Source organism: Arthrobacter sp. NPDC080086, from assembly GCF_040702285.1.
Window position 1 is genome coordinate 1 of record NZ_JBFBKP010000030.1, and the last position, 47,627, is coordinate 47,627.

47 protein-coding genes and 1 pseudogene are annotated in these 47,627 nt (G+C 69.8%); 19 read left to right on the forward strand and 29 right to left on the reverse strand.

Annotation, left to right across the window (positions count from 1 at the left end; genetic code table 11):
* A partial coding sequence (locus AB0305_RS11905; RefSeq protein WP_366173022.1) for a DUF1992 domain-containing protein occupies positions 1–657 on the reverse strand: 657 nt, incomplete at its 3' end.
* 166 nt (positions 658–823) lie between these two features.
* Between AB0305_RS11905 and AB0305_RS11910 the strand changes: the two genes are divergently transcribed.
* Positions 824–1,999, forward strand: a complete 1,176-nt coding sequence (locus AB0305_RS11910; protein ID WP_364133999.1) for a glycosyltransferase — start codon at positions 824–826, stop codon at positions 1,997–1,999.
* Entirely contained in the window at positions 1,996–3,450 is a 1,455-nt protein-coding gene (locus AB0305_RS11915) for a lipopolysaccharide biosynthesis protein (RefSeq protein WP_364134002.1), read from the forward strand. The genes AB0305_RS11910 and AB0305_RS11915 overlap by 4 nt, the downstream gene beginning before the upstream one ends.
* Before the next feature lie 91 nt (positions 3,451–3,541).
* Here AB0305_RS11915 and AB0305_RS11920 read toward each other — a convergent pair whose 3' ends face one another.
* The 8 genes from AB0305_RS11920 to AB0305_RS11955 all read right to left on the reverse strand — a co-directional run bounded on the left by AB0305_RS11920 (position 3,542) and on the right by AB0305_RS11955 (position 14,954).
* Complete coding sequence (locus AB0305_RS11920) at positions 3,542–5,395, reverse strand: hypothetical protein (protein WP_364134005.1); 1,854 nt, start codon at positions 5,393–5,395, stop codon at positions 3,542–3,544.
* A 282-nt stretch (positions 5,396–5,677) separates the two neighbouring features.
* Positions 5,678–7,366: a long-chain-fatty-acid--CoA ligase gene (locus tag AB0305_RS11925; RefSeq protein WP_364134008.1), complete on the reverse strand. Its 1,689-nt coding sequence runs from the start codon at positions 7,364–7,366 to the stop codon at positions 5,678–5,680.
* Positions 7,367–7,453: 87 nt separating this feature from the next.
* A complete protein-coding gene (locus AB0305_RS11930; protein WP_364134011.1) occupies positions 7,454–8,674 on the reverse strand; it encodes an aminoglycoside phosphotransferase family protein in 1,221 nt (406 codons plus the stop codon).
* Positions 8,658–9,461 (reverse strand): glycoside hydrolase family 16 protein, encoded by an 804-nt coding sequence (locus AB0305_RS11935; RefSeq protein WP_364134014.1) that lies wholly within the window; start codon positions 9,459–9,461, stop codon positions 8,658–8,660. Before AB0305_RS11935 ends, AB0305_RS11930 begins: the two co-directional genes overlap by 17 nt.
* Before the next feature lie 16 nt (positions 9,462–9,477).
* Entirely contained in the window at positions 9,478–11,685 is a 2,208-nt protein-coding gene (locus AB0305_RS11940) for a hypothetical protein (RefSeq protein ID WP_364134017.1), read from the reverse strand.
* Between the two features lie 107 nt (positions 11,686–11,792).
* Positions 11,793–13,091 (reverse strand): glycosyltransferase, encoded by a 1,299-nt coding sequence (locus AB0305_RS11945; protein ID WP_364134020.1) that lies wholly within the window; start codon positions 13,089–13,091, stop codon positions 11,793–11,795.
* Positions 13,088–14,089, reverse strand: coding sequence for a glycosyltransferase family 2 protein (locus AB0305_RS11950; RefSeq protein WP_364134023.1), 1,002 nt, complete (start codon positions 14,087–14,089; stop codon positions 13,088–13,090). The genes AB0305_RS11945 and AB0305_RS11950 overlap by 4 nt, the downstream gene beginning before the upstream one ends.
* Position 14,090: 1 nt before the next feature.
* A complete protein-coding gene (locus tag AB0305_RS11955; protein ID WP_364134026.1) occupies positions 14,091–14,954 on the reverse strand; it encodes a glycosyltransferase family 2 protein in 864 nt (287 codons plus the stop codon).
* Positions 14,955–15,409: 455 nt separating this feature from the next.
* Here AB0305_RS11955 and AB0305_RS11960 point away from each other — a divergent pair, with 455 nt between their 5' ends.
* Both AB0305_RS11960 and AB0305_RS11965 read left to right on the forward strand, forming a co-directional pair.
* On the forward strand, positions 15,410–15,667 hold the full coding sequence (locus AB0305_RS11960; protein ID WP_366173026.1) for a hypothetical protein: 258 nt from the start codon (positions 15,410–15,412) through the stop codon (positions 15,665–15,667).
* Positions 15,639–17,885 (forward strand): PKD domain-containing protein, encoded by a 2,247-nt coding sequence (locus AB0305_RS11965; protein WP_364134029.1) that lies wholly within the window; start codon positions 15,639–15,641, stop codon positions 17,883–17,885. Before AB0305_RS11960 ends, AB0305_RS11965 begins: the two co-directional genes overlap by 29 nt.
* 87 nt (positions 17,886–17,972) lie before the next feature.
* On the opposite strand, the gene AB0305_RS11970 is transcribed toward AB0305_RS11965, so the two are convergent.
* On the reverse strand, positions 17,973–18,752 hold the full coding sequence (locus AB0305_RS11970; RefSeq protein ID WP_364134032.1) for an SDR family NAD(P)-dependent oxidoreductase: 780 nt from the start codon (positions 18,750–18,752) through the stop codon (positions 17,973–17,975).
* A 118-nt stretch (positions 18,753–18,870) separates the two neighbouring features.
* Between AB0305_RS11970 and AB0305_RS11975 the strand changes: the two genes are divergently transcribed.
* Positions 18,871–19,407 (forward strand): TspO/MBR family protein, encoded by a 537-nt coding sequence (locus AB0305_RS11975; RefSeq protein ID WP_364134035.1) that lies wholly within the window; start codon positions 18,871–18,873, stop codon positions 19,405–19,407.
* A gap of 44 nt (positions 19,408–19,451) precedes the next feature.
* Here AB0305_RS11975 and AB0305_RS11980 read toward each other — a convergent pair whose 3' ends face one another.
* The 5 genes from AB0305_RS11980 to AB0305_RS12000 all read right to left on the reverse strand — a co-directional run bounded on the left by AB0305_RS11980 (position 19,452) and on the right by AB0305_RS12000 (position 25,325).
* Positions 19,452–19,949, reverse strand: a complete 498-nt coding sequence (locus AB0305_RS11980) for an SRPBCC domain-containing protein (protein ID WP_364134038.1) — start codon at positions 19,947–19,949, stop codon at positions 19,452–19,454.
* A gap of 32 nt (positions 19,950–19,981) precedes the next feature.
* Complete coding sequence (locus tag AB0305_RS11985; protein WP_364134041.1) at positions 19,982–20,350, reverse strand: metalloregulator ArsR/SmtB family transcription factor; 369 nt, start codon at positions 20,348–20,350, stop codon at positions 19,982–19,984.
* A 46-nt stretch (positions 20,351–20,396) separates the two neighbouring features.
* Positions 20,397–22,397, reverse strand: coding sequence for an ATP-binding protein (locus AB0305_RS11990; protein WP_364134044.1), 2,001 nt, complete (start codon positions 22,395–22,397; stop codon positions 20,397–20,399).
* Positions 22,398–22,513: 116 nt separating this feature from the next.
* Complete coding sequence (locus AB0305_RS11995; RefSeq protein WP_290256239.1) at positions 22,514–22,960, reverse strand: STAS/SEC14 domain-containing protein; 447 nt, start codon at positions 22,958–22,960, stop codon at positions 22,514–22,516.
* A 49-nt stretch (positions 22,961–23,009) separates the two neighbouring features.
* A complete protein-coding gene (locus AB0305_RS12000; protein WP_364134047.1) occupies positions 23,010–25,325 on the reverse strand; it encodes a glycosyltransferase family 2 protein in 2,316 nt (771 codons plus the stop codon).
* A gap of 214 nt (positions 25,326–25,539) precedes the next feature.
* Between AB0305_RS12000 and AB0305_RS12005 the strand changes: the two genes are divergently transcribed.
* The 3 genes from AB0305_RS12005 to AB0305_RS12015 all read left to right on the forward strand — a co-directional run bounded on the left by AB0305_RS12005 (position 25,540) and on the right by AB0305_RS12015 (position 27,819).
* The gene (locus AB0305_RS12005; protein WP_364134050.1) at positions 25,540–27,120 is read left to right on the forward strand and encodes a carbohydrate-binding protein; all 1,581 of its coding nucleotides are present in this window, start codon (positions 25,540–25,542) and stop codon (positions 27,118–27,120) included.
* 54 nt (positions 27,121–27,174) lie between these two features.
* Positions 27,175–27,381, forward strand: a complete 207-nt coding sequence (locus tag AB0305_RS12010; protein ID WP_290256242.1) for a DUF2945 domain-containing protein — start codon at positions 27,175–27,177, stop codon at positions 27,379–27,381.
* Between the two features lie 234 nt (positions 27,382–27,615).
* Positions 27,616–27,819, forward strand: coding sequence for a hypothetical protein (locus AB0305_RS12015; protein WP_290256243.1), 204 nt, complete (start codon positions 27,616–27,618; stop codon positions 27,817–27,819).
* A 7-nt stretch (positions 27,820–27,826) separates the two neighbouring features.
* Here the strand turns inward: AB0305_RS12015 and AB0305_RS12020 are convergent, their stop codons facing one another.
* Complete coding sequence (locus AB0305_RS12020) at positions 27,827–28,786, reverse strand: diguanylate cyclase (RefSeq protein WP_364134054.1); 960 nt, start codon at positions 28,784–28,786, stop codon at positions 27,827–27,829.
* Positions 28,783–29,598 (reverse strand): alpha/beta hydrolase, encoded by an 816-nt coding sequence (locus AB0305_RS12025; protein WP_364134057.1) that lies wholly within the window; start codon positions 29,596–29,598, stop codon positions 28,783–28,785. The genes AB0305_RS12020 and AB0305_RS12025 overlap by 4 nt, the downstream gene beginning before the upstream one ends.
* A 188-nt stretch (positions 29,599–29,786) precedes the next feature.
* Here AB0305_RS12025 and AB0305_RS12030 point away from each other — a divergent pair, with 188 nt between their 5' ends.
* The gene (locus tag AB0305_RS12030; protein ID WP_364134060.1) at positions 29,787–30,167 is read left to right on the forward strand and encodes a hypothetical protein; all 381 of its coding nucleotides are present in this window, start codon (positions 29,787–29,789) and stop codon (positions 30,165–30,167) included.
* Complete coding sequence (locus tag AB0305_RS12035) at positions 30,164–31,174, forward strand: serine/threonine-protein kinase (RefSeq protein ID WP_364134063.1); 1,011 nt, start codon at positions 30,164–30,166, stop codon at positions 31,172–31,174. The genes AB0305_RS12030 and AB0305_RS12035 overlap by 4 nt, the downstream gene beginning before the upstream one ends.
* A gap of 14 nt (positions 31,175–31,188) precedes the next feature.
* Here the strand turns inward: AB0305_RS12035 and AB0305_RS12040 are convergent, their stop codons facing one another.
* From AB0305_RS12040 to AB0305_RS12080, 9 genes are all read right to left on the reverse strand, one after another.
* A complete protein-coding gene (locus AB0305_RS12040) occupies positions 31,189–31,578 on the reverse strand; it encodes a hypothetical protein (RefSeq protein ID WP_364134066.1) in 390 nt (129 codons plus the stop codon).
* Complete coding sequence (locus AB0305_RS12045) at positions 31,575–32,186, reverse strand: Asp23/Gls24 family envelope stress response protein (RefSeq protein WP_364134069.1); 612 nt, start codon at positions 32,184–32,186, stop codon at positions 31,575–31,577. The genes AB0305_RS12040 and AB0305_RS12045 overlap by 4 nt, the downstream gene beginning before the upstream one ends.
* Complete coding sequence (locus tag AB0305_RS12050) at positions 32,183–32,773, reverse strand: RNA polymerase sigma factor (RefSeq protein ID WP_290256250.1); 591 nt, start codon at positions 32,771–32,773, stop codon at positions 32,183–32,185. Before AB0305_RS12050 ends, AB0305_RS12045 begins: the two co-directional genes overlap by 4 nt.
* A 108-nt stretch (positions 32,774–32,881) precedes the next feature.
* Positions 32,882–33,112, reverse strand: a complete 231-nt coding sequence (locus AB0305_RS12055) for a CsbD family protein (protein WP_290256251.1) — start codon at positions 33,110–33,112, stop codon at positions 32,882–32,884.
* A gap of 62 nt (positions 33,113–33,174) precedes the next feature.
* Positions 33,175–33,780 (reverse strand): hypothetical protein, encoded by a 606-nt coding sequence (locus AB0305_RS12060; protein ID WP_290256252.1) that lies wholly within the window; start codon positions 33,778–33,780, stop codon positions 33,175–33,177.
* Positions 33,777–34,358: a DUF6286 domain-containing protein gene (locus tag AB0305_RS12065; RefSeq protein WP_364134073.1), complete on the reverse strand. Its 582-nt coding sequence runs from the start codon at positions 34,356–34,358 to the stop codon at positions 33,777–33,779. Before AB0305_RS12065 ends, AB0305_RS12060 begins: the two co-directional genes overlap by 4 nt.
* On the reverse strand, positions 34,355–34,696 hold the full coding sequence (locus AB0305_RS12070) for a hypothetical protein (protein ID WP_364134076.1): 342 nt from the start codon (positions 34,694–34,696) through the stop codon (positions 34,355–34,357). Before AB0305_RS12070 ends, AB0305_RS12065 begins: the two co-directional genes overlap by 4 nt.
* Complete coding sequence (locus tag AB0305_RS12075) at positions 34,693–34,884, reverse strand: DUF2273 domain-containing protein (RefSeq protein ID WP_290256255.1); 192 nt, start codon at positions 34,882–34,884, stop codon at positions 34,693–34,695. The genes AB0305_RS12070 and AB0305_RS12075 overlap by 4 nt, the downstream gene beginning before the upstream one ends.
* A complete protein-coding gene (locus AB0305_RS12080) occupies positions 34,881–35,354 on the reverse strand; it encodes an Asp23/Gls24 family envelope stress response protein (protein WP_290256256.1) in 474 nt (157 codons plus the stop codon). The genes AB0305_RS12075 and AB0305_RS12080 overlap by 4 nt, the downstream gene beginning before the upstream one ends.
* A 232-nt stretch (positions 35,355–35,586) precedes the next feature.
* Between AB0305_RS12080 and AB0305_RS12085 the strand changes: the two genes are divergently transcribed.
* The 3 genes from AB0305_RS12085 (at position 35,587) to AB0305_RS12095 (ending at position 39,235) form a co-directional block, all read left to right on the forward strand.
* Positions 35,587–36,612 (forward strand): DUF6454 family protein, encoded by a 1,026-nt coding sequence (locus AB0305_RS12085; RefSeq protein ID WP_364134081.1) that lies wholly within the window; start codon positions 35,587–35,589, stop codon positions 36,610–36,612.
* A gap of 41 nt (positions 36,613–36,653) precedes the next feature.
* The gene (locus tag AB0305_RS12090; RefSeq protein ID WP_364134084.1) at positions 36,654–38,387 is read left to right on the forward strand and encodes an alkaline phosphatase family protein; all 1,734 of its coding nucleotides are present in this window, start codon (positions 36,654–36,656) and stop codon (positions 38,385–38,387) included.
* 98 nt (positions 38,388–38,485) lie between these two features.
* Positions 38,486–39,235, forward strand: coding sequence for an ABC transporter permease (locus AB0305_RS12095; RefSeq protein WP_364134087.1), 750 nt, complete (start codon positions 38,486–38,488; stop codon positions 39,233–39,235).
* A gap of 91 nt (positions 39,236–39,326) precedes the next feature.
* On the opposite strand, the gene AB0305_RS12100 is transcribed toward AB0305_RS12095, so the two are convergent.
* From AB0305_RS12100 to AB0305_RS12110, 3 genes are all read right to left on the reverse strand, one after another.
* Positions 39,327–40,661 carry an MFS transporter gene (locus AB0305_RS12100; protein WP_364134090.1) on the reverse strand — a complete coding sequence of 445 codons (1,335 nt, stop codon included), beginning with the start codon at positions 40,659–40,661 and terminating at the stop codon, positions 39,327–39,329.
* Positions 40,658–41,953: an acetylornithine deacetylase gene (gene argE, locus AB0305_RS12105; RefSeq protein WP_364134093.1), complete on the reverse strand. Its 1,296-nt coding sequence runs from the start codon at positions 41,951–41,953 to the stop codon at positions 40,658–40,660. Before argE ends, AB0305_RS12100 begins: the two co-directional genes overlap by 4 nt.
* Positions 41,954–42,136: 183 nt before the next feature.
* Positions 42,137–42,751, reverse strand: a complete 615-nt coding sequence (locus AB0305_RS12110) for an XRE family transcriptional regulator (RefSeq protein WP_364134096.1) — start codon at positions 42,749–42,751, stop codon at positions 42,137–42,139.
* A gap of 83 nt (positions 42,752–42,834) precedes the next feature.
* Here AB0305_RS12110 and AB0305_RS12115 point away from each other — a divergent pair, with 83 nt between their 5' ends.
* The 6 genes and pseudogenes from AB0305_RS12115 to AB0305_RS12140 all read left to right on the forward strand — a co-directional run.
* Positions 42,835–43,407 carry an MOSC domain-containing protein gene (locus AB0305_RS12115; RefSeq protein WP_364134099.1) on the forward strand — a complete coding sequence of 191 codons (573 nt, stop codon included), beginning with the start codon at positions 42,835–42,837 and terminating at the stop codon, positions 43,405–43,407.
* A 34-nt stretch (positions 43,408–43,441) separates the two neighbouring features.
* A complete protein-coding gene (locus tag AB0305_RS12120; protein WP_364134102.1) occupies positions 43,442–44,128 on the forward strand; it encodes a GntR family transcriptional regulator in 687 nt (228 codons plus the stop codon).
* A 213-nt stretch (positions 44,129–44,341) separates the two neighbouring features.
* Positions 44,342–45,058 carry a DUF969 domain-containing protein gene (locus AB0305_RS12125; RefSeq protein ID WP_290256265.1) on the forward strand — a complete coding sequence of 239 codons (717 nt, stop codon included), beginning with the start codon at positions 44,342–44,344 and terminating at the stop codon, positions 45,056–45,058.
* Positions 45,055–46,026, forward strand: coding sequence for a DUF979 domain-containing protein (locus tag AB0305_RS12130; RefSeq protein WP_364134108.1), 972 nt, complete (start codon positions 45,055–45,057; stop codon positions 46,024–46,026). Before AB0305_RS12125 ends, AB0305_RS12130 begins: the two co-directional genes overlap by 4 nt.
* 30 nt (positions 46,027–46,056) lie before the next feature.
* Positions 46,057–47,133 carry a DUF2891 family protein gene (locus AB0305_RS12135; protein ID WP_364134111.1) on the forward strand — a complete coding sequence of 359 codons (1,077 nt, stop codon included), beginning with the start codon at positions 46,057–46,059 and terminating at the stop codon, positions 47,131–47,133.
* Between the two features lie 82 nt (positions 47,134–47,215).
* Positions 47,216–47,627 (forward strand): annotated as a pseudogene (locus AB0305_RS12140) (electron transfer flavoprotein subunit beta); the annotation flags it as partial.

Sequence of the window (47,627 nt, forward strand, 5' to 3'; positions counted from 1 at the left end):
CCCGAGCAACTGCGCTACAACCTGCCCACGCCGCCCCGCACCCCCACGCCGACCACTCGGGCCCTCCCCCCCGGCCCCCCGGCGCCACCACGGGCGCCGGCGGTCCGGCTCCGTTGCCGGGACCTCCGGCTCCGCCGCGGCACGACGCTCCCGCCACCTGGCCACCTCGACGTCGGCGTCGCGGGTCTTCGTAATCACCGGCGGACCGCCCTGCAACTGGCGCCGGGCCTCGATGACCCGGGCGTTGAAGTCGGCGATGATCTCCCGCACCTGGGATTCCGCCACCTGCTGGTCCAGCCGGTCGTCCAGCGCAGCATCCTCGGTCCGCAGCAGGATCGCCGCCGGACCCAGTCCGCTGAGGTCCTCACGCTGCAGCAGCCCCTTGACCCACCAGTCCGGGTCGTACACCTCGCCCAGGCCCGGAATCGGCTTGCCGGCGTACTTCAGATTGTCGAACTTCCCCTGCGCCATGGCGTCCCGGACCAGGTACTCGGCCCGGGCGGCGTCGTCCACCGCGGCGCGCTTCCGCCTCAGGTTCTCCTCGGCGGCGTCCAACTCGGCCTGTTCCTCGACCGAACTGCCGCTGATCCGGAGGGACCTCAGCTCGGCGGCCCGTTCCACCCGGCGCCGGAATGCCGGGTTCCCGCCGTCGACCATGATGCACCCCTTCCCGGGTCCGATGCCTTTCTCCCAGTATGACCAGCCGGGCCACGACGATGGAACCCCTGCATCTCGCAGGCGGAAACTTAGACCCTTCTTGTCCCTGTGAACAGGGCCTTGTGGCCCCCGATAACCGGCAGGTGGGGTCAAGTACACTCATGCAATGAGGCTTCTGTACATCACAGAAAGTGCGCCCAACCGCGACCCCGTATACGGGGATGGCAGCTCCATGATCCCGTACGAAATCCTGCGGAATCTGCCCGACGACGTCGACGTGACCCTGCTCAGCTTCGAGGGCCGGGTCGGGCTGCCGGAGGAGATCCGCGAGCGCTGCGCGGAGGTCCAGATGCTCACCCCCCGCCCGCGTGCGGCCGCCCTCATCCGCTCCCTGGGCGGCCTCAACGGTGCCGGCCGGCAGGAACGGGCGACGCGCGAGGCGACGGAGCTGACCGCCTCGCTCTCCGCCCGCGCCGACGCCACCCTCATCCACGGCCCACACGCCCTGTTCCTCTCCCGGTACGTCCACGGTCCCCTGGTGCTGCAGACCGTTGACCCCTGGTCCGTCCGGACGCAGATGGACACCGCCATCGCCGGCCGGCTGAAGGCCGCCTACCGGGCCCGGGAATTCCTGGCCCTGCGCGCCGAACGCCGGCTCCCCGCCCGGGCCCGCCTGCTCACCGTCGGAGCCAAGGACGCCGCCCGGTGGTCCGCCAGCCTGGGCCGCCCTGTCCGCAGCATCCCCAACGGCGCCGACCAGGCGGATCAGCCCGCCGCCCGGCGCGAGGACCCCGTGGTCTGCTTCGTCGGCAGCCTGAACTACGGCCCGAACATCGACAGCGCCCGGGTCCTGGTCCGGACCATCGCCCCGCTGGTTTGGGAAAGCGTCCCGCGGGCCACCTTTGTTCTCGCCGGGCGCCGGCCGGACCCCGCCGTCCTGGCCCTGGCCGGCCCGCGGGTGGAGGTCGCCGGCAACGTGCCGTCCGTCCTGGACGTCTACCGGGCCTCTGACGTGGCCGCCTTCCCGGACGAACACGGCGTCGGGATCCGCAACTCGGTGCGGGAGGCCCTGGCCGCCGGTGTGCCCGTCGTGGCAACGCCCGTGGCGGCCCGGGAGCAGGAAGCCCACCCGCTGCTGACCGTCGTCGGGGACCCGGAGGCTTTCGCCCGGCGGGTCGTGGAGGCGCTCACGAACCGCGGGAGCGGCGCGGGGACGGCAGGACCCGAGACCACGGCATCGGTCCGCTCCTGGCAGACCGCAACGCTGGAGTACCTGGCGGAACTGCACGCGGCCATCGGCTCCGCGGGGGCGGGGCTTCCGGCGCGGAGCAGCTCCGCATGACGCAGGCCCCGCCGGGGGAACTGGCCCGGACCGGCGTGCGCGGCGCGATGTGGCAGGGCCTGGCCTTCGCCGGCGGCCGCATCATCGTCCTGATCACCACCGTGGTCCTGGCCCGGCTGCTGTCCCCGCACGAATACGGCCTGGTGGCCCTGGCCCTGGTCCTGATGGGCTACGCGGAGACTATTGCCGACGCCGGCGTCGCCCAGGCCCTGGTATACCTCCCCCGCACCGGGATCATCGCCCGGTCCGCGCTCATGATCTCCGCGATCCTGGGCTCCCTGCTGGGGCTCACGGCCTTTCTCGCCGCGCCCCTCATCGCCGACCTGTTCCAGCTCCCTGACGTGGTCCCCCTGGTGCAGATCCTGGGCGTCTCCGTGCTGGCCACGTCGCTGGGCGCGGTCCCCGAGGCACTGCTGCGACGGGACCTGCACTTCAAGAAGCTCACCGCCGCCCCGGTCCTGAAGGCCGTCACCATGGGGACGGTGACCCTGTCCCTGGCGTTCACCGGCCACGGTGCCTGGTCGCTGGCGGTGGGCACCGCCGCCGGATCCGTGGCGTATGCGGCGACGTGCTGGTACCTGGTCGGGAGGCAGGCACCCTGGCAGATCTGGCGGATCAGCAAGGCCGCCCTGATGGCCAACGTCAAGTACGGCGCACCCGTGGCCGGCAGCAGCCTGCTCGCCCGGCTGATCTTCGACATCGACTACCTGATCATCGGAATCATCCTGGGCGCCCAGGCCCTCGGCTACTACACGCTGGCGTTCCGGCTTCCGGAAGTGGTGATCCTCAACGTCTTCTTCGTCCTCTCAACCGTCCTCTTCCCGCTCTACGCCCGCGTCCGCGGCGAACCCGAACGGCTCCGTGCCGGCTACCTGACCAGCGTGCGGATCCAGTCCCTCTACGGCGTCACCGCCGGGGTGGGCCTCTCCGTGGTGGCGCCGGTGCTGGTGCCGCTGGTGTTCGGCGACAAGTGGGACGAGGCCGTGCTGCCGCTGGTCTTCCTGGCCCTGTACGCCGCGGCCCGATCCCTCGGCGCGGGCGCCAATGATGTCTACAAGGCCTTGGGCCGGCCTGGGCTCTCGATCGTGGTGTCCCTGGTTCGCCTCCTGATCCTCCTGCCCGTCCTGCTGTTCTCCACGCGCTGGGGCATCGTGGGCGTGGCGGTGGCCCAGCTGGTGGTGGCCGTGGTGTTCGCGGTGGGAATGCAGGTGGTCGCGGCGAAGGTCATCCAGTTGCGGCCCCGGGCCCTGCTGGGCGCCATCGCCCCCGGCCTGGTGTGCGGCGCCGCGGTGGCCCTGACCGGGCTGGGAAACCTCCTGGCTCCGGAACTGGGGTCCGTGCCCTGCATGGTGCTGGTGGTCGTGGTGGCGGTCGGGGCGGTCTACGCGATCGTGAGGTTCGCCTACCGGCCGCTGCATGACGAGCTGCTGGGCATGGTCCGCCGCGCCTAGTAGGAGGACTTACCGGCTAGGGACCCGCTGAGGCGGTCCGGCGGGACCGCTATGTCGACCCGCCGTGATGATCCGGCGGCAGGCAGTGCTGCTAGGCCGGCCGCCGACCCGTGACGGTACCGGCCGGGATGGCGACCGGGAACAGCCGCAGCCCCAGTGCCACCCGCCCCGCGACGGCCTTCAGCAGGCCGAAGCGGACCCCCTGCCGGAGCGCCAGGGTACCGCGTACCGCCTCCGCGGAGTCGACCGGCACCAGCCGGGCCGGGCCGTCGAGGCCGGGGACGTTCCAGTGCACCGTGATGTCCTCGAAGTCGTGCTTGCGGAACGTCTGCTTCCAGCCCGCCACCGTGTGCGGTCCGCGCCCGGCGGCGGTGCGCCGGACCTGGGCGCAGACCCATCCCCCGGGTTCCACGTCCGCAGCCGCCCGTTCGAAGAGGAAGGCATCGGGTTCGCGCAGGAGCACGACGTCGAACCGTGGTCCGGGCGCCCCGGGCGCACCCGCACCCACCGGCCGGGCGTCCGGGTCCAGCAGCTGGAGTGCGCCCAGCAGCTCCGGTTCAATCGCTCCCCCATAGCCCAGGCGGCGGGGCTGCAACACGGGGGTCAGGAAGCGCCAGTCCAGCATCCGCCAGCGGTGCAGGGTCAGGCCAGGACGTCCGCCCGGATCCGCCTCCGGGGGCGGAAGCGTGCGGGACGAGATGCTGTTCCAGACCGTTTCGGTGGCCAGCCGGCGGACCAATTCACGGGACAGCCCGGCGTCGATCACGCGGGCGCCGGGCAGCCTAGTGGCCAGCTGCAGGTAGGACTTGCGCCAGTGCTCCAGCAGCTCCACCGTGTGCTCACCCTTTCGGGCGAACATCACCTCGCCCGGGGCATCGAGGACCAGCAGCACGTCGGGCGCCGGTCCCAGTTTCACGGCCAGCGTGTTGGTCAGGCCCGCACTGGTGTGGCCGCCCCCGACCTGCGGCAGGAGCGCGTCGTACGCCACCCGGTCCATCAGCACCACCCGGCCTCGGAGGCTGTGGTAGCGCGCCTTGGTGCCGCCCTTGAGCACCCGGAACATCTTCTTGGCAGTCCGTCCGCCGGGCAGCCGCTCGAGCCACCGGTCCCACGGGCCGGCGCCCCAGAGCCCCATGTAGACGTAGGACGTGGGGATGGGAAAATCGGCGCGGAGCCCGTGCAGGAGCGTGGTTTTGCCGGCACCGTCCGGCGCCATGACGCCCACCACCGGGCCGGGGCCGGGGAGCCGCGGGGTCATCAGCCGGAGGGTCCGGTGCCCCAGCCAGCGCCCGCGGCTGGCCAGCGGCTGGGTCCGGGTCCAGGCACGCCGCCACCGTCCGGCGAGATCGCGGACGCCGTCGAAGTTCCCCGCGTTGACGGCGTCGAGCAGGGCGGATGCCGCCCCGTCGCCGCCGCGCCGGTCCACGTACTCCGCGACGGGTCCGGCGGTTGAGGCGACGGCGGCAGATGCCAGCGCCGCGGCCCGGCGGTCAGCAGCTATCCCGCCCTTGTCCAGGACCAGATGCAGCAAATGCAGCCAGGCCTTGTCGGCCGGTTCGGGGAGCCACAGGCCATCCTGCCGGACGCGGCGGTCCAGGCAGCCGGCCGCCAGCGGCGTGCTCCACTGCTGGAAACGGCCGAAGGACACCTCGGACACGACGTCGAGTTTGAGCCAGAATTCGTCGGCGTCCATGTAGCCGAAGTAGAACCGGTGGCTGCCGTGCCCGGTCGCGTGCACGCGGCACAGTCCGATCCGTGCCATCAGCCCGTCCAGCTGCGGCAGCATCCGCGGATCCACCAGCAGGTCCACGTCGCCGTCCGGGCAGGCCAGGTCGTCCTCGCCACGCAGCAGCACCCACGGCAGGCCGGTGTCCTCGAGGGCGCGAAACGCTTCAAGCACGGTGGGGTGGGCGGCCGGGAGGCGAGTCTGGGGGTGGATGCTCACGGCGCGCACCCGCCGTCGTCCGTCGAGTGTGCCATGTCCGCGAGACCTCCTAGACCGGATCCGGCCAGTCCCGCGGACTCCCGCCCACGGCCGCAAGGACGGCCGCTGTCAGCCCGGGGACAATCAGCCCGCAGGGGGCTGGCACGGCGTTGCCGCCGCCGGAAAATGTGTTTCCAGCCTAGGAGCGGCCGCCCCGCCTGTCACGAGTAGCGGCACGGGGATGCCGGCGCCCGGGTACTTGGCCGCTACCCGTAAACGCGAACCCGGCCCGGCGCCGGAAGGTCAGAGCCGCGGCAGGACGTCCTCGCGGACCTGCTTGCGGAGGATCTTGCCGAGCATGGACCGGGGCAGGTCGGGGACCGCCACCACCCGGCGCGGAACCTTGTAGCCGGCCAGGTGCTCGCGGCAGTGGGCGCGCAGCGCCTCCTCGTCCAGGGCGGTGCCGGGTTCGAGTTCAACGGCGGCCACCACCATCTCGCCGCCGCGTTCCAGCGGCTTGCCCACCACCGCGGCGTCGCGGACGTCCGGGTGCAGGCGCAGCACGGCCTCCACCTCGGTGGGTGAGACGTTGAAGCCGCCGGTGATGATCAGTTCCTTGGCCCGGTCCACCACGGTGGTGAAACCGTCGGCATCGACGGTCACCACGTCGCCGGTCCGGAGCCAGCCGTCCGCCGTCAGGGTTTTGGCGGTTTCCTCGGGGTTGTTCCAGTAGCCCTGGAAGACCTGCGGGCCCTTGATCAACAGCTCCCCGGGCTGGCCCTGCGGGACCTCCACGGAGGGATCGTCGACGTCGACCACTTTCATCAGCGTGGACGGGAACGGCACGCCGATGGTCCCGGTGCGGCGGGTGGGGTGGAAGGGGTTGCCGAGCGCCACCGGGGAGGACTCGGTCATCCCGTAGCCCTCAACCAGCAGGCCGCCGGAGACCGATTCCCAGAGTTCCACCACGTGGTCTGGCAAGTTCATGGCCCCGGAGATGCAGTACTTGCAGGATCGCAGGGAGATGCCCTTCTCCTTCGCCGCCATGGCGGTGCGCTCGTAGATTGGCGGAACGGCGCAGTAGACGGTGGCGGGCGACTTCTTCATGGCGGCCAGGATCAGGTCCGGGTCGAACTTGGGGAAGAGCACCAGCAGGCCCTGCTTGCGGATCCCGTAGGTCAGGTAGAGCGTCATGCCGAAGGCGTGGAACATCGGCAGGATCGCGTAAAAGATCTCCTTGCGGTATTCCGCGCCGGCCATCCAGGCCTCACCCTGCAGCGCGTTGGCGTAGAGGTTGAAGTGCGTCAGCATGGCGCCCTTGGGCCGGCCGGTGGTGCCGGAGGTGTACTGGATCGCGGCGAGGTCCGTGACCGCCGGGCGGGGGTGCGAGGGGTCGATCCGGCCGTGGCCCAGTAGCTCCTTCCACGGCGTTGTGCCGGGGGCCGGCGCGGTGAGCGATTCCCGGGTCTGGCGGAGCTTCTTCACCGGCAAGGAGAGGGCCAGCCGTTTGACGGCCGGGAACGCCTCGAGGAGGTTCACCGACACGACGTGGTCGATTTCGATGTCGGCCGGGAACTCGCGGACGGCGGCGGCGGCCTTGTCCCAGGCGATCACCACGCGTGCCTGGTGGTCCTCGAATTGGTGGCGCAGCTCGCGGGAGGTGTACAGCGGGTTGTGTTCGACGACGACGGCGCCCAGGCGGAGGACCGCGTAGAACGCGACGACGTGCTGGGGGCAGTTGGGCAGGATCAGGGCCACCCGGTCGCCGGCGCGCACGCCCAGGCGGCGCAGCCCCTCGGCTGCCCGGTCCACCTGCTCGCCGAGCTCGGTGTAGCTGGTCCGCCGGCCGAAGAACTCCATGGCGGGGGCGGTACCGGCCTCGCTCACGGACCGTTCGAACATGGACACGAGCGACTCCGTGGGCAGCTCGATGTCGGCCGGGACGCCCGGCTGGTAGTTCTTCAGCCAGGGCCGGGAGTCCGTGTTGTGCATGGTCACATCTTGCCGTGAACTGTCAGCGGACAGGTAATTTCCCGGGTCAGGGGCCAGGTCCGGGGGCGGTTAGTTGTCCGCGCCGGGTCAGAGCACCCCGGCGGTGGCGGCGTGCCGCCACAGCCAAAAATCCCGGTCCCCGAAGACCGCCCGCCGCACCTCGGCCGGGCCGCGCGGCGCGTGTCCGGCAGGTGCGGACACGGGTCCCGCGCCGGCGTCGACGGCGTGCGCAGGCTGGTCGGCGGCGGCGCCGGGCTGGGCCGCCTGCACTTCCGGTCCCCCCGGTACCGCCCCGCCGCGTCCGGCCTCAGCACCCTGGGCCTGTCCCACTGGCTCTGCCGATTCCGCGGCGAGCCTAAAGGCGAGGGTGGAGGCGGACCGTGCCCAGGTGGCCAGCACCAGTGCGGGCAGCAGCGCGGGGTCAATCCCGCGGCGGACCAGGTGCTGGCGCAGGGGCTCGCGCGCCCAGCCGTCCCGGCCGAAGGCGGTGTCGAAGGCCGCCAGCTGGGCCGGCCGTTCGAACGCCTGCTCGGCGGACTCGCTGAGGTACTGCAGGTAGAACGTCAGGTCGTGTCCGGGCAGCCCGTAGGCGGACGCCCGCTCCCAATCCATCACCTGGAGCCGCCCGGCCGGACCGATCAGCAGGTTGGGGTGGCTGAGGTCGGCGTGTTCGAACACGGACGGCAGTTGCGCCGAACGTAGCGGCTCCAACGCCTCGTGGGTCCGGCCGACCAGGTCCGCGAGTTCGTCCTCGCCGGGTAGCAGCAGCTCCATCGCCTGCAGGGGCCGCTGCACGGTGCGCTCGTACCAACCCTCGTTTCCCGCTGCGGGCCGGGTGCAGGGCAGCGAATCGATGAAGTCCACGCCGAGGGCGACGGCTACCGGCAGGTCCGCGGCCACCCGGTCGGGGTCCAGGGCCGGGCCGGTCAGCGGGGTTTCGACCAGGACGGTGTGTCCGGACAGATCCAGGGCGGCGACGACACGGGGCACACCCTCGACCTGATCCCCGCCGAGGACTCCGAGTTGCCAGAGCATGTCCGCCTCCCGGAGCACCCCCTCGTTGTCACCGGGGCAGCGCGGCACCTTCACCACGAGCGAGGGCTGCCGCGCGCCGGGGGCGAAGATGAGGGCGACGACGTGCCGGGAGGTGGTGAACTGCGGGGTGATGAAGACCGTGGTCCAGTCCCGGCCCAGGCCGAGGCCGGCGAGGTCCCATTCGTCGTAGTGGTCCCGAAGGACGGCGTCGATGAAGCTTCCGCCGGCGGCAGGGACCGGGAACGGCGTCGTGGCCTTACGGGGCGTACGCATACTGCACCACCCAGTCCACCTCGATGTGGCCGGAGACCGACGGCGCCGGCGTTCCGGCGTCGGCCCCGTCCTTTGTCTCGGCCTGCAGCGTCCACCTCATGCCGGTGTTGGGAACGCCGTCCGGCATTGTTGTTTCCCCCACGAGTTCACCGTCCCAAAACCACTTGACCTTGCCTGGAGTCCATTCCGTCGTCGCCACGTGCCACCCGGTTCCGTCCGTGGCGGAGGTGTTCCGGGTGGTGGGGTCGAAGCGGTCCGGACCTTTCAGCGGGGAATCCTTGATGGCGGATACCCCGTAAAACGGGCCGTTGAGTTCCCCCTCCGGCCAGTCGATCTCCCCGTCCAGCCAGTTGTCGCTGGTGGGCCACAGCAGGAAGGCGATCTTGTACCCGGGCATCGTGTCGGCCCGGAACCGGATGGAGTAGCGGCCGTAGCGCTGCCCGTCGTACCCGAAGGGCACCACGCTGGCCACCCTGGGCTTCCCCCCGGAGCTGTGGAGGAAGAAGTCCAGCTTTCCGTCCTTGACCGACAGGACCTTGTCCGGGGTGTAGACCCCCTGGCCCGATGTGTCGGGCAGGTCGTGGTAGCCCCGCATGTCCGGTCCGTACACGTCGCCGACCGCGCCCATCGGTGCCGCCCGGGTGAAGTCCTGCGTCCCCGTCTGCTTCCAGCCGGGGAGGTCCCCCACCGGCATGGCCGTTGCCGGGGGCGACGGTTTGAGCAGCATGGCGATGGTCATGGTGATCCCTGCGGCGAGCAGGACGACGATCACCCTGATCAACACCATGCCGCTCCTCGTCACGCTAGCCGGTCTTGGCGAGTTCGTAGATCCGGACTGCGCCGTTCTCGAACACCCGCTGGACGTTGGAGGATCCGGCCAGTTGCCGCTCCAGGGTGGGGAGCGTGCCAGGATCGAAGAGATTATCCTTGGCGGCCTGCGCGATCTGCGAGTCGGAGAAGACCACGAAGATCCGGTCCGGCTTGAAGTTGCGGTCCGCATACCGGGCTACGTCCACCGAGGTCAGGCCGTGGCCGGAGGACTGGATGAACTTGGTCAGCGAAGCCGTCCGTCCCGCATCCAGGTAGCTGGGGTAGTTCGGGCCCACCAGCAGCGGGAAGAAGGCGTTCGTTTCCATCACCGCGTCCTTGGGGTTGACCGTCGAGTCCAGCCACTGGGCCGCGGCGACGTCTTCCTTGGGGACGCGGAACTTGGCCTCGTTCTGGAAGTAGGTGATGGTGAACAGGAGGGCCATGGCGGTCAGCGCTGCGGTGGTACCGATGGCCGCCCGGCGGGTCCGCAGAGGACCGGCCCAGAAGAGCCACGCGGCGCCGACGGCCAGCCAGGGAAGGGCGAACAGGTAGACCCGGAACTTCGCCTCGCCGCCGTAGGACTGGATCAGCAGCCAGAACAGCGGCGCGACGGCCAGCCAGGCCACCATGATCGTCTGCCGGACGTTGCCGCGCAGCAGGTTGCGAACGAAACCGCCCACGCCCAGCACGCCGATGAGGATTGACAAGGCCTCCGGCGCCCGGCCCAGCAGGCCGGTGGGCCCGCCGTCCGGCGGTTCGTAGCTGGCGTTCTTCAGGAAGTCGAAGCCGAAGAGTCCGTACTTGCCGGCCACGAAGTCGAGGTTGGGCAGCAGGTACAGGACGGCAAGTACCGCCAGGACCGGGCCCGCCCACCGCGGCCGGAAGTAGCCGAAGACGAACAGCGGCAACAGCGCCAGGCTCGCCAGGTAGGGAGTGAGCTGGTGACTGGCCACCGAGACCGCCTGGAGGACCAGCAGGACAATCACCGCCGGCAGCACCAGGGTCTGGGCAAAGGGCCGGGGCTGCGCCTCATCCTGTGCCGTAGCCGCCCGTTCGGCCCGGCGGCGGCTCAGCTTCTCCTCCCAGGCGACGGCGAAGCGTGCGGGGGTACCGCGCAGGAAGGTCAGGGCGATCAGGCACATCGTCAGGTACAGCGTGTAGGAGAACGCCTGCGGGGAGTAGTAGTTCTGGTTGACCCAGTTGGTCAGCGCAAACACCAGGGCCGCCGTCCACTGGATCCTGCGGTTGCTGGACAGGGCCCGGACAATCGCCAGAACCAGCGCCACACCCAGCACCGCGAAGCTGAACTCTGCCAGCGAGGCGTAGCCGATGGCGTCCGGGTAACCCACCGCGTCACCCAGGAAGGCGCTGGCGGAGAAGAACCCGGGCCAGCGGTTGTAGATATCGATCGAGGCGTCCACCTGGCCGGAGGCCCCGATGTAGTCGGTAACCGCGATGTGCTTGTACGTCCACGGGAGCCGGGGAACGCTGACCACCATGGCCGCCGATGCGTAGAGCATTGCCACGAGGCCGGTAAAGGAGACCGCGAGGAAGGGGGTGGATGCCATTTCCCGGGCCGCAACCGCCCAGATGCAAAGCCCGGCTACGGCGGCGACGGCCACGAACCAGATCGGCGGGAACGTCGAGAGCAGGCCGGCGTCGCCCTTCAGTCCCTCGCCGGTAACGGACAGGGCCACGCCCCAGAGGACCAGGGCCGCAGCCAGCACGGCCCACGGGATGTGGCTGGCGGGGCTGCTGTTCCGCAGGCCCTCCAGGCTGAGGAGCCGCCGCAATTGCAGCGGCTCCCGGTCCGTGGCCGGGGCGGGCAGGACGATCACCAGGACGGAGGAAGCGATCAGCACCGCGGCCGCGACGGGCCGCGGCTGCCACAGGTGGGTCCACACCATCGCCAGCGACAGGATGGTGTAGACGGCGGCGCTGAGTACCAGGGTGCCGATGGCCCGCGCGAGCGGATCAACGCCGGTGAGGCGCCGTACCACCACCCACCCCGGAAGGATCAGGCAGCCGAGCAGCGTCACCGGGGCCAGCGCGGGTCCTCCCAGCCCGAGCAGGATCAGTGCTGCCAGGACGACTCCGGCAATGGCCAGGCCGACATCCAGGGGGCGCTCCGTACGGAGCCTGTTCACCGACGAGAGGGGCGCCCTGGGCGCCGGCTTCTCGTTTTCCATAATGAGACTCATGAACTTGACTTCCTCGCTTGTTGAAAAAGTGGCGAGGGGAAAACGGTGTTCCATGGTGACGCCGAATTCCCCTCAAAACTGTGCGTCGTGTGCTGCGTTGCGGCTGCCTACGCGGCTCGTCGGCGCCGGCAGGAGCGGCGCTGCAGCAGGTAGTTGAACGGGCCGCGGGCCACCGAGACGAGCTCGGTGCGCAGCGCCTTTGCCATCACCGGGTTCCTCGGGACGTCGTCGGCCGTCTCGCCGTCGGCATGCGCGCGGGTGTTGCGCAGGAAGTAGACGGCGCCGCGGGGAGCCCGGACCAGCGCCATCCGCGCGGTCCGGGGGTTGAGCATGATCTTGGTCAGCCATGCTCCCAGGCCGTTGCCGTAGCCCCGGGCCTGGACGATCAGGTCGTCGAGTTCGGCGCGGTGCCGATGCCAGACGACGGCGGAGGGCTGGACCACCAGCGACCGCCCGGACAGGATGACCCGGGTGAACATGTCCAGGTCCTCGCCCCCGCCGGTCCGAGTGCCTACCCCCAGGGCAGGATCGAAGGCGCCGAGCGACAGGGCCGTCCGGCGGTCGAGGGCGAAGTTCGCTCCCGTCCCATAGGCCCCCACGCAGAACGGGAAGACCGGCATGTCCGCCGGCGGGTCGGCCAGGGAGTAGACCTTGGGCGCCACGGCCTTGGACCAGCTCACTCGCCCCTCGAAGTATCCCTGCGCCAGCGAGCGCAGCTCGCCCGCCGGGACCAGCCCGGTGACACAGGCGACGTCGGGGGCCTGCTCGAAGCCGGCGGCGATCCCCCTCAGCCACCCCGGGTCCACCACGACGTCGTCGTCGGTGTAGGCGACGATGTCGCCGCGCGCGTGACGGAGTCCGGCGTTGCGTGCGTTGGAAAGTCCGGGGCGCCGCTCGGAGATGAGGACCAGCCGCGCGTCGGAGAACTCGGTCCGGACCAGGTCACGGGTGGCGCTGGTCCGGGCGGCGTTGTCCACGACGATGACGTCGAAGTCCGGGTAATCGAGGCGGAGGATGGCGTGCAGTGCCTTCCGGAGCAGCTCCGGCCGGTCCCGCGTGCAGACGACGACACTGATCGGCGGCGTGGTGGTGGAAACCGACGCCGGGACCCGCGGGAGGGCGGCGGCTGCCTCCTCGAGCCGGGTCCGGGAAAGCGTTCCGTCGGCCGTTTCCAGGTCGACGAAGCCGCGGACGGCGGCACCTTCCCTGACCAGCAGACGCGCCCGCCGGTAACCGTGCGCGTCCTGCAGCCGCAGTTCGCTGCACCCGCCCAGGGATCCCAGGTCCACGGCTCCGACCCAGAGGGCACCGGCCCAGTCGGGGGCCGCTTCGGCCCCCATGGCCGGGGCCAGCTCGAGGACCGCGCCCGCCGGTTCTGGCCGGCGCGGCGCGGCGACGTCGATCACGTGGCTTCCCGCCAGGGCTGCTGGGCCGCAGGAGCGGCGGCAGCCAGGGGGGAGCCCTCACCGGTGCCAAGCCTGCGGCCGCTGACGTAGCCGGCGGCGGTCACGCCCAGCACCGCCACATAGGCGCCGGCTCGTTGCAGGCCCTGCGGGTCCTTGCCGCGGCCCCAGTCCGACAGGGCCCCGACGAACGCCCGGGGCAGGACGCTGCGGACATACCGCCGTTCCGGCCCCAGGGCCCGCTTGTGGCCCACGACCTTGCTGACCTGGGCCTTGGAGAGGCCCTCGGACCAGGCGCGCTCGAGCATGTACCGGAACGTGCCCCGCTGGACCGGAACGTGGTGCCGGACCACGGCAGCAGGTTCGTAGACGACCCGCGAACCGGGGGATCCGATGGCCGCACGGATGCAGATCTCGGTTTCCTCGCAGCCCAGCGGTTTGGTTGCCTGCCGGCCAAGGCTGACGTTGAAGCCGCCCACGTGCTGGAGGATCTCGCGACGGAAGGACATGTTGGCACCCACCACGTTGCGGACCTCGGAGGCCACTGTGGGCAGGCCGCGGTGGCTGCAGCCGACGATCCAGTCCAGCTCGGGACCGAAGTGGCCGGGCCGGCCGCCTTCCCAGACGGGTTCGACGCGACCGCCGACGGCCAGCACATCCGAGTCGTCGTAGAGGGCCGTGAGGCGCTCCAGCCACGTCGGCTCGGCCTCGGCGTCGTCGTCCAGGAAGGCGACGATGTCGGAGGTCACGAGCGCGGCGCCGGTGTTCCGGGCCCCGGAGAGTCCCTTTGGACCGGTGCTCTCGACGAGGGTCACGTCCTGGACGGTCGCCACGAGCCGCTTGTACAGGTCCACGTTGTGGTCAACGACCACGATCACCTGTTCGGGCCGGAGGGTCTGGGCATGGACGGAATCGATCACGCGCATCAGCAGGTCCCAGCGCTGCTCGGTATAGGAGCAGATCACCACCGAAACCGACGGACGGAAGTTGGCGTTGAGCATCTCAAGCCCCTTCCGCCACCGTGAGCACGCTGCGCGGGTCCGTGGGAGTGCGGGCGAAGCGGACGTCCGGGTAGGTGTACTTCACCCGGCGCAGCGCCTCGGGCCGGGCGCCGGCGGAGGGCGCCTCCCAGCTGGTGCATTCCTTGGCCAGGGTGCGCAGTACGCGCCAGCCGTCGCGGAAGGTCTGCAGGTTCGAAACCCCGGAGATGCGGTCCAGCTCGAAGCTGGGCACCTCAGCGATCCGCAGGCCGGCGCGGGCCGCCCGGACGATCAGCTCGGTCTCGATTTCGAAGCCGTCCGATTCGAGCTGCAGTACCTCCAGGCATTCGCGCCGCAGGGCGATGTAGCCGTAGCAGAGGTCCGAGTAGTTGCTGCGGAGGACCGTGTTGGCGAGGCCGGTGAGCACCCGGTTGCCGGTGTTGCGCAGCCAGGTCAGGTCCTCCGAGCCTCCGCCGGTGACGTACCGGGAGCCCTTGACGAAGTCGTAGTCGTGCTGGAGCGGAGAGACGAACCAGCCGATCTCCTGCGGATCCATGCTGCCGTCGGCGTCGAGCATCACGATGATGTCCCCTGAGGCGGCGGCGAAGCCGGCCCGGACCGCGATGCCCTTGCCCTTACGCGGCTCCTTGACCACAACGACGTCGACCCGCAGGGCGCGGGCGACGTCGACTGTGTGGTCCCGCGAGCGTCCGTCGACGATCACGACCTCATCCACGTACGACGGCATGCGCCGCAGCACCCAGGGCAGATTCATTTCCTCATTGAGGGTTGGAATTACCACACTGACGGTTGCCCGGAGCGCAGAACTATCGGTTGTTGAGACAGATCTTGGGGCCAAATTTTGAACTGACAAAAGCCTCACCACTTCATGAATTTAGACGCCCGGGAATTACCCCCAGCGATTGAGAACCTATCGGACAAATTCGGAGAGAATTTCACAAACCTGTACCGACCCATATCCCAGCTTTGCCACTGGGCTGCGGCCATATCCGAAGCCTAAAGTTCACCTAAAGTTGTGTCACGAGTGGCTGTTACTTGGGCCTTTGTACTCATATCCGCAGTAGCAAAGGACCCCTACTTGGGTCCCCGGACCCGGCTACTCGGACCGCAGGGCAGGTTCCGCGATGGACTACTCAGCCGCCGGGAGCCCGCCGCCAGGCTGCGGTAAACAGCGGAATACCGGGCAAGAAGCCGCCCTGTCGTCCCATTTCCGCGGAACCCTTCCCGCCCGGGCAGCAACTCCATCGGCAGCCGGCCGGCACCCGCGGTCCGGGCGGACCACTCCCTTCCAGGACCGCCGGCCTGCGTACGCCGCACCGGATGCCGCACCCGGCATTCCTGGTTGAAGCGCTCAATTACCGCTTTCACGAGAGACAACGCTTGGTCGCCGGAATTAGTTTACAAAGAATTAGCAAAAGGATCTATCCAGCCGGCGGCCCGGTGGCTACCATGGCCTCATTCAACACCGGACAATTGCGCCCGCATGAGGGCCCGCGTCCAAAACCCTCCCGCGCCAATGATTGTCGCGGCATGAAAGAAAATGGTCCCGATGATGAAACGAATATCGCACTGGCTTAGCCGGTCCCTGGTGGTGGCCCTGGCCGTCGCCGGCGGCATGTTGGGGGTCGCCGGAAGCGCATCGGCTGCGGACAGCTACGGAACTCCCAGCATCAGCTTTAGCGGCGTCAGCAACCCTCCCACCTCGGACAAGCCCCAGAGCAAGCTGTGGTGGAATGACGGCTCCTGGTGGGCAGACATGTGGACCTCCGGCAGCGGCTGGCACATCTTCCGGCTGGACGTCCCCACCAACAAGTGGGTAGACACGGGGCTGCTCAACGACAGCCGGGCGAACACCCTGGCTGACGTGCTGTGGGACGGCGGCAAGCTCTACATCGCCTCGCACGTGGTGACCGTCTCCACGGACTCCACGCCGAAGCCCTCCCTCTCCGGGCAGCCGGCCAAGCTCTACCGCTACAGCTACTCGGGCGGCACGTACACCCTGGACGCCGGATTCCCCACCACCATCACCAACCAGAGCAGTGAGTCGATGACGATCGATAAGGACACCACCGGCGCCATCTGGGCGACCTGGACGCAGGTGACCGGCGACTCGACCAACGGCTACAAGAGCACGGTCTACGTCAACAATTCGGCGCCCGGCGGGACCAGTTGGAACACCCCGTTTGTCATCCCGGTTGCCAATCCCACAGCCGCGGCGGACGACATCTCCGCGATCGTGGCGTTCGGCAGTAACAAGATCGGCGTGATGTGGAGTGACCAGCTCACGGACAGCGTGCACTGGGCCATCCGCACCGACGGCACCAATCCGACCGCCACATCGTCATGGCGCTTCCAGGACGCCATCAAGGGCAAGGGCCAGGCGGACGACCACCTGAACATCAAGACCCTGCAGGCGGACAACAGCGGCCGTGTCTTTGCGGCCGTCAAGACCAGCCTGAACGACACCTCCACGGATAAGACCCTGCCGCAGTTGCTGCTGCTGGTCTTCAAGCCGGCCACCGGGTCCTTCAGCCAGTCCACCATCGCCTCCGTCGGCGACTGCGTGTCGCGGCCGCAGATCCTGCTGGATACCCAGAACAACGTGGTGCACGCCTTCCACACCGCCCCGGGCAGCACCGTGACCGGATGCGCGTACTCGGGCGTCGCCGGCGCCATCTACGAGAAGACCGCCCCGATGGACAACCCGGTCTTCGGTTCGGGCCGCGGCACCCCGGTAATTCAGGACGGCGCATCATTCAACATGAACGACGTCACCACCACGAAGCAAAGCGTGAACAGCACCAGCGGCATGGCGATCATGGCCAGCAACATGGTCACCAAAACCTACTGGTTCGCCTACCGCGGCCTGGGAAGCACCCCGCCGCCGGCCCCGAAACCGGTGGCATCCTTCACGGCGACGCCGACGTCGGGCACCGCACCGCTGAACGTTGCCTTCACCGACACCTCCTCCGGCTCCCCGACCTCGTGGGCGTGGGACTTCGGTGACGGAACTTCGGCGACCACCCAGAACCCCTCCCACACCTACGCGGCGGGAACGTTCACGGCCAAGCTGACCGCCACCAACAGCGCCGGGTCCTCGACCTCCAGCGCCGTGATCACGGTCGGCTCCGCTCCACCGCCACCGCCCCCGCCGCCGACGTCGTCGGGCATCACGGTGGGCGCCTCGTCCACGGCGGTCGCCACCACGGCCAGCTCCACGGTCAGCCTGGCCAAGCCCTCCGGGGTGGCAGCCGGTGACGTCCTGGTCGCCGCCATCACCGCAGACCTCGGCCCGTCCGTGACCGCACCCGCGGGCTGGACGCCGATCGTCAACGGGCTGGGCATCAACAGCTCCGCCAGCAGCGGGGCCAAGGTCTTCAGCTACTACCACGTGGTGGGATCCGCGGACCCGGCCAGCTACAGCTGGACACTGAGCACAGCCGTCAAATGGGGGGCCGGGGTGACCGCCTACCGCGGCGTCAACACCACGACGCCGCTGGACAGCTCGGTCGCAACCGCGGTCAACACCACGTACTCGGCCACCAGCATCACAGCCCCGAGCATTACCACCGCCAGCAACGGGGCCATGCTGATCGGCGGGGTCGGCTTTGACAGCTCCAGCCCCGGCGCCACCCCGCCGGGCGGCTGGACCGAACGCTGGGAATCCAGCGGCGGTCAGATCGGTGAACTCGCCGATGCGCCGCAGGCCACCGCCGGGGCCTCCGGCACCGCCACCTGGACGTTCAGCACGGCCAAGGCCGTGGGCGTCTGGCGCACCGCGCTGAAGCCGGCCTAGCCGCAGCAGCACCAAGTAATCCAAACAGGGCGATGCCCCGGCCGGATCCGGCCGGGGCATTCTCCTGCGTGGCGCCGGTTCCCCGCATCAGAGGGCGGACCAGCCGCCGTCCGAGGCGAGCACCGCGCCGTTGATGTTGGTGCCGTCGTCGCTGAGGAGGAAGGTGATGGAGGCCGCCAGCTGCGCCGCCGAGGCGGGAGTCGGAATGTTCGCCCCCATCAGCGGGCCCAGCCGCTCGACCGCCAGTTGCGAACCCCATTCGGCGACAATGTTGGTGATGGTCGCACCGGGGGCAACCGTGTTGAAGCGCAGCCCCTTGGGCCCGTACATCACGGCCGAGTTCTTGGTCAGCCCGATGACGGCGTGCTTGGAGGCGGTGTACGCCGCGCCGGCGGCGGAGCCGCGCAGGCCCGCTTCCGAGGAGACGTTGACGACCGAGCCCGTCCCCGCCTCCAGCATCAGCGGCAGGACCGCCCGGGTCAGCCGCATCATTCCTGTGACGTTGATCCGGAGCACGCGGTCCCAGACCGCGTCGTCCACCTCGTGGATCGGGGCGAAGTTGTCCATGACGCCTGCGACGTTCGCGAGGGCGTCGACGCGGCCGCCGGCGGCGGCGACGACGGCGGCGACGGTCTCCTCGGCCGAGATGTCCCCCGAGACGGGCACGATCTCCAGCTCACCGTGCCCGGCCACCAACTCATCGAGGCGCTCCGCGCTCACGTCAGCGGCAACCACCCGGCCGCCCTCCCTCGCGACCCGGAGGGCCGTGGCCAGCCCGATGCCCGAACCAGCCCCGGTGACGATGACGGTCCTCCCCGCGAACCGGCCGGGGGTGATGTTTTCCTGCCATGCAGCTTCGTTGCCCATGATGTCCTTCCAGACGCAGCAGTCCTTGACAGCGCCAGCTTAGGGCAGCGGACAGCCGGGGAACATGGGTCACGGTTTGACGGAAGTGCCGGATGTTGTTCACAGTGATTCTGTGCTCTTGAACGTCGAACCAAGCGCTCCGGGCACGTCCGCCCCCGGCGCCCTCCCGCGGGGCCGGCAGGCAGCCGCCCTGGCCGCCTTCCTGGCCGTCTCCTTTGTGGTGTCGTTTGTGGGGTCCCTGCCCATCCGGGCCAACGCCGACGGCTGGTACGCCACCGCCCTGACGGCCCCGTGGACGCCGTCTGCGCTGGTCTTCGGTTCCGTCTGGCTGTTGCTCTACGCGGGCATGGCGGTCGCCGCCTGGCTGGTCTGGCGGCAGCGGCTTTTCCCGCGCCGGCCGGCCTTCCTGGCCTACGGCGGCCTGCTGGTGCTGAACCTGGCGTGGCCCCTGATGTTCTTCGGCATGTATCCGCTGCTGGGGTCGGCCGCACTGTGGCTGGCCCTGGGGCTGATCGCGGCGCACGCTGCCCTGGCCGCCGCCACGGTATTCCGCTTCGGCCCGATTAGCACCGCGGCCGGACTCCTGATGCTCCCGTACCTGTCCTGGCTGGTCTTCTCGGCCAGCCTGAACCTGTACGCCGCCCTCAACAACTGAGGGCGGCGGCCCGGCTCAGGCGGACTGGTTCAGGGGCGCGTCGCTCAGGCGCGCGCAGGTTCGACAAGGAGCGCGTCGACCTGGCCGAGGGCGCCCTTCATGCCTTCCTCCATGCCCATGGCGACGATCTTTTCCATCTGTTCCTGGGTTTCGAAGGTTGAGACCACGCTCATCCGGGTGCGGCCGCCCAGGTCTTCGAAGGTGACCACGCCGTGGATAGTGCCCATCTCCGCGACCGGCTCGCCGTCGTCGTCGGCGAAACCGTCATCGAACACCAGGCGGTGCGGGGCCTCCAGGGAGACGAAGCGCCACCACCCGCGGGCCTTCTCCCCCGCGGGTCCGGTCATGTAATAGCTCGCCTCCCCGCCGGGGACGAAGTCATGCTTTTCGAAGGTCGCCGGCCAGGTGGGCGGACCCCACCAGCGCTCGAGCTGCCGCGGATCCTCCCAGATCTGCCAGACGCGCTCGACTCCGGCGTCGAACTCCGCGATCACGGTGAGGCTGAGCGCCCCGGGATCCTGGGCTGAACTAATGACGGTCATGGTGTCCCCTTCCCTGCAATTGATGGTGCTGTTTAGTCCCCCGTGGAGTCACTCCCCGGCGCGGGCGGCGTGCCTTCCGCGAGGAGGTCCGCGATCCGGTCCGAGCGTTGCCTCCAGATGTTTTCGTAGTCGTCCAGAAGGCGCCGGACCCGTTGCAGTCCGTCGTGGTTGGCCCGCACGATCTGCTCCCGTCCGCGTTTTTCCTTGGTCACCAGGGTGGCGCGCTCCAGGACGGCAACGTGCTTTTGGACGGCGGCGAAGCTCATCGCGTAACGCTCGGCGAGGCCGGAGACCGAAGACTCCGACGCCGTCACCCGCCGCACGATGTCCCGCCGGGTGGCGTCGGCAAGGGCCTGGAACACCCGGTCCGCCGCCTCTTCACCCAACTGATCTGCAACCATTTGGTTGTAGAATAGGCCGCTTCCTGATGACCGTCAAGGGTTTCTGTCAGCCCAGGAAAGTCCGATGGACGTCGCTGCCGTAGCGGCGGATGATGTCCCGGCGGGCGGCCTGGAACGCTTCGAGGTCGCCGCCGTGCCCGTGCTGGGCCACGCGGCGCCGGGCGAGTTCGTCCGCGATGACGTCAAGGAACAGTTCGGCCAGCAGCAGCCGGGCCGAGTCACGGAACCGGCCCCGGCCGTCGACGTAGAGCCGCACAGTGGGGGCAGCCGTGTTGATGATGACCTTGCGCTCCGCGGCGCTGTACACCGCCCGGTCCGCGCCGTCGGGCAGGCTGCGGAACTCGTAACCGGTGAAAAGGTCCATGCCGTGGTCCCGGTTGGGCCGCTGCCGGCCCCGGGAGTCAGCCGGCGTGGCCACGGCCCCGGCGTGCGCCGGCTGGTCACCGGCGTGCCGGGACGCCTGCTCGGCGATGACGATCTCGCAGGTGGCCCAGTGATCCCCGGCCCTCGCGGTGAGGGTGCCCCGATCCCCCGCCCGGTCCCCGGTGACCGTCCAGACCAGCCGCCCCGGTTCATCGCTTCCCAGGGTGTCCGGCCCCTCGAGGTGGATGGAGGGCGGCAGCTCGGGCTCGACGGCAAGACCCGTGGCAGGGACGTCCGCACCGGGCGGCAGCAGCGCGGGGTCGAGCAGCAGTCCCACGTGGAACGCATGCCCCGGCGGGCGGTAGTAGAACGGCGTCGTGAACCGCAGCGCCGGGCCCGCGCCGGGTGCGTCGGCGCCCCGGGTGGCGGGAGAGGCCCCTGGGGCAGGGACGCCGGCGGCGGCCTGTCCGGTGCCGGGCGTCAAGGAAGGAACCTCGGGCTCCGTCTGCAGGCCGAGGTCGACGACGGCGGCGCGGTTCATGTGCCGCAGCAGCTCCTCGATCATCTCCGCGGTCCGGCCCGAGGTGGTGGCCCGCTCCAAATGTGAGAGCTTCTCCCGCTCAGCCAGTACGGCGGGGGCCAGCGCCGCGCTGACGGCCCGCGAGAAGGCCTCCACGAAGGGATCCCGGGCGTTGAGGCCTTCCCGCTCGTCGCTGATGACCGCGCGGCCGTGGCCCAGCATGTCGGTCAGGGCATCGCAGCGGACCTCCCCGAAGAGGTACTCCGTGCCCACTTGGTTCTCGAAGTCGAACAGCTGGCAGTCCAGGACGGCCTGGCCGGAGAGCACCACCAGCCCGTTGGTCCTCTCGTCGCCGCGGCTGATGAGCTCGGTCCCGGAGGCCCGCTTCACGGTCAGGGTGAACGGGTAGTCGTGGCCCTCGAAGGGCACGCTTCCCGTCTGCCCGGGTCCGATGATGACCTCGGCCGCGGGCTCGGTGAACACGACGGGCTCGGGGCTGTCCGCGCCGGAGCCGGGGTGGCCCGCGGACAACTCCACCGTGCGCCGGCCCAGCACCGCCCGCAGGTAGAAGTTGTTGGCCAGCGACTGACGCAGGGTGTGGTGCTGGCTGATCACCACGCGGGGGTTTTCGACGACGATCGTCACCCGGGTGCCGTGCCCCGCCGTCGGCCCGTCCGTCATCAGCCCCAGCCGCGCATAGTCCGCGGGGAGGGCCGGGCGGCTCCCGCCGCCGTCGTCGTACAGGTACCCGCCGTTGCCGCCGCGGAAGATGTCGATCCGGGTGAAGCGCCCGTCCTGGACGGTTTCCAGCCAGCCGTGGCCCAGCCCGAAGACTGCCTGTTTCAGGCCCCGGCCGAAGTAGCCGCGGCCGTTGCCCTCGCCGCGGGCCAGCGGGCTGTGCGCCCCGCCGTAGCTGAGGATGCTGCGGGCCTGCCCGAAGCTCATGCCCTCCGCCTGGTCGGAGACCGTAAGCACGGCGCCGGTAAGGTGCCGTTCGTAGCTGACCCGGATCCGGCCCGGGACCGCTGCGCCGGTGCGCTCCATCCGGGCGTAGCTTTCGTCGCTGTTGGTGATGAGTTCCACCAGCGCCTTCTCCACCGAGGCGAAGCGCCGCGAATCGATCCCGATCACGCGCTGGTCAACCTGTATTTCGGCGACGCCCATGGCACTCCCTCGCTTGGCGGCCCGCCGCAGGCGGCGGATCACAGCGCGGCGGGTCACGGCCGGGCGGGCCCCCGGTCGTGGGGCGGTGCGCCGGCCGTTACGGGGAGGCTACCAGTTCAGCGGTTCGCGGCGTCAGAGTATCCCGGGGCAGGGTTTCCGGCGGCCAGGCCGCCGGTTTCCGGGCCTTCGGAGTCCTCGAGGAACCCGCGCAGCCAGGCCAGCGCCTCGGCCCGGGAGGTGAAGAACTCGTGCGGGTAGTCGGTGTCCCGGCTGGTGGCCGCGGCGATCACCCGGTCCACCGCGCTGGAGCCCAGCACCGCGATGGCCAGGACGTCGGAGGACTTCGCGAACTCGTACCGGGCCGCCGCGCTGATTTCGACGTCGGTCATCACCGAGAGCATCGGCATGCGGCCGCTCCCGGTGATCGCGGCGGTCGCCTTGAGGGCGTCCCGCGCGTCGGCGATGTCCACGAACGAGCCCGGCGCCCAGGAGGACTCGATGATGCCGTCGGTGACCGTCAGCGAGTTCTTCCCGTTCGCAGCGAGGATCGTTTCGGCCGTCATCCGGCCCATTGTAGGCGCGGCGCGCAGTGGCAGCGTGTCAACACCCCGGTCAGCGGACGCCGGCACGCTTGCGGCGGTCCTTCTTGCCGCGCAGGTCCCGGTTCAGCCGGCGGTCGCCGTGGTACAGAATGGACTCCCAGTCGATCTCCTCGGGAGCCTTCGGCACGATGGCCGGAGCCTCGGCGCGGGGGGCCTTGGGCCTGACGTAAAGCCAGTTCAGCACGCCCAGGAAGATGTCCACGATGGAGTTCCGGACCCCGATGTAGGCCACGATCGCGTAGGTGGCCATGACCGCGTTGAACGCCGCGAACACCGCGTTGGCCCAGTTCTGCAGGGAGACGTCCCGCCAGACGGTGAAGAGGGAGAACGCCACGATCGCGTACGGGGCCAGGACGTAGATCGCGGGGGCGGCGGTCCGGTCCTTGACCTTGGGCGTGCGGGCGAACGGGATCTTGTCCCCGGTCAGTGCCTGCTGCAGCGACTTGATCACGCCGGCCAGGTTGACCGGCATGAGCACCAGGTTGAACCCGTAGATCCGGAAGATGTCGCTGAAACGGTGGCCGGAATCGCGGAGGTCGCTGCCCATCGCCAGGAAGTAGGGCAGGGCTGCGAGGAACACCAGCGGGCTGAGCAGTCGGCTGTCGTAGGGGTAGGCCAGTAGGAAGAGCAGGCCGAAGCTGGCCCAGGTGATGGAGGCCATGTAGTTCACCCGCAGCATGACCTCGCGGCCGCGCACGTTCCGGTCGGTGCCGCGGCGGCGCCGGATGGTGTCCCAGAGCTTGGGCAGGATCAGCAGGCCGCCGTTGGCCCAGCGCCGGCGCTGCACCACCAGGGACCCGAAGTCCGGCGGGGTGGCGCTGTAGCTGAGGCGTTCGGGGTAGTTGACCAGGTCCCAGCCCTCGCGGCCGAGGTCCACGCTGGATTCGGTGTCCTCGATGACGGTCCGGTCTTGGATATAGGTCCGCACCTCGAAGCCGCCCTCGGAGGAGATCTCCACGATGTCCTCAAGCGCCACCTTGCGGATCACGGCGTTGGCGCCCACCCAGAAGGTCGCGCCGTAGCGGGTCATGCCCTGGTGCTGGATGTGCTGGAGGTCGGTCGAGGCGCCGGCGACGCGCTCGATACGGGTCGGGGCGCCGCGGAAGGAGGAGTACGGGGTCTGGGTGACGGCGACCCGTTCGTTGCCCGGGGATTCCAGGAACGCGACCAGGCGCAGGCAGTAGTCGCGCAGCAGCAGCGAGTCGGCGTCGAGGGTCAGGACGTAGGTGCTGTCGGCCACGACCAGGTCGCCGGGCGCCGGCTCTGTGGCCTGCCGCAAGACGGTCCCGTCCGCGGTCTGTTCCTGCCGCCAGCGGTGGCCCATCAGGCTCAGGTAGGAGTTCAGGTTCATCGCCTTGTTCGCCTCGTGCGAGAGGCTGACGTACTTCTTGCGCTCGAACGAGGCGACCCGGGCGTTGAAGATCCAGGTCAGGCGGGCGTAGAGCTCGCGCATCCGCGGACGCTCGGGGACGGCGCTCTGGGCCTGGGCGGCGTGCAGGGCGGTCAGGACCAGCCGGAGTTCGCGGGCCAGGCCCATGAGGACCAGGTCCACGAAGAACTCATCGACGTGGTCCTCGACGCGTTCGGCCTCGGCCATGCCTTCGAGCCAGCCGGCGGCGTATTCGTATTCGTCGATGAGCGCGCGCAGGCCGGCGTCGCCGTGCTCCCCGCCCGCTTCGAAGGCCGCCAGAGCCGCGTTCAGCCGGGTGGCGGGTTCCTTCAGCGTCCGGGTGATGTTGGCGGCCAGGTCGCGGGTGGCCTGCAACCGTTCCTGGTCCGCCGGGTCGGTCGGGAAGGGCGGGTCATCGAGCAGCAGCACCACGGAAAGGTCGGGGAATTCCTGCAGCGCGGCGGACCACAGGGTGGCCCGGACCACCTGCGGCTCCTCGGCGTAGGAGGGGACCAGTACGGTGACGGAGGAGTGGTAGTCGGCGAAATGGCGGTCCAGTTCGCCGCGGGGGATCCTGCGGTGGTCGCGGAAGCGGTTAAGCGCGCCCTGGCGGGCCAGCAGGTACATCAGCGCCGAAAAAGTCAGGAATGTTACGACGACGACGTAGGAGACGGATTCGGCACGGAACCGGAACCCGGCGGTGGGGTCGTTGATGAGCTGCCGCAGCACGGTGGTCACCACATAGGCGAGCCAGGCCAGGACGGTGACGACGATGCCGACCCGGCCAAGGATGATTTTCCGGCGCGACGGCTCGGGGTGGACGATGGCCAGGGGCTCTGACCGCCGTTCCGCACCCCATTGGCGTTTCCGGGTTTTCGACGCCGCGTCATCGGCGTCCAGGTCTTCGGGCCGAGGCGCGGCCAGGACGTCAGTCATACTTCCCCATCTGCATATGTGTACCCCCAGCGGACACACGTCAGGCCGCGCTGTCCGCCATTGCACACCGCGATCTGCCCTTATACTAAGCGCACGACCCCGAATTATCAGTCCCCCGGCCGAAGATCGTTACCGGCGGGAGACCCTTGATTTGGCGGCGTATCCGCATTAGGGGGTTGCCGGACAGCTCTCCGACAAGCATTGGGGTAATTCTGTGTCTAACCGCTTTCCCGGACGCCGCCTTTCCAAGCTGCGGCTGGGGATCCTGATCCTGGTCGTGGCGGTCCTCGCCGGCGGCTCCTACCTGGGCCTGCGTTCTTTCCAGGACGCCAACGCCGCCTCCTCCATCCCCTCCGTCTTCTCGGGCTACGTGGATGTGACGGCCACGCCGCGGTTCGCGTTCGAGACCCCCACCACGGCCGAGGCGAAGGGCACCGTGCTGTCCTTCATCGTCGCGGACAAGCAGAACCCCTGCGTCCCGTCCTGGGGCGCCGCCTACGGCCTGGCCCAGGCCGAGTCGGACCTTGACCTGGACCGCCGCATCGCCCGGCTGCGCCAGGCCGGGGGCACGGTGTCCGTGTCCTTCGGCGGCCTGACCAACAGCGAACTGGCGGTCGCCTGCACGGACCAGGACCGGCTGACCGGCGCCTACCGTGACGTCGTCGAACGCTACGACCTCGCCTCGATCGACCTCGACGTCGAGGGTGCCGCGCTCAGTGACACCGCCTCGCTGGACCGCCGCGGCAAGGCCGTCGCCGCCCTCCAGCAGCAGCGCTCGGGCGCCGGCAAGAACCTCGACGTCTGGCTCACCCTCCCGGCGGACCCCAACGGCCTGACCGAGGCCGGGCGCGACGCCGTGGCCCGCACCCTCCGGGCCGGCGTAAAGCTGACGGGCGTGAACATCATGACGATGGACTTCGGCGGCAGCAAGCAGCCGGGACAGTCCATGTACCAGGCCTCCGCGTCCGCCGCCGAGGCCGCCCACAAGCAGCTTCAGGCCCTGTACCGCGACAACGGCGAGGACCTCGGCACGGACACCACCTGGCGCCGGCTGGGACTGACGCCGATGATCGGCCAGAACGACATTGCCGGCGAAATCTTCACCCTGGACGACGCGGCAGCGCTCAACGCCTACGCCAAGTCCAAGGGCGTGGGCCGGGTGTCCATGTGGTCCCTGAACCGCGACCGCACCTGCGGCAGCAACTACCCCGACGTCACCAAGGTCTCGGACAGCTGCAGCGGCATCAACCAGGGCAGCTCCTCCTTCTCGACGGTCCTCGGTGCCGACGTCATCCCGACCCGCAGCGCCGACGCACCCGCACCGGCGGCCTCCGCGACCCCCACTGCCACCGATGACCCCTCCACCAGCCCGTACCCGGTGTGGAACCAGACGTCCCGCTACGTCAGCGGCGACCGGATCGTCTGGCATGGCAACGTCTACGAGGCCAAGTGGTGGACCCAGGGCGACAGCCCTGACAACCCCGTGGAACAGGGCGCAGCCGTGCCGTGGAAGCTGATCGGCCCGGTTCTGCCCGGCGACCGCCCCAGCCCCCGCGCCACGGTCCCGGCTGGCACCTACCCGGACTGGTCTCCGACCACCGTGTACCAGCGCGGCACCCGGATTCTCTTCGACGGGTACGCCTTCGAGGCCAAGTGGTGGAGCCAAGGCGACAGCCCGCAGGCCATGCTGGAGGGCGCCCCGGACTCCCCTTGGCTCAAGCTCACGGCAGCCCAGCTGCAGTCGCCATCGGCAACGGCGTCGGCGACTGCCTCCCCCACCGCGTCCGGGAAGTAGCGGCCGCCAACCCCCTTTTCCGTCCGCCCGATCCGTCCAACCGAAGGAGCACCCGTGTCACTGCGCAAAGGAATGTCCGTGGAGTGGAACTCGCCCCAGGGAAAGACCCACGGCAAGATCGTGGAAAAGAAGACCAGCGACTTCGAGCTGGACGGCAATACGCACCGGGCCAGCGAGGACGAGCCGCAGTACGTAGTGGAGTCGGCCAAGACCGGCGCCCGCGCAGCCCACAAGGCCTCGGCCCTGACCGAAAAGAAGTAGCCGCCGGGCCGTCCCGCCCGGGCATGTGACCAGTCTCACCTGCAATATTCGACTTCTGGCTTGAGGGCCCTTCCGGCCGCTGTGCATCATGGAAATCCATACTGGTGGACGCAACGGGGCCACACCGGTGGGCTTTCCAGCCGCCCTGGTCCCGGGTGTTTCCGGTGTGGACTGACGGCGGCTCCGCATCGGTGCGGCAGCCGGAGATCCGGATCAAGAATGGAAGCCTGAACAATGACGTTTGAAACTGCCACCACCGTGACCCACAAATTCTGGGACCGTGCCACGATGCACCACGAGCTGGACGCCCTGGTCCACGAGCACTCGGTCCGGCACAACACCGCCAAGTCCAACGTCGCCGTCCACGCCAGCGGCCCCAACACCTTTACGCTCAGCGTGCAGCACGGCGCGGGCAACCTTGAGGCGGCGTCCGCCTAGGATCCGGCTAACCGGCCGCTGACCGCATGGCCGTCTTGGCCCGGTACATATCCTGGTCAGCGCCGACAAGCAATGAGGCGGCAAGATCGTGGACCCGGTCCGCTCCGGCGGTCGGGTCCACTGCCGTTTCCGCCTGGCCCACTGCGATCGACAACGGCAGCGTGGCGCCTTCGACCGCCAATGGGGCCGCCAGGCAGCCCCGGACCCGTGCCGCCACGGCGTCGAGCTCTGCCGCGGTCACCAGGTCCGGAACCAGGATGACGAACTCGTCCCCGCTGTACCGGGTCACCATGTCGGAACCGCGGACCGCACCGGACAGCATCCGGGCCACGTGCTCCAGCACCCGGTCCCCCGCGGCGTGGCCCAGGGAGTCATTGACGAGCTTGAAGTCGTTGACGTCGCAGAACAACAGCCCCACGCGCCCGCCGTCGTCCCCGGCCCTCGCCAGGGCCGCAATCAGGCTCTCCTGCAGGTGCCGGCGGTTCGGCAGCCCCGTGAGCGGGTCGTGGAGCGCCCGGTGGTGCGCCTCCCGCAACAGGGCAGCCCGCTCCGCGGCGGCGTCCTCCAGCTGCCGGTGGGCGGCGGCCAGCTCGCATTCGTAACGCCGCCGTTCCGGTGCGGCGTAGAAAATCGCCAGGTCCCGCATCGCTCCCCCGATTTCGGTCCGCGTCACCGTGAGCAAGACTGGCCGCCGCTCCCCATCCGGCCCCAGCAGGGAGACCGCCAGCTCGGACAGCTGGCCTTCCCGGTCCAGGACCGGGCCGGCGTGGGTCCGGAACATCAGCCTGTCCCCGGCGGGGAAAAGGTCAAGCAGCCGCGTCCCCGCCAGGGCGCCCGGCAACGCCCCGGCCCAGCGGGTGAGGGTGGCGTTCGCGGCCTCGATCACGCCGTCGGTCCCGGCGACGGCGTATCCGGCCGGCGCGGCGTGGAAGAGTTCGCCGTAGTCCAGCGGCGCGGGCCCGGTCACGACGCTGCCAGGAAGTCGAGCATGGCGGCCGCGGTCTCCTCGGGCGCACTGGACTGCGGGAAGTGGCCGGTGGCGGCGAGGCGGACCAGCGTGCCGTGGGCCAGGTTCTCCTGAAGGTAGGCGCCCACCGAATCGGGGGTGACGACGTCGTCCGTCGCCTGCAGCACCAGGGTCGGAACCAGAACCCCGGAAAGCAGGTGGCGGGTGTCGGAGAGGAAGGCCACCCGGGCGAAGTCCCGGGCCACGCGCGGCCCGATGCGGCCGAAGCTGCCCTGGACCTCACGGTCCAGCTCGGGGGCGTCGGGGACGTTCATATAGACCGGCGCCATGGACTCTGCCCACACCAGATAGTTCGAATCCAGGGACCGGAAAAGATCGTCAAGGTCGCCGCGGCTGAACCCGCCCTCGTAGCCCTGGTCCGGGTGGTCCACGTAGCAGGGCGAGGCGGTCAACAGGATCAGGCGCCCGAAGCGGTCCGCGCCGTCGCGTGCCGCGGCGCTGACCGCCATCATGGACCCCACGCTGTGTCCCACCAGCGTCGCGTCCCGCAGCTCGAGCCGGGCACAGACCTCCAGCAGGTCGTCCACGTAGGCCTCCAGCGAGGCGTAGCGGCCGGAATCGTAGGACGCCTTGTCCGAGCCGCCCGAGCCGACGTGGTCCAGCAGCACCACGCGGTACCGGTCCGTGAAGGCGGGAAGGATCCGGCGCCAGATCGATTGATCCGTTCCGAAGCCGTGCGCGAAGACCAGAGCCGGGCCGTCCTCAGGACCCAGGGTCCGGACGTTGTTGCGGACCAGCACATCGGTTACCACGTGATCATCCCGCCTTCTCACCGACCCTCGTCGGTCTCGTTGCTGCCCCTGCCGGCCGGCCTGGAAACGGCGGATGAGTTGTACCATCCTAGCCCCGGCCTGCCCCCGGCCTTGGAGCCGGGCTGGACAAGACAATAATACTAGTTAGACTAGCTACGTTGTCTCCTAGCTAATAGATCGGTGATCCCATGACGGCAGTCCTCGAACCCCAGCAGGCGGCCCCCGCCGCCTCATCAGTGCCCGTCGACGCCGCCCCGCAGCACTGCGGTGGGACCATGGTGAAACGGAAAGCGTCGCTGGATTCCCTGCTCTGGGGCTTCCAGCTGCCCGGCTCCGCGGAGTGGATCTGCCCCTGCGGCTTCCGGCAGGACGCGGCCGCCGCCGGAGAACCGCTGCACGCCGTCCGCACCGCCGCGGCACGGGTCGAAAGCCTGCAATGGGAGCTGGACGCTGCGAAGGACGAACTGCTGTCCGCCCTGCGCACCGCGGCCGCTAACGGTTCGACTAGCACCGAGCTCATCGAGGCTGCCGGACTGCCCGACGACGACTTCGCCCGGCTCCTACTGTGACCTTCGCCCAACTTCTCGGCGACCAACACCGCGCGGCCCGCCCCCTGCACCGTCGGACGCCCGGCCAAGCTCCGGCCACACACACGCCGCTCCCCGCCAAGCCCGGGACCTGCCCCGCGGCTACCCCCGGCATCGTCAGCCGGGCGGCGGGCACCCCCGCCGCCACGCGCACCGGCGCCGGCGAACGCCTCCTGGAAGGCCGCTACCGCCTCGGGGACTTGTTGGGCCGCGGTTCCGAGGCGGACGTCTACCGGGCCACCGACCTGGCAGCGCGGGGTTCCGCCCCCGAGCTGGCAGTCAAAATCTTCCGCGCCGGGACCGAGGACGCCGCCTCGCCGTTCATCCGCGAGCGGGATCTCCACGGCCCTCTGCGGCACCGCGCGATCGTTCGGGTGCTGGGCCACGGCCGGGCGGCCGACCACGCCACAACGGAGGCCGGCCGCGGCTACGTCGTCACCGAGCTGGTTGACGGCCCCGACCTGCGCTCCCACCTGCACGGCAACACCCTCAGCGCCCGGCAGGTGACCGTCTGGTCGGCCGACATTGCCGGGGCACTGGCCCACCTTCACCGCCGCGGCATCGTGCACAACGACGTGAAGCCGGCCAACATCATCCTGGGCGGCCTCATATCCGGGGACACCGGCACAGGAGGCCGGGCCATGCTGACAGACTTCGGCATCGCCACGAGCGCCCGGCACCGGGCCAACAGCGCCACGTCCGGCACGCCCCACTACCTCAGCCCCGAGGCGGTCCACGGCACCGGGACCAGCAGCGCCAGCGACATCTATGCCCTGGGCCTGGTGATCTTCGAATGCCTCACCGGCATCAAGGCCTTCCCCGGTCCGGCGCTGGAATCGATGGTGGCCCGGACGCTGCGGCTGCCGCGGCTCCCGTCGACGGTCGGGCGGCGCTGGTCCGTGCTGCTGCATGCGATGACCGATCCGGAACCCTCCCGCCGGCCCACAGCCGCCGCCGTCGCTCGCGCCCTGAAGCGCATCGACCGGTAATGCCGGCCGGGCGCTCATCCGGCGATGTGGACGACGGCAACCTCCACCGCACAGCGGCGCGGTTCCAGGTGTGCGCGGACCGCGGCTGCCGCTGCGCGTGCGACGTCGGGGGCGCGGTGTCCGGTGGCCACGCCGATGCGGGCCTTGACCGTGACGACGTCGCCGGAGGCGTCCACAGCCACCGGGTTGGGAGCCTCGCCGGTGACCGCGGCGTGGGCGGCGCCGGCAATGTTCTGCCACACCGGGTGGGCCGGGTACAGCTTCTGGACGCCGTCGACCTGTTCGAGGACCCGGCGCAGTTCGCCTGCCACGGCACTGTCCGGCACGCCGTTGACAGCAGTGTCCGGTGCGACGGCCGGGGCGTGGTCCGAAGCGCTGGCGCTCGGGCGCAGGGGCTCGGTCATGGCTTCTCCTCCGGTGTGGTCTGGGTCCGGTCCGCCGATGGGGGCGGGGCCAGGATGTCGGTAATGGTGACGTCGATCGACGTGATGTTCAATTCGGTTTGCTGTGACAGCGTTTCCGCCAGCTGGCTGCGGAGCTCGGCCGCCCGTTGTTCCAACGGGTGGCCGTACACCACGGCCAGGTCCACGGAGACGGTCACCGGCGCCCCCGGGGTTCCTACGTCCCCGTGCAGCCGGCATTTTCCCGCCGCGGTCCCGGGCAACGCATCCGCCACGGAACGGATCACCGCTGAAATGGCGCCTTCCGTCTCGGACAGGATGTCGTCTACGTGGCCACCGCGGACGGGAATGCTCCGCCCGGGCCTGAGTTCCAGCCGCAGGTTGTCCAGGATGGACTGCATCCAGTCGTCGGTACCGGATCCCGCCGCCGCGATGTCGGCGTCGCGCAGGTCGGTGCCGAGCGCCGAGATGCTGCCCAGCGCCGCCAGTCCCGCCTGGCATTCCGGGCACTGATTGAGGTGTCCGGGGTCGGCGAACTCGCCGGTATCCAGATACGTGCTGAGTTCGGCCAGGGTATGTCCGCAGTCGAGGGTGTCGTTGGGTGTACTCATCGCCATTCCTCCATTTCGCGCGCCAGGGTGACCCGCGCCCGTGCCAGCCTGCCGCGGACGCTCGCGGTGCTGATGTTCAGGGTCTGCGCGATGTCCTCGTAGCTTTGGTCGTTGAATTCCTTGAGCACCCAACAGCGGCGCTGTTCCTCCGGCAGTGCTGCCAGCGCCCGCTTGAGTGCTTCAATCCGCGAGCCGCTGACTGCCGAAGATTCCGGGTCCGGGCTGGCGGGCCGTCCGGCCATGCCCGCGTCGAGGGTCTCCTCGACCGAGTCGACGTCGGTGTGGAAGCGGCGGCGGCGCAGGTGGTCGATGCTGCGGCTGCCGGTGATGCGGAGCAGCCAGCCGCGGACCGCCCCGGGTTCCCGCAGGGTATCGATCTGGCGCCAGGCCTGCATCAGCGCCTCCTGCACGACGTCATCGGCGTCGGCGAGGGAGCCGGTCAGGCGGCGTGCGGCGGCCCGCATCACGGGCCCGTGACGCCGGGCGAGGGTTTCGAAGGCCGCGGTGTCGCCGTCGGCGGCGCGGCCGGCAAGCAGCGCATCCGGGACGGCGTCCAGGTGGTGCGGCGCCGGGGGTGAACCAGTCACGTGTCTGTCGCTTTCATCGCGGGCCGTAGAGAGCGGGCCATAAAAGTGGGCCGGGCACCGGCCCGGGTACCCGTAGGGGGCGGCCCGGGCCGGGTGCGGCCGGTGGAACTAGTTCTTGCTGAAGCCTTCTTTGATCTTGCGCGCGGCTTCCCGGAGGTTGCCACCGACGTCGGCCGCGGCGTCCTTGATCTTCTCGCCGGCGTCCTGCAGCTGGGCTTTGGCCTGGTCCTGCTGGCCCTCGCGTTCCAGCTGTTCGTTGCCGGTCAGCTTGCCGGCACCCTCCTTGGCGGCGCCGAGGTGGTTGGTCACGGCGTTGTTGGCCTTGTCATCGATCCCCATGATCGTGTTCCTTTCCTATCGGTCGTGCTCGTGTGAGGGGTGGTGCTCTGTTCCGGTACCGGTCAGCGGGCGCGGTCTGCGCCGGCCACCCGGGACCGTACTCCGGTGGTGATTCGTACCAGGACCGGGACCGGATGCCCGATCAGCGCGTCGATGCCGCGGACCAGTTCCTCGGCGGTGTCCGCGAGTTCCCGCGGTGAGGCGCCCTTCCGGGCCTCCAGCCGGAGCCGCAGTCCGGTGCCGCGCCGGTTTTCCCAAGCGGAGACGTTGCTGCCGACCACCAGGCGGTTGCCGTCCAGCGCCTCGCCGACGGCGGTGCCGATGAGACCGGCGTCGATGGTGGTGGCACCCCGGTCGCCGTCGTCGTCGCGGGCCAGCCGGGGAGTCCGGCCGCCGCCCTGGGAGGCGAGCCAGGCCACGGAAAGCGCGGCTGCGATGAGGAAGACGGCCACCGCGGCCACCGACCACCAGCTCCCGGGCCGTCCCGGCAGGGGCGCCGAGCCCAGTGCGGCCCGGGCCTGGTCCGCCAGGAAAGTGCCGGTGGCGGTCCAGGCGGCGGCGATGTCCGGGACCAGCCCGGCCGCGGCCGTCACGGCGCCGGCGGCCAGCAGGACCAGCCCGGCAAGCGCCAGCAGGATGCGGTTCAGTGCCCTGTTCGTGTTGCTCACTGTCCCAGCACTCCTTCTTTGAGGATCCGGACCGAGGGCGCGAGCCGGCGGTCCAGGCGGTAGGCGGCGAGTTCGCCGTCCACCGCCGCGTGGATGGCATCCCGGTCGGCGGGCACACCGGAGGTGGGGCGGACCTGGACCGTGACCGACCGGGAGGAAACCGTGGAGGTCACCTGGCCGGGGGTGAGTCCGGCGGCCAGCCGTGCCCGCCGGGAGACGGCGGCGGCGATGACCTCGTCGTCCACCACGACGGCGGTGCGGTCGCTTTCGAGGGCCCGCCGGGAGCGGCGGCCGCCCGCGAGCGCGGTGAGGAGCAGGGCCAGGCCCAGCAGCGCCACGCCCGCGCCGGCCGCGGCCAACCCGGCCGGGATGGTGGCCTGGGGCAGTCCGGTCAGCCAGCGCCACAGCTGTCCGGGAGCGGCCAGCAGGGCGGGTTCGCCGAGCAGTCCCAGCACGGTCTCCAGCGCCAGCCAGAGGAAGAGGACGGCCAGCAGGATCGCGGTCACGGCCGAGACTGTCGCTCGGGAGGAGTGGGTTTCCCGCCGGAGAATCCGCCGGGTTGCCTGGCTCTGGTTCACGCCACTCTCCTTTCCTGGTGCTCGCGTGGGGTCTTGGCGCCGCTCAGCCGGATGTCCACCCGTCCCAGCTGCATCCCGGTCAGCTGCGGGGCGCGGTCAAGGATGGCCTGCCGCGCTGCGCGGGATTGGTCGAAGAGGCTGACCGGCTGGTCCGGCCGGGGGCCGAGCAGCGGCGGCACGGCCAGCTGCACAGTCACCGCGGCGGCCAGCTGGCCGGCGTCGTCGTCCATCTGGGCGGAGACGTTGCCCCGGGGAACCCCGAAGGCTTCTGCTGTGACCGCTTCGATGGTGTGCCGCAGGGCCGTCCCGGTGATCCGGGTGTGGCCGGTGCGGGTCATGACGATGAGCGCTTGCCGCGCAGGGCGTCCAGCACTCCGGCCAGGTCCAGCCGCCCCTCGGCGCTGCGGCCGAGGATGGCACCGATGCCCATGAACAGGGCGGTCAGGACCAGTCCCCAGAAGCCGAACGCCAAGGCGACGACCGCCAGGACGGCGCCGACGGCGACGCCGGCTACCGTCGGGCTCATGCGACCCTCGGCTCGTTGTTGTCGTCGTCATCCTGGTCATCCGAGGGGACGTGAATGTCGGTGATGGTGATGTTGACCTCGGTGACCTCCATGCCGACCAGGTCCTCGACGGCGTTGTACACGGCGTCGCGGGCGTTATCGGCCACCTGCTGGAGCGGGTAGGGGTACTCGACGACGAGGGTCACGTCGACGGCAACCTGGGTCTGGCCGACCTCGACGCTGACACCCTGGGTGAGGTCCTTCTGGCCAACCTTCTCGCGCAGGGTGCCTAGGGCCCGGGCCGCGCCGCCGCCGAGGGCGTGGACGCCCTCGATCTCCTGGATGGCGATGCCGGCGATCTTGGCGACGACGCCGTCGGCCACCGTGGTGTTGCCGCGGCCGTCGTTCTTGGTGTGCTGGTTGGTGGTGGCGACCGCGGTGGACGTGGTCTTGGCCGGAACGTCTGCGGGGGTGTGCGTCTGGTTGGTCATTGCTATCACTCCTGTTCGTTGAGGGAGGCGCACTGATGCGCCGTCACTAGGAAGACGGGGCGGGCACGGGAAACCTCACGGTCGACTTCACGTGAGCTGCATCACAGTCTTGTGCGCAGTCAGGAGCGGGCCGGAACCGGCCCCCGGGCGTTCATCTTCGCTCCACGCCCGGTTCATTACCTGCGGGTAGCTTGGCCGGGTCAGCCGGAGCTCCAACCCTGAGAGGCTCACCATGAGCGCGACCCGTACCCGAGGCATCCTTACCGCCGCCGCAGCCATCGTCCTGGCCGCATCCGCGATCGGCGGCACCGCCGTCGCCCAAGCCGCGGACAACGACAACCGCGGTGGAACGGACCCCGGCTCCCACGCCCAGGACGGCCGCGACAGTGCCCTGGCGGACGCGTTCAACCGCGTGGACCGCGGAACGGCCTGGCAGCAGACCTCCAAGCTGAAGCTCAACTTCCCGACGTACCACACGGAGGGCATCGCGTTCGGCGGGGACCACATCTTCCTCTCGGCCGTCCAGATCACCGAGCCCACCACCAAGTTCGCCGCCCCGCAGAACGGGTTCGACCGGACCCCCGGCAAGGGCATCGGCCACCTGTTCGTCATGGACAAGGCCGGGAACCTGCAGAAGGACATCACCCTTGGCGAGGGCGATATGTACCACCCGGGCGGCATCGACTTTGACGGAACTAACGTCTGGGTGCCGGTGGCGCAGTACCGCCCGGACAGCAGCGCGATCATCTACCGGGTGGATGCCAAAACCCTGGACGTGCACAAGCAGTTCGAGGTCAAGGACCACTTCGGCGGCATCGTCATGGACAAGCAGACCGGCCACCTGGTGGGAAACACCTGGGGATCGCGGCGCTTCGCCGAATGGGACCTCCAGGGTAAGCAGCTCGCCACCTGGCAGAACCCGAACTACTTCGTCGACTACCAGGACTGCCAGTACGTCCCCTCCTCCAAGATGCTCTGCGGCGGCATCACCAACCTCCCGCAGACGCCCGCCGCCGGCGGGACCGCCGGAACCTACGAACTCGGCGGGATGGCGATGACCGACCTGAAGTCCCACGCCGTGACCCGCGAGGTGCCGTTCCAGCAGTGGTCCACCGCCGGCCACGTGGCCACCCGCAACCCGTTCAAAATGACCGCCGACGGCGACCACCTGACCCTGAAGGTGGCTCCGGACAACGGCGACGAAGGCAACGGCACCGAAATCCTCACCTACGAAGCCACCGTCAAAGCCGCCAACTAGCGGCACCAGCCCCAATGCAGGCCCGAACCGATCGGAAAATCATGATTCCCCCAGCCCACCGCTCCACCCGACGGCGCATCGCCGCCGCCACCGGTGCCACCGCCCTGGCCGCCACGGCCCTTACCGCAGGCCTGGTCGGCGTCGGCGCCGGTCCCGCCTCCGCCGGCGGCGATGACCACCGCGGCACCGCGACGCCCATCCAGCACGTCGTCGTGATCTTCCAGGAAAACGTCTCCTTCGACCACTACTTCGCCACCTACCCGAAGGCCGCGAACATCCCCGGCGAGACCCAGCAGGGTTCGGGCGCCCAGGCGGCCACCTTCACCGCCGCAAAGAACACGCCCAAGAAGATCGACACCCTGGCCTCCGCCGGCCTGCTGGCGCCGAACAACCCCAACGCCAAGCAGCCGGAGCGGCTCACCCCGCAGCAGGCCGTCACCTGCGACCAGGACCACAACTACGGCGCCGAGCAGAAGGCCTACAACGGCGGGCTGATGGATAAGTTCGTCGAGTACACCAGCCGGGACGCGTGCGGCCCCAACCAGTACGGCCGCAACGGGCTGACCATGGACTACTACGACGGCAACACCGTCACCGGCATCTGGAACTACGCCCAGAACTATGCCATGAGCGACAACCACTACAGCACCGTCTTCGGTCCCTCCACCCCGGGCGCGCTGAACCTGGTCTCCGGCCAGACCCACGGCGCCACCGAGTTCACCGCGGACGGCAAGCCCGTGGCCACGCCCGCCGCCGGCAGCTACACCGTCCGCCAGCCCGACGCCAACGGCGTGGGCACGGTCATCAACGACCCGGACCCTGTCTACGACGACTGCTCCAATAACAGCCATGCAAAGACCAACAACCTGGCGGGCATGACCGGCAAGAACATCGGTGACCTGCTCAGCGCCAAGGGCACCTCCTGGGGCTGGTTCCAGGGCGGCTTCAGCCCCAGCACCCCCGCGACGGCCACGGCCCCGGCGTCCTGCCTGACCAGCCACACCAACGCCGCCGGTGCCTCCGTGGTGGACTACTCCCCGCACCACCAGCCGTTCCAGTACTACAAGTCCACGGCCAACCCGCACCACCTGGCCCCGGCCTCGGACGCGGAAATCGGCCACGACGGCCAGGCGAACCACCAGTACGACCTGACCGACTTCGGCAAGGTGGTCAACACGGACAACATGCCGGCCGTCTCCTTCCTGAAGGCGGGCATGTTCCAGGACGGGCACGCCGCCTACTCCGACCCGATCGATGAGCAGAAGTTCATCACCGCCACGGTCAACCAGATCCAGAAGTCCAAGAACTGGGAAAACACCGCCGTGGTTCTGGCCTACGACGATTCGGACGGCTGGTACGACCACGCCGCCGCTAAGGTGAAGAACTCCTCCAACACCGCCGACGACGCCGCGTGGTGCCAGAACGCCGCGGCCGCCGGTGTCCCGATGGCCGGCGGCTACGCCGATCGCTGCGGCCCCGGCCCGCGCCAGCCGCTGGTGGTCATCTCCCCGTACGCCAAGAAGAACTTCGTGGACCACACGCAGACGGACCAGGCCTCGATCCTGCGCTTCATCGAGGACAACTGGCACACTGGCCAGGTCGGCGACGCCTCCGCGGACGCCGGGGCGGGTTCCCTGAAGGCGATGTTTAACTTCGAGCACAAGCGTCCCGGCACGGTGTTGCTGGATGAGCAGACCGGGTCCGTGGCCTCCGTCACCGGCCCGAAGGATGACGGCCAAGACGGGGACGCGCAGGGAGACGATTCAGGCAAGTAGCCCCTCCGGAGCAGGCCGCCGCCTGCCCCGTCCCTGAGGAATGCGCCGCCCAGCTGATGCCGGGCGGCGCTTTCTTTGCCTCCGGATAGGCTGGCCGCATGACCCCTCCCGCAGATCTGCTGCCGGCGCTGGCTGGTGTCGCCGTGCTGGTGGCGGTGACCCTCTCGGTGCTCACGGCCTACCGTGTCCCCGCCCGGTTCTCACCTGCCTGGGCCATCCTCCGCGGCGCCCTGCAGCTGGCGGCCATCAGCCTGATCCTCAGCGGCGTCATCACCAACGGCTACCTGGTGGCCCTGGCGCTGCTGGTGATGTTCACGGTGGCCGCCTGGACGGCCACCCGCCGGCTGGGCCGGGACCGGCGGATGTTCGGCCGGGTCAGCGCCGCGATGGGCGCCGGGGTGGCCGTCACTCTCGCCGTCGTCTTCGCCACCGGCGCCATCGAGTTCTCGCCGCGCTACGCGCTGGCGATCGGCGGCATCGTCATCGGCAACGCCATGTCCATTACCACCCTGGCCGGCCGGCACTTCCAGCAGACGGCCGCGGCCCGGTGGGAGGAGGTGGAGGGGTGGCTGGCCCTGGGCGCCCGGCCGCGCCAGGCCACCACCGAGCTGGCCCGCGAGGCGGTGCACGCGGGGCTGGTCCCCACCACCGACCAGAGCAAGACCACCGGCCTCGTCACCCTGCCCGGCGCCTTCGTGGGCGCCATCTTCGGCGGTATCTCCCCGCTGTCTGCGGGGGTGTTCCAGGTGGTGGTGCTGGCCTCGATCATGGCCGCGGGTGCCATCACGGCCGTGGTGATCGTGCTGTTCCTCGCCCCGCTGCGGGTCAAGCCGGTCCCGGCGGCGTGAGGCGCCAGGACGCTGGACAACAGTGCCCCCGCAGCAAGGAAGCCCGCCCCGGCACTCGGCCGGGACGGGCTCCCTCAGCGGTGGAATGGCGTTACGCCTGCTTGTAGACCTTGCGGGCGACGGTCAGGCTGGCCGCAGCGATGATGGCGATGGCCACCAGGTAGTAGCCGGGCACCAGCAGGGATCCCGTGCTGCCGATCAGCGCGGTGAGGATGAACGGGGCGAAGCCGCCGAAGACGGTCACGCCGATGTTGTAGCCCAGCGAGAGGCCGGTGGAGCGGATCCGCGCCGGGAACATCGAGGACATGATCGCCGGAAGCGGGGCGAAATACGCGGTCGCCAGGACCGAGAGCACCAGTTCCACCACGATCATGGTGGGCAGCTCCGGGGCGGCGATGAGGGCCAGGAACGCCGGGATGCCGACGACGATCGTGCCGCCGGCGGCCCAGGTCATGACCCGGGCCGGGCCCACCTTGTCCGAGAGCATGCCGATGAACGGGGAGCCTGCGCTCATCACGATGCCGAAAATCAGGGTGGAGAGGAACGCGACCGCCTTGGGCATGTTCAGGTTCACGATCGCGTAGGTGGGCATGAAGAGGGCGATGTATACGCCCACGGAGCCCAGGGAGACGACGCCGACGATCGCCCAGAGCCGCCCGCCGTTGCCGACGAAGGTTTCCCGCAGCGGCGCCGTCGAGGTTTCCGTGGCGAGGAACTCCGGGGTCTCCTCCATCTTGGAGCGGATGTACCAGCCCACGGGGCCGATCGCGAGGGCAAAGATGAAGGGCAGCCGCCAGCCCCAGGACTCCAGCGACTGGGTGCTGAGGTAGCCGTTGAGGACGAACCCGAAGATCCCGGCCAGCAGGATGCCGCCGCCCTGGGTGGCTACCTGCCAGCTGCCGTAGAACGCCTTCCGGGTGGGGGCGTATTCGATCAGGTAGGCCGTGGCGGTGCCGAATTCGCCGCCGGTGGCGAAGCCCTGCAGCAGCCGGGCCACCAGGACGATGATGCTGGCCGTCACGCCGATCATGGCCGCTGTGGGCGCGACGACGATCAGCAGGGTGCCCACGAACATCACCAGGATGGAGACCAGCATGCCGGCCTTCCGTCCGGCCCTGTCCGCGTAGCGCCCGATCAGGATGCCGCCGAGGGGCCGCATGATGAAGGAGACACCGAACGAGGCGAAGGTCAGCAGCAGGGAGGCGGCATCGCTGGTGGTGGGGAAGAACAGCTTGGAGATGGTGACGGCGAAGGTGCCGTAGACGATCAGGTCGAACCATTCGAGGCCGTTGCCGATCGAGGCGGCAACGACGGCCTTGCGGGCGTTGCCGCGTTCGACGGCGTTGAGGGTGCGCGGGGCGGCCTGGCTGTCCGCGTCGGCGTCGACTCCCGTGGCGGCCGTGCCGGTGGTGGTGGGTTGGCTCATGGCTGCGGGGTCCCTTCGGTGGGCTCGGTGGAGGTCAGGTGGTCGGCCAGCGCGCGGAGGAAGTCCTCGCAGGCGGCGATCTGGCTCAATTTGATGTATTCGTTGGCGGTGTGGCCCTGGTCCATGGACCCGGGTCCGCAGACCACGGTGTCGATGCCGGCGCGCTGGAACAGGCCGGCCTCGGTGGCGTAGACGACCGTCTCTTCGACGGCGTTGCCGGTCAGCCGCTGGGCCAGGTCCAGGGCAGCGCGCGGGCCCTCGGGGCTGAGGCCGGGGACGGCGCCCAGCTGTTCCATGACGATGTCCGTGCCGGGCTTCTCGGCCTGGATCTCGGCCCGGAGCCCCTCGAGGGCCTCCCGGATCCGGGCGATGATGCCCTCCGGGTCGACGCCGGGGATGGTCCGGAATTCGAACTCGAAGGCGCAGTGCTCGGCGACGGTGTTGACGGCCGCGCCGCCGCTGACGACGCCGACGTTGGCGGTGGTGTAGGGCACCACGAAGGTCGGGTCGAAGGGGCCGGAGAGCCGGTGCTCGTCGGCGAGGGACCGGATGGCGGCGATCGCCCGCGCGGCGTATTCGATCGCGTTGACGCCGGTGGAGGTCATCGAGGAGTGCGCGGCGATGCCGGAGACGGTGACGCGGAAGAGCTGGCTGCTCTTGTGCGCGGAGACCGGCCGCATGCTGGTGGGCTCCCCCACGAAGCCGAGCCGGGGCCGGATGCCGCGGGCTTCCAGTTCGGCGAGCAGGACGACGGCGCCGTGGCAGCCAACCTCCTCGTCGTAGGTCCAGGCGAAGTGGAGCGGCTCGGCGAGGGGCCGGGACAGGAACTCGGGCAGGAACCCCAGGATGGCGCCGCTGAAAGCCTTCATGTCGGTGGCGCCGCGGCCGTAGAGCCGGCCCTCTCGGATCTCGGCGGCGAAGGGGTCACTATGCCAGTCCTGGCCGTCGACGGGGACGACGTCGGTGTGCCCGGCGAGCACGATGCCCCCGGTGACGGTGCCGTCGGCGGCCGGGATGGTGCCGAAGAGGTTGGCCTTGCGGCCGTCGGGGCTGGGGACCACCAGCGGGGTGATGCCGCGGGCGGAGAGTTCGTCGGCAATGAACCGGATGAGTTCGAGGTTGGAGTTGCGGCTGGTGGTATCGAAGCCGATCAGCGTGGCGGACCAGTCAACGGCCGCGGCGCTGGGCGCTCCGGCCCCAGAGGTGGCAGGCAGAGAGGTGGCAGGCAGAGACGTGGCAGGCAGAGACGTGGCAGGCAGAGACGTGGCAGCCGGTGAGGTGGCAGGCGTCATGGGTGGATTCCCCCGGAACGGTGTTGGAGTGCTGCGCCATGGCGGTCCGGTTGCGGTCTCCGGCCCGGCGCGGCGGCGGCCAAACGGCCCCGCTGTCCCCAGTATTTGGCCCCCGGACGACGCCTGTCAACACTTTGAGCCGCATTTATTCATTTTATTGAACGAAGCCGGGGGCGTGTCCGCTCAGAACGATGGCGGCGTCATCGCCCCGATCAGCACCGCGTCCTGGTCGGTGGGGTTGCGGTACCAGTGCGGCAGGGAGGAGTCGTAGGTCAGCGAATCACCCTCCTCCAGCTCATACCCCACGCCGTTGACGCAAACGTAGAGCCGCCCCTGCACCACGGTCACGCACTCTTCGCCGGCGTGCTTGAACGGGGCGTCCTTGTTGTCCCAGCCGGCGGCGATCTGGGCGCGCAGCATGCCCAGCTGGCCGTTCATGTGCGGGGTCAGCAGCTCATAGATGAGGTTGTCCTCGGCCACTTCCAGGCGGCGGCGTTCGTCGCGGCGGACCAGTGCCCCGCCCTGGTCCTTGGTGTCGAAGAAGCGCCCCACCGGCACCTTGAGCGCCTGGGAGAGCTTGATCAGGGTGGTCAGCGAGGGGTTGCCCTGGCCGCGCTCGATCTGGCTCAGTAGGCCCGGGCTCAACCCGGCCGCGGCGGCGAGCCCTCCGATGCTGAAGCCGGCCTCGCGGCGCAGGTGCAGCACCAGGGCGCCGACGGCGGTCATCGCCCGCTCGGCCTGGTCTTCGACCCCGGGAGACTCAAGCGTCAGGCCGGGGTGGCCGCCAAGATTGTCCATGCCACGATGCTCCGCCATAGTGAAGTTATCGTCAAGATAATGAAGCCCACCCGGACCGGAGGCGCCGGCGGTAGCGTGGAGGCATGAGCGAGGCTTACCGCTACGACGTCGAGATCCTGCACCTGCTGGTCTCCCCCGCCCACGCCTACTTCGGCCGGGCCAGGGAGGGCGCGGCCGACGTCCCGACGCACGACGCCAATGAGGCACAATTCGTCGCGGGCAAGGGGATCACCGGGGACCGGTTCTTCGGCAAGGCCGCGCACATGGACGCCGCCGCGACCCTGTTCGCCGTCGAGGGCCTGGAGGCGATCGCCGCGGAGCTCGGCACGCCGCCCCTGGACCCGCTGCTGACCCGTCGCAACGTGATTATCCGCGGCGCCGAGCTGGCCCCGCTGCTGGGCCACGAGTTCGTGCTGGAGTCCGGCGGGGACACGGTCCGACTCAAGGCCGGACGACCCGCCCACCCCTGCGCCTGGATGGATTCGATGCTGGCCCCCGGCGCCCACAAGGCGATGCGCGGGCGTGGCGGCGTGCGGTGCCGGGTGGTGTCCGACGGCGTGCTGCACCGGGGCCCCGCGGTGCTGGTCAGCCCCGTGCCGCTGGACCCGGCGCGGGCTGGTGAGGCGTCGGTCCTGCGCCCGTCACGCCTGCCGTAAGGGGCACCGCGGCCGCTCCACTAGGCTTGGCGCCATGACATTTGAAGCGGTCCTGGAGTCCCTTCGCGGCGTGGCGAAGGGGTCCACCCACTCGCACACCGGACTGTGGGTCTCGGACCAGCTGCGGCAGCGGATCGCCGCCGGCGACCTCACCCCGGGGACCAAGCTCTCAGAGGAGGCACTCGGCGAGGCCCTCGGCGTCAGCCGCAACACCCTCCGCGAGGCCTTCACCGCCCTGCACGCCGAGCACATCGTGACCCGGATCCCCAACCGCGGAGTGTTTGTGGCCCGGCCCGGCGCCGAGGACATCCGCGAGATCTACCGGGTCCGGCGCTTCGTCGAACCCGCCGCCGTCCTCTGGCACGAGGCCGCGCCGGTGGACGAGCTTCGCGCCGTCGTCGCCGATGCCCAGGATGCCCGCGCCCGCGGCGACATCGCCGGGATGGCGGGCGCCAACCAGGAGTTCCATCGCGCCCTGGTGGCCCGCGCCGGCAGCGAGCGCCTGGACTCACTGATGAAGCAGGTACTGGCCGAGATGCGCCTGGTGTTCCACTCGATGGGCTCGGACCCCGCCTTCCACGAACCCTATGTCGCGGACAACGCCCGGGTCCTGGAGCTGATTGCCGCCGGCCACAACGCCGAGGCGGCGGAGCTGATGCGGGACTACCTCAACCGGGCCGAGGCGCAGCTGCTGGCCGCGATGGCGCACGAGCTGCACTAAGCCGGATTCCCACCGGAAGCGGGGCGGCCGCCGGGGCCCGGACGGCACGGTCCGCCACCCCTCTTGCGCATTGTTCAACAAAACCATAAGCTGTGGATCACAGTGATGGGCATCACTTTGCGGAAGTCACCCCTTTCAGCTCGGCCGGGCCGGCCATGCCCCTAACTACTCTCGTCCGCGGAACACTGCTGCGTCCTGCGGGGATGGATGGATATGCTCGTACTCATCGGGGTCTTGCTGGTCATCGTCGGCTTCGCCGTCCGCCTCAACCCACTCATTGTTGTCACCGTTTCCGGCATCGTTACGGCGTTGTTGGGCGGCCTGTCCCCACTCGAGATCCTCAACGCGTTCGGCTCCGGCTTTGCCAGCAGCCGGTCCGTGACGATCTTCGTGGTGGTCCTGCCGGTCATCGGCATCATCGAACGTTTCGGGCTGCAGGAGCAGGCCAAGACGCTGATCGCGAAGCTGGCCAGGCTGACCGCCGGCCGCGTGCTGCTGGGCTACCTGCTGGTCCGCCAGGCCACCGCCGCCGTCGGCCTCACCGGCATCGGCGGCCACGCCCAGACCGTGCGGCCGCTGGTGTTCCCCATGGCGGAGGGCGCCGCGCTGCGCCGCTACGGCCACGTCCCCGAGAAGGTCCGCGAGAAGATCAAGGGCCACTCCGCCGCGGCGGACAACGTGGGTGTCTTCTTCGGTGAGGACATCTTCGTGGCCGTCGGCTCCATCCTGCTGATCACCTCGTTTGTGGACACCACCTACAAGCTGCACCTCGAACCCCTGGAGCTGGCCGTCTGGGCCATCCCCACCGCCATCATCGCCTTCCTCATCCACGGCTTCCGGCTGCTGCGGCTGGACCGCCAGCTGGACAAGGACGTCCGCGCCGCCGTCGAGGAAGAGAAGTCCGCCGTCACAGTAGGAGAGACCGCATGATCAAGGTTGAAGCCGTCTTCTGGCTGATTGGCATTCTTTTCATCGCCTGGGCGTTCCTGATTTCCCGGGATACCACCCACCCCAAGCGCTGGGGCAGCTCGGCTTTCTGGGGCCTGCTGGGTCTCTGCTTCTTCTACGGCTCCTGGGTGCAGGCGAACACCGCCCCGGCCTGGGTCCTGGGCGTGGCCGTCCTGGTCCTGGTGGTCCTGGCCAGCACCGGGCCCCTCGGTGACGGCAAGTCCCGCACCACCAGCGAGGCCGAACGCACTGCGTTCGCCGCCCGGTTCGGTAACAAGCTCTTCATCCCGGCGCTGACCCTGCCGGTGGTCACCGTGATCATCGTCCTGCTCGCCCCGGTCCTGAAGGTCGGCGGCCAGCCGCTGTTCGACCCGGCCAACACCACCCTGCTGGCCTTGGCCGTCGGCGCCATCGCGGCCGCCGTCGTCGCCGTCGTGCTGCTCAAGCCCAAGAACAAGCTGACCCCCATCTTCGAGGGCCGCCGGATCCTCGAATCCATCGGCTGGGCCGCGCTGCTGCCGCAGATGCTCTCTACCCTGGGCATCCTGTTCACCAAGGCCGGCGTGGGCAAGGCCGTGGGCACCCTGGCCACGGGTGTACTGCCGGAGGGTTCGCTGATCGCCGCCGTGATCGTCTACTCCGTGGGCATGTTCCTCTTCACGGTGCTGATGGGCAACGCGTTCGCCGCGTTCCCGATCATGACGGCGGCCATCGGCTGGCCGGTGCTGGTCCAGGGCTTCCACGGCACCCCGGCGATCATCTTCGCGATCGGCATGCTGGCCGGGTTCTGCGGCACGCTCTGCACCCCCATGGCGGCCAACTTCAACCTGGTGCCCTCGGCGCTGCTGGAGATGAAGAACAAGTACGGCGTCATCAAGGCGCAGGTCGCCACCGCCGTGCCGCTGCTGGCCGCCAACATCGGCCTGATGTACTTCCTGGCCTTCAACTGATCCCGTCCGCCACCACCCGTTAGGGGCACCATGAGCCACTCCGCCGCACCGTCCGCCGTCACTGTAGTCACCGCCGGAACCGAAGAGATGGACCGGCTGGCCGACACCTACGCGGACATCGTGCTGGAGAACCTGGGCCGGCCGTACCCCTACGCCTCGCACCACGTGGAGACGTCGCTTGAGGACCGCCCAAGCCCCCGCGAGCTCCACCCGGCGTTTTACACCTCGTTCGACTGGCATTCCTGCGTGCATATGACCTGGCTGGGCGTGTCCCTGCTGGAACACGGCGTCAGCCCGGACCGCGACGCGGAGCTGCGCCGGGTACTGGCGGCCAACCTCACCCCGGAGAACCTCGCCGTGGAGGGCGCCTACCTGCAGGCCAACCCCAGCTGGGAACGCCCCTACGGCTGGGCCTGGCTGGTGCGGCTCGCCGCCACCGCCATCACGGCGGAGGACGCGCAGGTCCGGGACTGGGGCTCGGCCCTGGAACCGCTGGTGGACATCGTGGCGTCGCTGGTGGCGGAGTGGACGGCCAAGGCCGAGTTCCCGGTCCGCCACGGACTGCACACCAACGCCGCCTTCGGCCTGGGGCTGATGCTGGACGCCTTCCGCGTGCTGGGCCGGGACCGGGCCGCCGCCGTGTGCGAGGAGGCGGCGCTGCGCTGGTTCAAGGGCGACGCCGGCTGGCCCGGCGAGTGGGAGCTCAGCGGCCAGGACTTCCTTTCCGCCGGGTTGAGCGAGGCGGACCTGATGGCGCGTGTGCTCGACGGCGGGGACTTCGCCGCCTGGTTCACCCGCTTCCTGCCGGACCTGGAGCCGGAGTCCCGGATCCTGGCGCCGTTCACCGTCACCGACGAAACCGACGGCTACCTGGCGCATCTGAACGGCCTGAACCTCAGCCGGGCCGGGCAGCTGATCCGGATCAGCGCCGCGCTCTCCGACTCCGGATCCGCGTCCGGGTCCTCGACGGAGGAGCTGCGCGGCGTTCTCGACGGCGCCGCGGGTCCGCTGCTGGAGGCCGGCCTGGCCGCGGTGAGCACGGACGAATTCATGTCCAGCCACTGGCTGGCCAGCTTCGCCTGGGACGCGCTGGCCTCGGCGCGCTGAGGACGGCGGCACGTTTCGTAGACTCTAGGGAGATTCGGCGTGCCGCCTCCCGGCGGCATGCCCGCCACAGGAAGAGCCATCAATGAAGATTGTCGTCCTAGTCAAGGAAGTCCCGGACACCTACGGGGACCGGAAACTGAGCCTCGAAACGGGCCTCGCGGACCGCGGGGCCAACGAGGCGGTGATCGACGAGATCGGCGAGCGCGCCCTGGAAATGGCGCTGAGCCACGCGGACGCGCACGAGGGAACCGACGTCGTCGTCCTCTCGCTCGCCCCCGAATCCGCCACCGCCACCCTCCGCAAGGGCCTGGCGATGGGTGCCGGCAGCGCCGTGCACGTCTGCGACGAGGCGCTCCGCGGCGCGGACCTGGGCCTCACCGCCGAGACCCTCGCCGCCGCCATCCGCCGCACCGGCTTCGACCTGGTGGTCACCGGCAACCTCTCCACCGACGGCACCGGCGGCATGATCCCCGCGATGCTCGCCGAACTCCTCG

Bases quoted from the DNA above. Each gene is read 5' to 3' on its own strand.
- AB0305_RS12085 (WP_364134081.1), top strand. From the start codon at position 35,587: ATGAGCGCGACCCGTACCCGAGGCATCCTTACCGCCGCCGCAGCCATC.
- AB0305_RS12055 (WP_290256251.1), bottom strand. From the start codon at position 33,112: ATGGGGATCGATGACAAGGCCAACAACGCCGTGACCAACCACCTCGGC.
- AB0305_RS11995 (WP_290256239.1), bottom strand. From the start codon at position 22,960: ATGACGGCCGAAACGATCCTCGCTGCGAACGGGAAGAACTCGCTGACG.
- AB0305_RS11935 (WP_364134014.1), bottom strand. From the start codon at position 9,461: ATGGTGTTGATCAGGGTGATCGTCGTCCTGCTCGCCGCAGGGATCACC.
- AB0305_RS12070 (WP_364134076.1), bottom strand. From the start codon at position 34,696: ATGACCCGCACCGGCCACACCCGGATCACCGGGACGGCCCTGCGGCAC.
- AB0305_RS11970 (WP_364134032.1), bottom strand. From the start codon at position 18,752: ATGGGCAACGAAGCTGCATGGCAGGAAAACATCACCCCCGGCCGGTTC.
- AB0305_RS12115 (WP_364134099.1), top strand. From the start codon at position 42,835: ATGAGCGAGGCTTACCGCTACGACGTCGAGATCCTGCACCTGCTGGTC.
- AB0305_RS12090 (WP_364134084.1), top strand. From the start codon at position 36,654: ATGATTCCCCCAGCCCACCGCTCCACCCGACGGCGCATCGCCGCCGCC.
- argE (WP_364134093.1), bottom strand. From the start codon at position 41,953: ATGACGCCTGCCACCTCACCGGCTGCCACGTCTCTGCCTGCCACGTCT.
- AB0305_RS11990 (WP_364134044.1), bottom strand. From the start codon at position 22,397: ATGGGCGTCGCCGAAATACAGGTTGACCAGCGCGTGATCGGGATCGAT.
- AB0305_RS11925 (WP_364134008.1), bottom strand. From the start codon at position 7,366: ATGCACAACACGGACTCCCGGCCCTGGCTGAAGAACTACCAGCCGGGC.
- AB0305_RS11940 (WP_364134017.1), bottom strand. From the start codon at position 11,685: ATGAGTCTCATTATGGAAAACGAGAAGCCGGCGCCCAGGGCGCCCCTC.
- AB0305_RS12095 (WP_364134087.1), top strand. From the start codon at position 38,486: ATGACCCCTCCCGCAGATCTGCTGCCGGCGCTGGCTGGTGTCGCCGTG.
- AB0305_RS11960 (WP_366173026.1), top strand. From the start codon at position 15,410: ATGCCGCACCCGGCATTCCTGGTTGAAGCGCTCAATTACCGCTTTCAC.
- AB0305_RS11910 (WP_364133999.1), top strand. From the start codon at position 824: ATGAGGCTTCTGTACATCACAGAAAGTGCGCCCAACCGCGACCCCGTA.
- AB0305_RS12030 (WP_364134060.1), top strand. From the start codon at position 29,787: ATGACGGCAGTCCTCGAACCCCAGCAGGCGGCCCCCGCCGCCTCATCA.
- AB0305_RS12120 (WP_364134102.1), top strand. From the start codon at position 43,442: ATGACATTTGAAGCGGTCCTGGAGTCCCTTCGCGGCGTGGCGAAGGGG.
- AB0305_RS11930 (WP_364134011.1), bottom strand. From the start codon at position 8,674: ATGCGTACGCCCCGTAAGGCCACGACGCCGTTCCCGGTCCCTGCCGCC.
- AB0305_RS11950 (WP_364134023.1), bottom strand. From the start codon at position 14,089: ATGCTCAACGCCAACTTCCGTCCGTCGGTTTCGGTGGTGATCTGCTCC.
- AB0305_RS12110 (WP_364134096.1), bottom strand. From the start codon at position 42,751: ATGGACAATCTTGGCGGCCACCCCGGCCTGACGCTTGAGTCTCCCGGG.
- AB0305_RS12075 (WP_290256255.1), bottom strand. From the start codon at position 34,884: ATGAGCCCGACGGTAGCCGGCGTCGCCGTCGGCGCCGTCCTGGCGGTC.
- AB0305_RS11915 (WP_364134002.1), top strand. From the start codon at position 1,996: ATGACGCAGGCCCCGCCGGGGGAACTGGCCCGGACCGGCGTGCGCGGC.
- AB0305_RS11980 (WP_364134038.1), bottom strand. From the start codon at position 19,949: ATGACCGTCATTAGTTCAGCCCAGGATCCCGGGGCGCTCAGCCTCACC.
- AB0305_RS12080 (WP_290256256.1), bottom strand. From the start codon at position 35,354: ATGACCAACCAGACGCACACCCCCGCAGACGTTCCGGCCAAGACCACG.
- AB0305_RS12125 (WP_290256265.1), top strand. From the start codon at position 44,342: ATGCTCGTACTCATCGGGGTCTTGCTGGTCATCGTCGGCTTCGCCGTC.
- AB0305_RS11965 (WP_364134029.1), top strand. From the start codon at position 15,639: ATGATGAAACGAATATCGCACTGGCTTAGCCGGTCCCTGGTGGTGGCC.
- AB0305_RS12000 (WP_364134047.1), bottom strand. From the start codon at position 25,325: ATGACTGACGTCCTGGCCGCGCCTCGGCCCGAAGACCTGGACGCCGAT.
- AB0305_RS12100 (WP_364134090.1), bottom strand. From the start codon at position 40,661: ATGAGCCAACCCACCACCACCGGCACGGCCGCCACGGGAGTCGACGCC.
- AB0305_RS12130 (WP_364134108.1), top strand. From the start codon at position 45,055: ATGATCAAGGTTGAAGCCGTCTTCTGGCTGATTGGCATTCTTTTCATC.
- AB0305_RS12135 (WP_364134111.1), top strand. From the start codon at position 46,057: ATGAGCCACTCCGCCGCACCGTCCGCCGTCACTGTAGTCACCGCCGGA.
- AB0305_RS12040 (WP_364134066.1), bottom strand. From the start codon at position 31,578: ATGACCGAGCCCCTGCGCCCGAGCGCCAGCGCTTCGGACCACGCCCCG.
- AB0305_RS11985 (WP_364134041.1), bottom strand. From the start codon at position 20,350: ATGGTTGCAGATCAGTTGGGTGAAGAGGCGGCGGACCGGGTGTTCCAG.
- AB0305_RS12015 (WP_290256243.1), top strand. From the start codon at position 27,616: ATGACGTTTGAAACTGCCACCACCGTGACCCACAAATTCTGGGACCGT.
- AB0305_RS12045 (WP_364134069.1), bottom strand. From the start codon at position 32,186: ATGAGTACACCCAACGACACCCTCGACTGCGGACATACCCTGGCCGAA.